The organism is Streptomyces umbrinus (assembly GCF_030817415.1).
Lineage (GTDB): Bacteria > Actinomycetota > Actinomycetes > Streptomycetales > Streptomycetaceae > Streptomyces > Streptomyces umbrinus_A.
The window spans coordinates 680,663-736,737 of sequence record NZ_JAUSZI010000002.1 but is presented as its reverse complement, the minus strand read 5'-3'; the positions used below and the strand labels follow the sequence as shown (position 1 = coordinate 736,737).

Annotated in this window: 52 protein-coding genes and 5 pseudogenes (2 of these 57 running past the window's edge); 21 read left to right on the top strand and 36 right to left on the bottom strand. The window is 68.3% G+C overall.

Translation table 11 applies throughout. The features are described 5' to 3' along the window. A protein-coding gene (locus tag QF035_RS03960; protein ID WP_307518149.1) for a glucoamylase family protein crosses the window boundary here: on the top strand, nt 1-590 show its 3' end. It extends 835 nt beyond the left edge of the window; only the last 590 of its 1,425 coding nucleotides appear in the window; the start codon falls outside the window, past its left edge; its stop codon occupies nt 588-590. A gap of 168 nt (nt 591-758) precedes the next feature. Here the strand turns inward: QF035_RS03960 and QF035_RS03955 are convergent, their stop codons facing one another. After that, nucleotides 759-1,295, bottom strand: coding sequence for a DUF4240 domain-containing protein (locus QF035_RS03955; protein WP_307518148.1), 537 nt, complete (start codon nt 1,293-1,295; stop codon nt 759-761). 200 nt (nt 1,296-1,495) lie between these two features. Further along, nucleotides 1,496-2,698 (bottom strand): erythromycin esterase family protein, encoded by a 1,203-nt coding sequence (locus QF035_RS03950; protein ID WP_307518146.1) that lies wholly within the window; start codon nt 2,696-2,698, stop codon nt 1,496-1,498. Between the two features lie 58 nt (nt 2,699-2,756). Between QF035_RS03950 and QF035_RS03945 the strand changes: the two genes are divergently transcribed. Then, entirely contained in the window at nt 2,757-3,506 is a 750-nt protein-coding gene (locus QF035_RS03945) for a TioE family transcriptional regulator (RefSeq protein WP_307518145.1), read from the top strand. A gap of 107 nt (nt 3,507-3,613) precedes the next feature. Here QF035_RS03945 and QF035_RS03940 read toward each other — a convergent pair whose 3' ends face one another. After that, on the bottom strand, nt 3,614-4,633 hold the full coding sequence (locus tag QF035_RS03940) for an aldo/keto reductase (RefSeq protein WP_307518144.1): 1,020 nt from the start codon (nt 4,631-4,633) through the stop codon (nt 3,614-3,616). 152 nt (nt 4,634-4,785) lie between these two features. Between QF035_RS03940 and QF035_RS03935 the strand changes: the two genes are divergently transcribed. Both QF035_RS03935 and QF035_RS03930 read left to right on the top strand, forming a co-directional pair. Beyond that, entirely contained in the window at nt 4,786-5,367 is a 582-nt protein-coding gene (locus QF035_RS03935) for a TetR/AcrR family transcriptional regulator (RefSeq protein WP_307530881.1), read from the top strand. A 167-nt stretch (nt 5,368-5,534) separates the two neighbouring features. Then, a complete protein-coding gene (locus QF035_RS03930; protein WP_307518143.1) occupies nt 5,535-6,350 on the top strand; it encodes a DUF899 domain-containing protein in 816 nt (271 codons plus the stop codon). Nucleotides 6,351-6,429: 79 nt separating this feature from the next. Here QF035_RS03930 and QF035_RS03925 read toward each other — a convergent pair whose 3' ends face one another. Continuing rightward, nucleotides 6,430-6,717 (bottom strand): hypothetical protein, encoded by a 288-nt coding sequence (locus tag QF035_RS03925; protein ID WP_307518142.1) that lies wholly within the window; start codon nt 6,715-6,717, stop codon nt 6,430-6,432. A gap of 236 nt (nt 6,718-6,953) precedes the next feature. Between QF035_RS03925 and QF035_RS03920 the strand changes: the two genes are divergently transcribed. After that, a complete protein-coding gene (locus QF035_RS03920) occupies nt 6,954-7,406 on the top strand; it encodes a DoxX family protein (protein WP_307518141.1) in 453 nt (150 codons plus the stop codon). A 5-nt stretch (nt 7,407-7,411) separates the two neighbouring features. Here QF035_RS03920 and QF035_RS03915 read toward each other — a convergent pair whose 3' ends face one another. The 3 genes and pseudogenes from QF035_RS03915 to QF035_RS03905 form a co-directional block, all read right to left on the bottom strand. After that, on the bottom strand, nt 7,412-8,071 hold the full coding sequence (locus QF035_RS03915) for a response regulator (RefSeq protein ID WP_307518139.1): 660 nt from the start codon (nt 8,069-8,071) through the stop codon (nt 7,412-7,414). Further along, nucleotides 8,068-9,218, bottom strand: a pseudogene (locus QF035_RS03910) (sensor histidine kinase). The gene QF035_RS03915 and the pseudogene QF035_RS03910 overlap by 4 nt, the downstream one beginning before the upstream one ends. Beyond that, on the bottom strand, nt 9,215-10,051 hold the full coding sequence (locus QF035_RS03905) for a CPBP family intramembrane glutamic endopeptidase (RefSeq protein WP_307518138.1): 837 nt from the start codon (nt 10,049-10,051) through the stop codon (nt 9,215-9,217). The pseudogene QF035_RS03910 and the gene QF035_RS03905 overlap by 4 nt, the downstream one beginning before the upstream one ends. Nucleotides 10,052-10,256: 205 nt before the next feature. Between QF035_RS03905 and QF035_RS03900 the strand changes: the two genes are divergently transcribed. Beyond that, entirely contained in the window at nt 10,257-11,123 is an 867-nt protein-coding gene (locus QF035_RS03900; protein WP_307518137.1) for an LLM class flavin-dependent oxidoreductase, read from the top strand. A 12-nt stretch (nt 11,124-11,135) separates the two neighbouring features. Here QF035_RS03900 and QF035_RS03895 read toward each other — a convergent pair whose 3' ends face one another. Both QF035_RS03895 and QF035_RS03890 read right to left on the bottom strand, forming a co-directional pair. Further along, nucleotides 11,136-11,960 carry an SDR family oxidoreductase gene (locus tag QF035_RS03895; RefSeq protein WP_307518136.1) on the bottom strand — a complete coding sequence of 275 codons (825 nt, stop codon included), beginning with the start codon at nt 11,958-11,960 and terminating at the stop codon, nt 11,136-11,138. Nucleotides 11,961-12,162: 202 nt separating this feature from the next. Further along, nucleotides 12,163-12,303, bottom strand: a complete 141-nt coding sequence (locus QF035_RS03890; protein ID WP_307518134.1) for a hypothetical protein — start codon at nt 12,301-12,303, stop codon at nt 12,163-12,165. Nucleotides 12,304-12,382: 79 nt separating this feature from the next. On the opposite strand from QF035_RS03890, the gene QF035_RS03885 reads away from it, so the two are divergent. After that, nucleotides 12,383-13,015, top strand: a complete 633-nt coding sequence (locus QF035_RS03885) for a DUF1707 SHOCT-like domain-containing protein (RefSeq protein WP_307518133.1) — start codon at nt 12,383-12,385, stop codon at nt 13,013-13,015. A 45-nt stretch (nt 13,016-13,060) separates the two neighbouring features. Here the strand turns inward: QF035_RS03885 and QF035_RS03880 are convergent, their stop codons facing one another. Then, nucleotides 13,061-14,029: a LysR family transcriptional regulator gene (locus QF035_RS03880; RefSeq protein ID WP_307518132.1), complete on the bottom strand. Its 969-nt coding sequence runs from the start codon at nt 14,027-14,029 to the stop codon at nt 13,061-13,063. 123 nt (nt 14,030-14,152) lie between these two features. Between QF035_RS03880 and QF035_RS03875 the strand changes: the two genes are divergently transcribed. The 3 genes from QF035_RS03875 (at nt 14,153) to QF035_RS03865 (ending at nt 17,062) form a co-directional block, all read left to right on the top strand. Then, complete coding sequence (locus tag QF035_RS03875) at nt 14,153-15,400, top strand: MFS transporter (RefSeq protein WP_307518131.1); 1,248 nt, start codon at nt 14,153-14,155, stop codon at nt 15,398-15,400. Between the two features lie 205 nt (nt 15,401-15,605). Then, nucleotides 15,606-16,343: a hypothetical protein gene (locus tag QF035_RS03870; protein WP_307518130.1), complete on the top strand. Its 738-nt coding sequence runs from the start codon at nt 15,606-15,608 to the stop codon at nt 16,341-16,343. A 236-nt stretch (nt 16,344-16,579) separates the two neighbouring features. After that, on the top strand, nt 16,580-17,062 hold the full coding sequence (locus QF035_RS03865; RefSeq protein WP_307518129.1) for a hypothetical protein: 483 nt from the start codon (nt 16,580-16,582) through the stop codon (nt 17,060-17,062). A gap of 134 nt (nt 17,063-17,196) precedes the next feature. On the opposite strand, the gene QF035_RS03860 is transcribed toward QF035_RS03865, so the two are convergent. The 10 genes from QF035_RS03860 to QF035_RS03815 form a co-directional block, all read right to left on the bottom strand. Further along, the gene (locus QF035_RS03860; protein ID WP_307518128.1) at nt 17,197-17,730 is read right to left on the bottom strand and encodes a CbrC family protein; all 534 of its coding nucleotides are present in this window, start codon (nt 17,728-17,730) and stop codon (nt 17,197-17,199) included. A gap of 103 nt (nt 17,731-17,833) precedes the next feature. Further along, entirely contained in the window at nt 17,834-18,154 is a 321-nt protein-coding gene (locus QF035_RS03855) for a hypothetical protein (protein ID WP_307530879.1), read from the bottom strand. Between the two features lie 140 nt (nt 18,155-18,294). Next, on the bottom strand, nt 18,295-19,296 hold the full coding sequence (locus tag QF035_RS03850; protein ID WP_307518127.1) for a hypothetical protein: 1,002 nt from the start codon (nt 19,294-19,296) through the stop codon (nt 18,295-18,297). A gap of 55 nt (nt 19,297-19,351) precedes the next feature. Continuing rightward, a complete protein-coding gene (locus tag QF035_RS03845; protein WP_307518126.1) occupies nt 19,352-20,641 on the bottom strand; it encodes a TRAP transporter large permease subunit in 1,290 nt (429 codons plus the stop codon). A gap of 3 nt (nt 20,642-20,644) precedes the next feature. After that, nucleotides 20,645-21,244 carry a hypothetical protein gene (locus tag QF035_RS03840; RefSeq protein ID WP_307518125.1) on the bottom strand — a complete coding sequence of 200 codons (600 nt, stop codon included), beginning with the start codon at nt 21,242-21,244 and terminating at the stop codon, nt 20,645-20,647. Continuing rightward, the gene (locus QF035_RS03835; RefSeq protein ID WP_307518124.1) at nt 21,241-23,370 is read right to left on the bottom strand and encodes a hydantoinase/oxoprolinase family protein; all 2,130 of its coding nucleotides are present in this window, start codon (nt 23,368-23,370) and stop codon (nt 21,241-21,243) included. The genes QF035_RS03840 and QF035_RS03835 overlap by 4 nt, the downstream gene beginning before the upstream one ends. 99 nt (nt 23,371-23,469) lie before the next feature. Next, entirely contained in the window at nt 23,470-25,068 is a 1,599-nt protein-coding gene (locus tag QF035_RS03830) for an FAD-dependent oxidoreductase (RefSeq protein ID WP_307518122.1), read from the bottom strand. A 59-nt stretch (nt 25,069-25,127) separates the two neighbouring features. After that, on the bottom strand, nt 25,128-26,225 hold the full coding sequence (locus QF035_RS03825) for a LacI family DNA-binding transcriptional regulator (protein ID WP_307518121.1): 1,098 nt from the start codon (nt 26,223-26,225) through the stop codon (nt 25,128-25,130). A gap of 202 nt (nt 26,226-26,427) precedes the next feature. Further along, complete coding sequence (locus QF035_RS03820; RefSeq protein ID WP_307518119.1) at nt 26,428-26,670, bottom strand: hypothetical protein; 243 nt, start codon at nt 26,668-26,670, stop codon at nt 26,428-26,430. Nucleotides 26,671-26,879: 209 nt separating this feature from the next. Next, nucleotides 26,880-27,833, bottom strand: coding sequence for a hypothetical protein (locus QF035_RS03815; protein ID WP_373466602.1), 954 nt, complete (start codon nt 27,831-27,833; stop codon nt 26,880-26,882). Between the two features lie 713 nt (nt 27,834-28,546). Between QF035_RS03815 and QF035_RS03810 the strand changes: the two genes are divergently transcribed. The 3 genes from QF035_RS03810 (at nt 28,547) to QF035_RS03800 (ending at nt 31,952) form a co-directional block, all read left to right on the top strand. Next, nucleotides 28,547-29,227 (top strand): response regulator transcription factor, encoded by a 681-nt coding sequence (locus tag QF035_RS03810; protein ID WP_307518117.1) that lies wholly within the window; start codon nt 28,547-28,549, stop codon nt 29,225-29,227. Next, nucleotides 29,214-30,689, top strand: a complete 1,476-nt coding sequence (locus QF035_RS03805; RefSeq protein WP_307518115.1) for a sensor histidine kinase — start codon at nt 29,214-29,216, stop codon at nt 30,687-30,689. The genes QF035_RS03810 and QF035_RS03805 overlap by 14 nt, the downstream gene beginning before the upstream one ends. 129 nt (nt 30,690-30,818) lie before the next feature. Beyond that, on the top strand, nt 30,819-31,952 hold the full coding sequence (locus tag QF035_RS03800; RefSeq protein WP_307530875.1) for a serine hydrolase domain-containing protein: 1,134 nt from the start codon (nt 30,819-30,821) through the stop codon (nt 31,950-31,952). A 60-nt stretch (nt 31,953-32,012) separates the two neighbouring features. Here QF035_RS03800 and QF035_RS03795 read toward each other — a convergent pair whose 3' ends face one another. From QF035_RS03795 to QF035_RS03770, 6 genes are all read right to left on the bottom strand, one after another. Then, nucleotides 32,013-33,107 (bottom strand): IS630 family transposase, encoded by a 1,095-nt coding sequence (locus QF035_RS03795; RefSeq protein ID WP_307518114.1) that lies wholly within the window; start codon nt 33,105-33,107, stop codon nt 32,013-32,015. Nucleotides 33,108-33,161: 54 nt separating this feature from the next. Continuing rightward, complete coding sequence (locus QF035_RS03790) at nt 33,162-33,650, bottom strand: polyketide cyclase (protein WP_307518113.1); 489 nt, start codon at nt 33,648-33,650, stop codon at nt 33,162-33,164. A 146-nt stretch (nt 33,651-33,796) separates the two neighbouring features. Then, nucleotides 33,797-34,525 (bottom strand): spermidine synthase, encoded by a 729-nt coding sequence (locus QF035_RS03785; protein WP_307518111.1) that lies wholly within the window; start codon nt 34,523-34,525, stop codon nt 33,797-33,799. Between the two features lie 144 nt (nt 34,526-34,669). Further along, the gene (locus QF035_RS03780; RefSeq protein WP_143642650.1) at nt 34,670-36,355 is read right to left on the bottom strand and encodes a ribonuclease J; all 1,686 of its coding nucleotides are present in this window, start codon (nt 36,353-36,355) and stop codon (nt 34,670-34,672) included. 379 nt (nt 36,356-36,734) lie between these two features. Further along, entirely contained in the window at nt 36,735-37,253 is a 519-nt protein-coding gene (locus QF035_RS03775) for a hypothetical protein (RefSeq protein ID WP_307518110.1), read from the bottom strand. Nucleotides 37,254-37,824: 571 nt separating this feature from the next. After that, nucleotides 37,825-38,976 (bottom strand): IS4 family transposase, encoded by a 1,152-nt coding sequence (locus tag QF035_RS03770; protein WP_307518108.1) that lies wholly within the window; start codon nt 38,974-38,976, stop codon nt 37,825-37,827. 289 nt (nt 38,977-39,265) lie between these two features. Between QF035_RS03770 and QF035_RS03765 the strand changes: the two are divergent. Together QF035_RS03765 and QF035_RS03760 are read left to right on the top strand one after the other, a co-directional pair. Continuing rightward, nucleotides 39,266-39,746, top strand: a pseudogene (locus tag QF035_RS03765) (NF041680 family putative transposase); the annotation flags it as partial. A 37-nt stretch (nt 39,747-39,783) separates the two neighbouring features. Beyond that, the gene (locus QF035_RS03760) at nt 39,784-40,260 is read left to right on the top strand and encodes a hypothetical protein (RefSeq protein WP_307518106.1); all 477 of its coding nucleotides are present in this window, start codon (nt 39,784-39,786) and stop codon (nt 40,258-40,260) included. Between the two features lie 117 nt (nt 40,261-40,377). On the opposite strand, the gene QF035_RS03755 is transcribed toward QF035_RS03760, so the two are convergent. The 3 genes and pseudogenes from QF035_RS03755 to ssuE all read right to left on the bottom strand — a co-directional run bounded on the left by QF035_RS03755 (nt 40,378) and on the right by ssuE (nt 42,325). Further along, nucleotides 40,378-40,734 carry a hypothetical protein gene (locus QF035_RS03755; protein WP_307518105.1) on the bottom strand — a complete coding sequence of 119 codons (357 nt, stop codon included), beginning with the start codon at nt 40,732-40,734 and terminating at the stop codon, nt 40,378-40,380. 351 nt (nt 40,735-41,085) lie between these two features. Beyond that, nucleotides 41,086-41,606 (bottom strand): annotated as a pseudogene (locus QF035_RS03750) (AAA family ATPase). Between the two features lie 161 nt (nt 41,607-41,767). Next, nucleotides 41,768-42,325, bottom strand: coding sequence for an NADPH-dependent FMN reductase (ssuE, locus tag QF035_RS03745; protein ID WP_307518104.1), 558 nt, complete (start codon nt 42,323-42,325; stop codon nt 41,768-41,770). Between ssuE and QF035_RS03740 the strand changes: the two genes are divergently transcribed. Continuing rightward, nucleotides 42,324-43,001 (top strand): TetR/AcrR family transcriptional regulator, encoded by a 678-nt coding sequence (locus QF035_RS03740; RefSeq protein WP_307518103.1) that lies wholly within the window; start codon nt 42,324-42,326, stop codon nt 42,999-43,001. The two genes, ssuE and QF035_RS03740, sit on opposite strands and share 2 nt — an antisense overlap. Before the next feature lie 143 nt (nt 43,002-43,144). On the opposite strand, the gene QF035_RS03735 is transcribed toward QF035_RS03740, so the two are convergent. Together QF035_RS03735 and QF035_RS03730 are read right to left on the bottom strand one after the other, a co-directional pair. Continuing rightward, nucleotides 43,145-43,780, bottom strand: a complete 636-nt coding sequence (locus QF035_RS03735) for a response regulator (RefSeq protein WP_307518102.1) — start codon at nt 43,778-43,780, stop codon at nt 43,145-43,147. Beyond that, entirely contained in the window at nt 43,777-45,027 is a 1,251-nt protein-coding gene (locus QF035_RS03730; RefSeq protein WP_307518101.1) for a sensor histidine kinase, read from the bottom strand. The genes QF035_RS03735 and QF035_RS03730 overlap by 4 nt, the downstream gene beginning before the upstream one ends. Before the next feature lie 170 nt (nt 45,028-45,197). Here QF035_RS03730 and QF035_RS03725 point away from each other — a divergent pair, with 170 nt between their 5' ends. Further along, a complete protein-coding gene (locus tag QF035_RS03725; RefSeq protein ID WP_307518100.1) occupies nt 45,198-45,986 on the top strand; it encodes a class I SAM-dependent methyltransferase in 789 nt (262 codons plus the stop codon). Nucleotides 45,987-46,864: 878 nt separating this feature from the next. On the opposite strand, the gene QF035_RS03720 is transcribed toward QF035_RS03725, so the two are convergent. After that, nucleotides 46,865-47,692 (bottom strand): hypothetical protein, encoded by an 828-nt coding sequence (locus QF035_RS03720; protein ID WP_307518099.1) that lies wholly within the window; start codon nt 47,690-47,692, stop codon nt 46,865-46,867. A 352-nt stretch (nt 47,693-48,044) separates the two neighbouring features. On the opposite strand from QF035_RS03720, the gene QF035_RS03715 reads away from it, so the two are divergent. Beyond that, nucleotides 48,045-48,242 (top strand): hypothetical protein, encoded by a 198-nt coding sequence (locus QF035_RS03715; RefSeq protein ID WP_307518098.1) that lies wholly within the window; start codon nt 48,045-48,047, stop codon nt 48,240-48,242. A 262-nt stretch (nt 48,243-48,504) separates the two neighbouring features. Here the strand turns inward: QF035_RS03715 and QF035_RS03710 are convergent, their stop codons facing one another. Both QF035_RS03710 and QF035_RS56220 read right to left on the bottom strand, forming a co-directional pair. Continuing rightward, a complete protein-coding gene (locus QF035_RS03710) occupies nt 48,505-48,915 on the bottom strand; it encodes a hypothetical protein (RefSeq protein WP_307518096.1) in 411 nt (136 codons plus the stop codon). A gap of 636 nt (nt 48,916-49,551) precedes the next feature. Continuing rightward, nucleotides 49,552-49,894 (bottom strand): annotated as a pseudogene (locus QF035_RS56220) (transposase); the annotation flags it as partial. 797 nt (nt 49,895-50,691) lie between these two features. On the opposite strand from QF035_RS56220, the gene ltrA reads away from it, so the two are divergent. Next, the gene (ltrA, locus tag QF035_RS03700) at nt 50,692-51,747 is read left to right on the top strand and encodes a group II intron reverse transcriptase/maturase (protein WP_307518095.1); all 1,056 of its coding nucleotides are present in this window, start codon (nt 50,692-50,694) and stop codon (nt 51,745-51,747) included. A 95-nt stretch (nt 51,748-51,842) separates the two neighbouring features. Here the strand turns inward: ltrA and QF035_RS03690 are convergent. After that, a pseudogene (locus QF035_RS03690) lies at nt 51,843-52,618 on the bottom strand (IS630 family transposase); the annotation flags it as partial. Nucleotides 52,619-52,835: 217 nt separating this feature from the next. Next, a complete protein-coding gene (locus QF035_RS03685; RefSeq protein ID WP_307518092.1) occupies nt 52,836-53,846 on the bottom strand; it encodes a DUF6215 domain-containing protein in 1,011 nt (336 codons plus the stop codon). Between the two features lie 778 nt (nt 53,847-54,624). Here QF035_RS03685 and QF035_RS03680 point away from each other — a divergent pair. Both QF035_RS03680 and QF035_RS03675 read left to right on the top strand, forming a co-directional pair. Beyond that, a complete protein-coding gene (locus QF035_RS03680; RefSeq protein WP_307518090.1) occupies nt 54,625-55,503 on the top strand; it encodes a DUF4132 domain-containing protein in 879 nt (292 codons plus the stop codon). A gap of 161 nt (nt 55,504-55,664) precedes the next feature. Continuing rightward, nucleotides 55,665-56,075: the 5' end (the start) of a DNA-binding protein gene (locus QF035_RS03675; protein WP_307518088.1), read on the top strand. The gene runs 4,689 nt beyond the window's last position; the window shows 411 of its 5,100 coding nt (coding positions 1-411); the start codon lies at nt 55,665-55,667; its stop codon lies off the right edge, out of view.

Sequence of the window (56,075 nt, the reverse complement as noted above, 5' to 3'; positions counted from 1 at the left end):
TACGCGTCTGGGAGGGCCACTACACCTACCGCGGCCGGAAACTCGTCCCCACCTGGGGCGGCTCCATGTTCGAGGCCTTGATGGTCCCGCTGTTCGTGCCCGAATCGGAGTGGTCCCCACGCTCCTGGGGCACCACCCACCGACGTTACGTCCGCAGCCAGATCGAACACGGCCTGATCGAGGAGGACTACGGCTACTGGGGCTTCTCCCCGGCCTCCATCCCCGCCGGCGGCTACCGCGAATACGGCGTCGACGCGATAGGCATGCAGGAGGACGGCTACAACTCCCTGGGTGTCGTCACCCCGCACGCCTCCTTCCTGGCTCTGCCCCAGGCCCCGGCCGAGGCCCTCTCCAACCTCCGCGCCCTCGACCGAGCCTTCGGCGCCTACGACGACCGCTACGGCTTCCGCGACTCAGTCGACGTCACCACCGGCCGCGTAAGCGACTTCGTCCTCGCCCTCGACCAGGGCATGATCACCGCGGCCATCGCCCAGCACCTGCACCCGGGCCTGCTCCAAACACCATTCCGCACGTCAGGCTTCCACACCCGGGTACGCCCGCTGCTCGGCAAGGAGCGGTTCTCCCTCTAGACGGGAGAGGCATCGCGACCAGGCCATGGGCGGAAACGGCTTGCGCCAAGGGTCGACTTGGCCCCGAGGAGCCCGCCGAACGCCGCGAGTCCTGCGTTCAGTACGGCACTCGGGCGGCAGCCGCAGCCGGTGAGACAGCCGCGCTCCGGTTGCGGCTCCCTGGGCTGCCTACTCAAGGTACAGAGCTGCCAAGCGCGGCAGTCGGCGAGACATTTCGCCTTGGTCATCGAAGTTGAAGTCCCAAGCCGGGTCCAGATTCGGGTATCGGATGGTGAACGCGTCGTCAGGGAGTTGCTTGCCGGTCGCTGTCATGTGTGCGTTCCAGACGATGGTCAGCATCTCCTCACCACTGAGATCGATTCCGTCGGCCGCTGAAGCTCGCACGACGGGCATTTCTGCGAGGGCATCGGGGTCAGCCACTATGCGCTCGAAGACCTCGCGCCCCTGCGCGATCAACCAGCCGCGGAAGTAGTCGAAGCCGTCGTCGGAGCACCCGCCGTTGACCACGCAGGCAGCGGCCCACAAAGGATTCGTGTAGGAGTCGGCCATCAGGTTCCACAACACCTGTTGAGCGGCAACGATCTCCTCGGCCGGGTGTGTGGCGAGCATCGAGGTTGCGTGGTGGGCAACCTCTTCTCCGTCGTTCGAGTTGGGTGCCTGGTCGCGGGCTGCCTCGATGAGCTGCCAGAACTGCTGTGTGTTCATGGCGGCAGAGCATGCCAGGAGGCACTGACACCGCACCGGAGTCGGGACGTTGGCCCGCCGGCACACCCACGTCACCTGTTCGGCGTGTGTCGTCGCCGGGGGACATTGGACAGGGGAGGCCCACCTGCTTCAGGTCGTCCTGAAGTTCTTCCACGGATAACGCGCTATCCGTCCGCGGCGTCGCCGACCATGTGGTGGCACTAGCTCCGCAGGACATCCTTCACGAACACGATCCCGTCACTGTCCGCCAGGTGGGCCGGGTCGAACGTGGCGTAGCCGAACCAGGGGGAGACGCGGGGTGTGGGGGGCGTGTCGCCGAGGGCGGTGGTCAGTTGTGGGGCGTTGATGACGTAGCGGTCGTCCGGGAGTTCGTAGAGGAGGCCTTCGAGGGTGTCCGGTGGCGGGGTGTCCACTCCCTGGTGGCGGATCGTGCCGAGGGCCGTGGCCACGAAGGCGTATTCCTTGCCGAGTTGGGCGCTCACCAGCGCACCGGCGCTCCACCACTCCACCCGCCCCTGCCACATCTGCATGGAGCTCTTCTCCCGCTGGAGATGGGAGTTCTGGGCATGGACGAGTGCTGGTCCCCGGGCGGCGACGGCCAGGAGGTTGTGGGACATCATCAGGTCCCGCAGCGCGCACAACCGTGTCATGCGGGCGGGTGAGGTGTCGGCCATCCAGTGGTGGTAGCGCAGGAGGCCGGTCGCGGTGCGGCCGTACAGGCGCGCCCGGTCCAAGTCCTCCCGTGAGGTCGTCGTGATCAGGTGTGGTGTCTGCGCGTCCAGCAGCGCCACCAGGTCGTCGGCGAGCAGCCGGAGCCGACCGGCATCGGCCGACTGCCCAACGGACTGGGACGGGTCCATCATCGCGGCGGGATCGGTCCACCGGTCGTCGGCGCCGAGCAGGCGGTCGAGTGTTTCCGCGGTGCAGGGGAGCAGGTCCGCGTCCACCTGGGCCGTGAGGTAGCCGTGGAGTGCGGTGAGGGTCTGCCGGGGGCTCGCGGCGGCGGCGATCTCCAGCGGGCCGTCGAAACCGGCGAAGCGGACCTGCTCGGATTCGGGTCGGCCCTCGTTGTGGGCGCGCATCCAGCGCACGAGCTCGCGGTTGGCCGCGGACGCGCCCCTGCCGTGGCTGAATCCGTGCTCCATTACGTCGTCGAGAGTGCCCTTGCCCGAGGTGATGAAGTCGTCCACGACCAGGCTCATCATGCAGTCGCTCTCGATCGCGATCGTCCTGTAGCCCTCCTGCTCGACAAGCTGCCGGAAGAGTTCGTTGCGCAGGTCGAGCAGAGTGTCCTCGCCGTGGGTTGGCTCGCCCAGCGCGAGCAGGCGAGGGCGGGTCGGAAGCAGCCTCATGACTGCGGCAGCGTCGAAGGCGTGGGCGGCGTCCTTGATGTCAGTAGCCATGCCTTCAACGGTATCGTTGAACCTCCCTTTGAAACTTTCGCGCGATATCGGCAGGGCCATGGGAAGAAACCTTCAAAACGGTGGGCGGCTCAGGCCGGTCGATCTCGCGCGCGGGCACGGTCTGTCCACGCAGGCGGTCAGGAACTACGAGGAGGCCGGCATCCTTCCGGCCGCTGACCGCACACCCACCGGCTACCGCACCTATACCTCGCTGCACGCGGAGGCCCTGCGCGCGTTTCTTGCCCTGGTGCCCGGCCACGGCCACCGGACGGCGACGTCGATCATGCGTGCCGTGAACCAGGGCGCGGTCGATGAGGCGTTCCGCCTGATCGACGAGAGCCACGCCCAGCTTCTCGACGACCGGCGCACTCTCCAGGCCGTGGAGAGTGCCCTCCGCGACCTGGAGCCCACCACCGCGTACGGGAGCGATTCGGCTGCTGGACCCGACGCGGGCTCCGGGCCCGTCGACAGGTTCATCGGGCCGCTGGCGGGAGAGCTCGGGATCCGGCCCGCGACGCTGCGCAAATGGGAGCGTGCCGGGCTGGTGCGCCCGCGCCGCGACGCGCTGACCGGATACCGCGTCTACGACGAGTCCGACGTGCGGGATGCCCGGCTGGCCCACCAACTCAGGCGGGGCGGCTACCTGTTGGAGCAGATCGCCCCGCTGATCGCCCAGGTGCGGTCGGCCGGCGGGCTGGAGCCGCTGGAGGCCGCACTGACCGACTGGCGAGGTCGGGTATCGGCCCGCGGACGGGCGATGCTGACCGGGGCCGCCGAGCTGGAGGCGTACCTCCGCGAGCGCGGATGAGACTCCGGACCCGGCCGACGAGAACTAGGGCCACCGGGCGGATCGGGGAGCCGGAACGAGTACCGGCTGTCTGATGTGGACGTGGGCGCGCTGTGGCGGGCTGGCCGTCAGCGGCGTCGCAGTGCCGGGTCGAGCAGGGCCGGCGGAGTGTCGTTCTTCTCGTGTGCGGCCAGGTCGGTGCCGGGGGCGACGATGGTGTCGATGGCGTCCAGCACGTCGGCGGAGAGCACGGTGTCGGCGGCGGCGAGCTGCGAGTGCAGGTGGTCCAGCGTGCGGGGACCGATCAGCGCGCTGGTCACGGCCGGGTGCGCGGTCACGAATCCGAGCGCGAGCTGGATCATGGTGAGGCCGGCCTCGTCGGCGACTCCGGCCAGCTTCTCGACGGCGTCGAGCCTGGCCCGGTTGGAGGGAATGGCGGTGTCGAAGCGCTGCGGCATGAACGCCGAGCGGCTGGTGGTGATGTCCCGGCCCTCGCGGATCGCCCCCGACAGCCAGCCCGAGGCCAGCGGGCTCCACGCCAGCACTCCGAGCCCGTACTCCTCGGCCACGGGCAGGACATGGGTCTCGATCCCGCGCTGCAGGATCGAGTAGCTGGGCTGTTCGGTGACGTAGCGGCTCAGGTGGTGCTCGCGGGCGGCCCACTGTGCCTGCACGATGCGGTACGCCGGGAAGGTCGAGGAGCCGAAGTAGCGGATCTTTCCCGCGCGTTGCAGGTCGGTGAGGGCCGACAGCGTCTCCTCGTCGCTGGTGGTCGGGTCCCACCGGTGGATCTGGTAGAGATCGACATGGTCGACACGGAGACGGCGCAGGCTGTTGTCCAGCTCGGTGACCAGCCAGCGGCGCGAGCTGCCCTGATGGTTGCGCTCGTCGCCCATCGGCAGGGTCGCCTTCGTGGCCAGCATGATGTCGTCGCGGCGGCCGGCGACGGCCTTGCCGACCATCTCCTCGGACTCGCCGCCGCTGTACGCGTCGGCCGTGTCGATGACATTGATCCCGCCCTCGATGGCGGCGTCGACGACAGCGGTGACCTCGTCCTGCGTGGTGCGCCCGATCCTGCCGAAGTTCATCGCGCCGAGCGCGAGGGAGCTGACCTGCACACCGGTGCGGCCCAAGGTGCGGTACTGCATGACCGTGATCCTCCATTGCGGGTGAAGCGTGGTGTCACTGCATGGCTTGGTTGCCGGGCCCCTGCTCTGGCATCATGAGCAAACGGAACCTCGTTCCGGAACGATACGGAACGCTGTTCCGGTTTGCAAGCTCGACGGCGGAGGGTGGCGCGGTGAACGACAGCGACGAGGGCGCGGGCCAGTCCAAACGGAAGGACGCCCGGCGCAACAAGGAGACCTTGCTCGACGCGGCCGCCGCGGTCTTCGTCACGTCGGGCGTGGAAGCGCCGGTACGTGACATCGCGACCAAGGCCGGCGTCGGACTGGGCACGATCTACCGTCACTTCCCGACCCGGGCGGATCTTGTCATCGCCGTCTACCGCCACCAGGTCGACGCCTGTGCCGAGGCCGGCCCGGCCCTGCTGGGGACCAGCGCGACACCTCACGCCGCCCTCGGACAGTGGGTCGACCTCTTCGTCGACTTCCTGGTCACCAAGCACGGACTCGCGGCCGCTCTGCAGACCGACAACGCCGGCTTCGAAACGCTGCACTCCTACTTCCTCGACCGCCTCCTGCCGGTGTGCACCCAGCTCCTCGACGCTGCCGCCGCCTCCGGCGAGATCCGCTCCGACCTGACCGCCTACCAGCTCATGCGCGGCGTCGGAAACCTCTGCATCGGCGCCGACAGCGATTCCCGCTACGACGCACGCCGACTGGTCGAACTCCTCGTCGCGGGCCTACGCCAACCGCACTGATCGTGGCAGCCGTGGATGCCGGGGCCTCGGACGGCCGAGGGCGCTCCCTGCCGCGATGAGTTTCGGCGGGGCCGTGAGTCTGTTCCGGTGAGCGTCGTAGACATCGTAGGGACGTCGCACAGACGCCGTACGGCGCTGCCCCGGCACGAGACACCACGGAGGACACCATGACGACCACGCCCGGCAACGCGAGCAGCGACCTCCCCGGCAAGCCGCCGGTCGTCGACCTCGCCATCTGGCAGGCCGCCCGTGACGAACTGCTGGTCCGCGAGAAGGCGCACACCCGTGAGGGCGACGCGATCGCCGCTGCCCGGCGTCGCCTGCCGATGGTCGAGCTCGACGGGACGGTCGAGGTCGTCGGAGCCGACGGCCCGGTCCCGTTCCTGGACCTGTTCCAGGGGCGCGACGAGCTCGTGGTCTACCAGCACATGTGGTACGACGGCGCGCCGCACCAGGGACAGTGCGAGGGCTGCACCACCACGGCCTGGCACGTGAAGGACGCCGTCTACCTCAACGCCCGGGGCGTCTCGTACGCCGTGCTGACCACGGGAGCGTGGGACGAGGTGGCTCCGTATGTCGAGTTCATGGGGTACACCCAGCCCTGGTATTCGGTACGGGGAGTGGAGGCGCCGGTCGGCGGAGGAATGGGGCACATCGCCTGCTTCCTGCGTGAAGGTGACCGCGTGTTCCTCACCTACTCCACGACGGGCCGTGGCAACGAGCCGGTCAACGGCTCACTCAGCCTGCTCGACATGACGCCCTACGGCCGCGGCGAGGCGTGGGAGGACAATCCCGAGGGCCGGTCCGTGATCGGCGATGTCCGCGAGGGACACCCGTCCGTGGGTCAACAGGCCTGCTGGTACTGGCGCTCGGACGCCGACGGCATCGCCACCTGGGGCCCGACCAGCCGACCCGTACCGCAGTGGACCCGCCCCGGCGCGAGCCCGGAGGAGACCCTCGGCCGCCAGGGCCACCACCACTGACAGGTGCGATGTGGCGGGCGCCCCGGCCACTCTCGCGTGGTCGGGGCGCGGCAGCAGGTGCGTCAACTGGCGGGCTGTGTCACTGGAGCGAGTCGCTGCGAGCCGGCTCCTGCCGCTGCTCGTGCTGCTCGTTCCAGAGTTCGGCGAGTTCGCCGAGTGCGCTGTTGGAGCGGCCCAGCTCCCAGAGCAGGTAGACGCTGGCTCCGGCGAACGGGATCCACTCACCCCATTTGAAGATGAGAACCGGCATGTACAGGAGGCCGGCCAGGACAAAGAACTTGATGAAGATCTCGGCTGTGTACGTCTGCTTGCGGCCGACTATGACATGCTCCCCGCGGTCGTGGGTCCACTGCAGGCGCGATCTCATGACTACTCCCTATGGGCTCCGGGTGGACATCATGCCGTCTGCCACTTGGTGAGTGCCAGTGCGGGATCGGGGCGGTTCAGACCCGACGCAGGCGACGACGATCACGGTGCACAGAGACATCAGAACCCGTTTGAACCCGGAGCGCTCCGGACACGTACGGTCAACTAGGGGGTTCTACCTGCATCCTGTGGTTCATCGCCCCCTGAATTCCGTTGTGACACTTTCGAGGAGTACCGATGACCACCACTCCGCGCCTCGGAGACTGGCTGACGACGCGCCAGCCGTTCGTGCTGGGCTTGTTCCGTATGGTCCTTGGCCTGTTGTTCGCCAGCGAGGGCGCTGCCACGGTTTTCGGGGTGCTGGACCGGAAGGCCAGCCCGACGGGCGACTGGCCTTTCTGGTACGCCGGGGTGATCGAGCTGGTGTGCGGCGTTCTCGTTCTCCTCGGGGTCGCCACCCGCAGCGCGGCGTTCCTCAGCTCGGGCATCATGGCGTTCGCGTACTTCACGGAGCACCAGCAGGACGGCCTCTTCCCCTTGCAGAACGGGGGACTCTCACCGGTCCTCTTCTGCTGGGGATTCCTGCTCATCGTTTTCTCCGGCCCCGGTGCCTTCGCCCTCGCGGGCCTGGTCGGCCGCGGGAGCGGCGCACGCCCCGTCGCGAGCCCGATGACCGAACGGGCCCGGTAGCGATGTCAGGTCACTAGTCCCTGGCGGTAGGCGTACACGACCGCTTGGACGCGGTCGCGGAGGTTGAGTTTCGCGAGGATGCGGGAGACGAATGTCTTGACGGTCTCCGGGCTGATCACGAGGGTCGCGGCGATCTCGCTGTTGGAGAGGCCGTTGGCGATGAGCCGAAGGACCTCCAGTTCGCGAGGCGTCAGCGGGATGTCGTGGGGGCCGCCCTCGGCGGGCCGGATGCGGGCGGCGTACCTGCCCACGAGCCGACGCGTCACCTCGGGGTCCAGCAGTGCCGCGCCCGTGCCCACGGTCCGGATCCCGTGGAGCAGTTGGGCCGGCGGTGCGTCCTTGAGCAGGAACCCGCTGGCCCCCGCGCGCAGCGCCTCGTAGACGTACTCGTCAAGGTTGAACGTGGTCACCACGAGCACCTTGACAGGATGTGGCACCCCGGCACCGGCCAGCAGGCGGGTGGCTTCGATGCCGTCCAGCACCGGCATGCGTACATCCATCACCACGACGTCCGGGTGCACTTGGCCGGCGAGGTCGACCGCGGCCCGCCCGTCCCCGCACTCGCCGGCCACCTCCATGTCGGGCTGGGCGCCGATGATCGTCACCAGTCCGGTGCGGATCAGCACCTGGTCGTCGCAGACCAGGACCCGGATCGGTGCGGTCACGACGGGCTCCCCGCGGGTATCCGCGCCCGTACGACGAAGCCACCGGCCGTCTGCGTGCCCGCGCTGAAGTCGCCGCCCAGGACGTCCACCCGTTCGCGGAGACCGGCCAGGCCCCGCCCGCTCCCGCCGGGGGACCCGGCCCGCGAGCCGGAACCGTCCGTACTGACCTCCACGGTGATCTCCTTTTCGGCATGGCGCACCTGGACCGAAGTGCGGCTGCCGTGAGCGTATTTGAGGGCGTTGGTCAGGGCCTCCTGCACGACCCGGTAGGCCACGAGGTCGGCGCTGCCGGTCGACTCCGCCGGTGTGCCCTCCTCGGTGAACTCCACCGGCTGACCGGCCCGGCGCGTCTGCTCCACGAGTGTGAGCAGTCTGCCGACGGACGGCGTTCTGGCCTCGGTGCCGTGGTCGGGGTTGAGCAGGTCGAGCAGGTGCCGAAGGTCGGTGATGGCCCGCCGGCCGGTGTCGGAGACGGCGGTCAGGGTCTGGTCGAGGCGATCGGGTGAGGCGGTCAGATAGCGCGCCGCCTCGGCCTGCACGACCATCGCCGTCACGTGATGGGTCACGACATCGTGCAACTCGCTGGCGATGCGCGTGCGTTCGGCGGTACGGGTGTCCTCGGCGATACGGGTGCGGCGTTCGGCATCCGCGACCCGGGTGTGGAGCGCAGCCACGCCCCGAAACCCCACGCGAGGACCATCGCCAGATAGAACGTCACGAACCCGCTCGGCGGCTCGCCCGAGTCGAGCAGGATGAGCGCGACCGCCAGCGGCACGTACGCCACGGAGAAGGCAATCGCGGCGGTACGCCGGTGCCGTTCCAGATGGGCCCCCACGCTCAGCAGCGCGATCGGCAGCGCGGTGCCCGCGAACGAGTGGTAGCCGCGGATCTGGTCGATGGCGAAGCCGGCCGACACCAGGGCGAGGCAGACGGCCGGCCACCGTCGGCGCACGGCGAGCGGGAAGCATTCGAGGGCGATCGCCACGAAGGCCAGTGCGTCGAAGGGGCGGTGCGGCAGGTTGCCGATCTGCGTGCCGTAGAACCCCGGCAGGAACGACGCGGCGAGGCACAGCAATCCGATCGGGAGATCCCGGATCGTGACGTCGGCGCGGTGCCACCACTCGGGGGGCCGCCGAAGACTGATCATCGGGGGAGTGTAGCGGTGGTGTCGGTCCGCTCGGCTCGCCGACGGCGGGGCAACACATGGCCGCGCCGGTGGGCCAGCCACATGAACGCGATCGTCGCCAGTACGCAGAACAGCACCGAGTACACGCTTCCCTCCGGGCCGAAGTCGCCGCCGGTGAGCAGCTTCGGGCCCGACATCGCGGAGTCCAGCAGTCCCTGAGGCGTGTCGTTGCCCGAGACCTCGGTGCTGAAGATGCCGGACGCCGCGAAGTTCCAGCCGAAGTGCAGACCGATCGGCACCCACAGCTTGCGGGTGGCGACGTACGCGGCGGTGAGCATGCCGCCGGCCTCGATGGCGATGGCGGTGGCACCCCACAGGCCGGCGTTCGGGTTGAGCAGATGCGACAGGCCGAACAGGGCGCCGGTCAGCACCAGCGCGATCCACGTGCCGATGCGTTCCTCGGTGATGCGGAACAGGACACCGCGGAACAGCAGTTCCTCCGTCACCGCGGCGGCGGCCATGAAGCCGAACAGCCCCGCCGCGCCCGACACCGAGCCCACGCCGTCGACCTCGTAGTGCCCGGAGGTGAAGAGGTTCACCATGACGGCCCCGAACAGCGCGGCGCCGATCAGTGTTCCGCGGCCTATCGCGGCCGGGGAGCCTTCCGGGGCCACTTCCGTGGACGTGCGGTGCTCGGTCCGCCGTACCACCCACCCGTAGACAAGCACCGCGAGCACGGCTGTCGGGACGCCGACGGCCAGTTGCAGCCACGGGTGGTCCTCCAGCGCGGCAAGCGCCTGGCCGCCGATGAACGCGACCGCCGCGACGGCCAGGAATTGCCAGACCAGTCTCATGAGAACTCCTACTCCAGAGCCGCGACCTGAGTGCTGCGGGCTGTGTAGAAAGCTATGGATCCGGCGACCCGGAATCGTCACCGCTCGGTGGACACCTGTGCGTAGCTCTCTCGGGGGACAGGGCATACCGGCCCGCCGGTACAGGGCGCAGAGCCCGGCAGGAATTTCGGTTGCCGGTCCAGGTGCCGTGCAGCACGATGCGGGGATGCGATTCTCGGTGAACATTCCGAACTTCGGTGACTTCGCCGATCCCAGAACCGTGGCGAAGGTGGCCGCGGCGGCCGAACAGGCAGGGTGGGACGGGCTGTTCGTCTGGGATCACGTGCTGCACCGCAAGCACGGGGGCAGACCGTTCGGGGACCCCTGGATGCTGCTGACCGCCGCCGCACTGGCGACGTCCCGGATCAGGCTGGGCACGCTGGTCACCCCCGTCGCCCGGCGGCGCCCGCAGCAACTCGCCCGCCAGGTGGCCACCTTGGACGCCGTGAGCGGCGGCCGGGTCACCTTCGCCACGGGGCTGGGCGGGCCCGTGGAGGACGAGTACGCGAGCTTCGGCGACACCACCGACCCGAAGGTACTGGCCGAGCGGCTGGACGAGGGCCTGGACCTGCTCCAGCGCTACTGGTCGGGCAAGCCGGTCAACCACGAAGGACGGCACTACGAGGTACGGGACGTGACCTTGCTGCCCGCCACGGTGCAGCGCCCTCGGCCGCCGGTCTGGGTCGCCGGCTTCTGGCCCAACCGCCCGCCCATGCGCCGGGCCGCCCGCTGGGACGGCGTGGTCCCACTGTTCGCCGATGCCAGGCACGGCCACGTACCGCCTGTCGATCAGGTCCATGACCTGGTCGCATACGTTCGCAAGCAGCGCGAGGACCGGTCCGGCACCCCGTTCGAGATCGTCCTCGGCGGTGCCACACCGGGCGACGACGTGGCCAGGACCCGCGATCTCATCGGCCCGTTGGCCGAGGCGGGCGCCACCTGGTGGGACGAACGGCAGATCCAGACCAGCGAAACACTGGACCGGCTCGCCCCGGTGCTGCGCCGCATCGAACAGGGCCCGCCGGTCCTGTAGCGCGTCGGGCGTCTACCGGACCTGGAGGAACTGGCCGGCTCCCCGCAGCCGTGTGCGTACGCGTTCCTGGGTGGCGCCGCTGTCGAGGCGGACGTCGAGGGGGCCGGGCATGAGGCTGTCGGCCCGGCGCCCGGCAGGTAGCCGGGCCGCGTCGAGTCCGTCGCGTCGGGCGATGAGTACGCCGAGTTCGTGGCGACTGAGCGCGTCCGCTCCGGCAAGGTGGAACATGCCGTCATGATCCGACACCGCGAGCTCCAGCAGCGCGGAAGCCAGATCTTCTACGTGGACCGGGCAGCGGACGTCGTCGGTGAACAGGACGCCGTCGTGTGTGCCGGCGGCCAGGGCGTGCACCAGGCGCTCGTGCACGGATCCGCCGCGTCCGATGATCAACGACGTACGGGCGACCGCGGCGCTCGGCGCCAGGAGCCGCACCGCGGTCTCGGCGGCGGCCTTGGCCGCGCCGTACGGGGTGACCGGGTCGGGCAGGCAGGTCTCGTCGTAGCGAATCCGGGAACCGGAGAACACCGCGTCGCTGGAGACGTGGACCAGGCGGCAACCGCGTCGCATCGCGGCCATCGCCACGCGGATCGAGCCGTCGGCGGTGACCGCCCAGTCGCTCCCTCCGCTCGTTGCGTCGATGACGGCACTGGGGGCCACCGCGGCCAGTACCTCGTCGATGTGCCCGGCGGCGCGAAGATCGAGCCGGTGCCACGAGGCCCCGGCAGTGCCGCCGGGACGGGAACAGTACGTCGCGGCTGTCTCCCAGCCCGCGGCTGTCGCCTGGCGCACCAGTTCCGTACCGAGGAAACCGCTGCCGCCGATGATCAGGACCTTCATGGCGCCCTACGGTAACCGGGCTCGGACCGGCCCGACCCCAAAGAATCAGGCCGCGGAGCAGGGACGACTCCCTTGATCCTGGGCGACTTCCCCCGGAGACCGCGCGCGCCGGGGACGAGTGTGGCACCGTGGACACCAGGCCCGGCCCGTCACTTCCCCCCGTAGTGGCGGGTCGGGTCTGTGTGTGCTTCCCCGGCCGTTCTCAGGATTTCTGGGTGAGTGCCCTGAACACCGGTGAGCCGGAGTCGCCGGGCTTGGGGCCGGACGAGACCGGCTTGGTGGCCTCGGCGAGGCCGATGGTGCAGTTGTTGGCGTGTCCCGGCTCCCTGGGTCTGGGGGCCATGTCGCGATATGGCGTTAGTCTTCTATTCGCGCCGCTGCCCGCGTCGCGCGCAGACGTTCGACAGGACCAGGACGGAAGCATGCCGGGAGAGATTTCGCCCACCGGGAAGCACTCCGGCTCGTCGCCCGAGCTGCGAGCCTCCCATGCGGACCGGGACCGGGTGGTGGATGTGCTGCGGATCGCGGCGGGGGACGGCCTCCTGACCGCGGACGAGTTGGACGAGCGCCTGGAAGCCGCCCTGTCGGCGCGGACTCTGAGTGAACTGGCCACGCTCACCGCCGACTTGCCGCCCGTCTCGGCCACGACCGGCACGACCGTGGCAGATGTCAAGGACGTGGTCCGGATCGAACAGGTCCACAGCGGCGCGATCGAGCGCCTGGGACGCTGGGTGGTGCCGCGGAGGATGGAACTCGCGGTGACGTTCTGCGAGGTGACACTCGACTTCACTGACGCAGTGATTACGCACGACACCTTGCGGATCGACGTGGGCATGACGGGCAAGACCCTGACCCTGGTTACGAGGCCGGGCGTCGTGGTCGATACCGACGGTCTGCAGCTGGTGCACAGCAAGGTCAAGTACCGTCAGACTCCGACGAATCCTGACGCGCCGGTCACTCTGCGAGTGGAGCTGGTCGGTATGAAGGCCTTCGGCCGCGTTGTGGTGCGGTCCAGGCGTCGGACGTTCGGGCAGTGGCTGCTGCGCAGGCCCTGATTCCTTTCTGCAGGCGCTTGCAGCTGTCCTTGCGGCCCTCGACCGTTAGCGTGAGGTGTGTTCGACGGCTCCGTCGCCGCGGCGTGGTGTTGTTGCCCAGGAGGGGCGCCAGGCCGTCTCAGGGAGCGGGGTCAGGCTGCCGAGGTGGCTGATGATTGCCCGGAGTCCGGGGTGTGGATTCTCTCGGGGGAGGATGAGCGAGAGCGGGTACGCGAGCGTCGGATTCTCGATCGGGATACGGCGCAGGTCGTGGTTCGTCGGCCAGATGTACCGGTCGCGCGAGCCCACGAGGGTTGCCACGTCCGCGGAGTCCGCGAGGATGTCGAGGAGTACCTCGTTGCCGAAGTTCGGGCCCGCGGCGTCGATGCGGAGGTCGAAGTCGGTGGCGAGCTGATCGTAGAACTCCGCCCATTCGCTTCGCGGCGCGATACCCGGCACCCAGATCCGGTGTCGGCGCAGCTGGGCCGGTGTCAGTGTCCGTGCGGAGGCGAGCGGGTGCCTCGGGCCGACGAGGAGTTCCAGCGGGGAGTCGAAGGCGTGGATCATCTGCACGTCGCGCGGCAGTGTGGCAGGGTCGGTGACCGAGCGGAACGACGCGTCGATATCGCCTGCTTGGACGGCGGCGACCGCCAGGCGCGGATCGTTGACCCTGAGGGTCACCACGTCGAGGTCGGTCTCGGGATGCGACCGCCAGTAGTCGTGCAGGACGACGGCCTGCGCGGATCGCAGGCCGAGAACGTCGATCCGAAGGGCCCGCGAGCCCGGTCTGATCGCGGTGATGGCGCGATCGACACCCGTGACGATGCTCCGGGCGTGTGGGAGGAAGGCCTGGCCGTCGAGTGTCAGCTCGACCCCTCGGGCGGTGCGGGTGAACAACCGGACGTTGAGTTCGCGCTCAAGCGTTGCGATCCGCTTCGACACGGCCTGTTGCGTTACGCCGAGCTCGTCGGCCGCGTGTTGCAGCTGCCCGAGCTCGGCAGCGCGGACGAACGATCGCACCGCCTCGGTATCCATTGATCGAGCATAGACGTGCCCAACGGATGGTTGTGGCTCGCCCGGGATCCGGTTGTTTGATCCCGCAGGGGTGGGTCCGGTGTGATTCAGCGACCCGAACATCGGTTGTCGCGAGGGAGACGCATGCGCGTGCGGTTGGGGCGCAGTTTCGGTTGGCTGTGGTCGGCCTACGCCGTCAGTACATACGGTACGTGGCTTGCCTTTGGCGCGTTCCCGCTGATCGCAGTCCAAGTGCTGCACGCGTCGGCATTCGCCGTGTCGGTGCTGGAGGCGGCCGGGCTCGCCGTCGCGGCGGTCGTCGCGTTCTCGCTCGGGCCGTGGGTCGAGCACCGGGCCAAGCGTCCGGTGATGATCGCGATGGACCTGATCCGGTTCGTCGCGGTGGCAAGCATCCCGATCGCGTACGTCCTCGGCCTGCTTTCGTACGGCCAACTGTTGGTTGTCTCGGTCATCTCCGGGACCGCGAGCATCGCCTTCTCCGCCGCATCCGGCGCGTATCTGAAGCATCTCGTCCGTGGCGATCAACTCCTCGTGGCGAACGGGAGATTCGAGGGCACGAGCTGGGTGGCGACCGCGGCGGGCCCGCCCCTCGGCGGCGCACTCATCGGGTTGCTCGGCCCGGTCGTCACGGTCATGGCCGACGCCCTCAGCTACCTGCTGTCCGCACTCGGGGTCCTCCGCATCCGCGGAGGCGACATCGCGGCACCCCGCGACCGGGCCACCAGGTTGCGCGGAGCCGACCTTCTCTGCGGGTGGCGGTTCATCCTCCGCGACCGCGCACTGAGGCGCCTGTTCCTCAACTCGATCCTGGTCGGCGGCCTCATCATGGCCACCGCCCCGCTCCTGTCCGTCCTCCTGCTGGGCCAGTACCACTTCCCGGCCTGGCAATACGGTCTCGCCTTCGGTATCCCGGCACTCGGCGGCTTCGTGGGCGCCCGCCTCTCCGCGCGCCTAGTGACCCGCTACGGCCGGTACCGGATCATGACCGTGTTCGGCTGGCTGCGATCGCTCTTCCCGCTCGGTCTCGCGTTCGTCCGACCCGGCATCCCCGGACTGCTCACCGTGATCATCGTCGAGGGCCTGCTGATCACCTGTATGGGCATCTTCAACCCGATCTACGCGACAGAACGCCTGCAGCGGACCCCAGTGGACCGCACCGCCCAAGTCCTCAGTACCTGGAGCGCCATCAGCAAACTCCTCCAAGCTGCCCTGATGGTGATCTGGGGCATCCTCGCCACCCTCACAAGCCCGCTCGCCGCGATCACCTTGTCCGGAGTTCTCCTGCTCGCCACTCCGCTCTTGCTGCCCAAACGAATACATCTGTCGGCCCCTGAGCCCGCTGTGTCGGCCGAAGGAGCCCGGGCCGTATGACCCACCTCAGCACCCTGCGTACGTGCCGTGCCTGAGACGGCCGTATGCGAGACCCCTGGGCCGACCGGCGGAGGGCGGTAGGGTCGGCAGGTGCGTTGATCTTCCAGGTGGCGGCCAAGCGCCGCCGCAGACGGTGTCGGTGACCCCGATGAGTTTCGGGTCGCCCGGCCGGCATGTCCGTCATCACACCACCGGAGACCGCGCAATGACTGCTCAACAGCCCATCACATACGACGCGTTTGTCGAACGTGCCGCCACTGATCCAGCTGTCGTCGGCCTCGTCCTCAAGGGTTCCCGCGCCCACGAGGGCATGACCACCGAGTACTCCGACCACGACCTGTACGTCGTCCTCGCCGATGGAGCGACGACGGCCCTCACCCGGTTCACGGGGCACCGCACCCCAGACCTCGACCTCGTCATCCTCTCCCTCGACGAGTTCCACGCCGCCGGCATGCCCGGCTTCGAGCGGTACGCCCTCGCCCGCGCGCGGATCGTGCTCGACCGGCTCGACGGAGGCCTCGCCCAGATCCTGGCCGGCAAGGCACGGCTCGACGCCGATGATGCCTTCCGGGAGGCGGGCGAGTGGCTCGATGCCTACGCCAACTCCCTCTACCGCTCGGTCAAGAACGCCCGCGACGGACATGCGCTCGCGGCACGGCTCGACGCCGCCGACAGCATCCGGTTTCTGCTGGAGTTGCTCTTCGCCCTCGACCGTCGCCCCCGCCCCTACAACAAGTACCTGGAATGGGAGCTTGCCCGATTCCCGCTGCCAGGCTGGGACACCGGCATGCTGCTCGACGCTGTGGACCGCATCTCAGGAAGGGGCGACGTGCCCACACAGCGTCGTCTCTTCGCCCAGGTCGAGGCGGTGGCCCGCCGGGCCGGGCACAGCGCGGTGCTGGATGCATGGGGTGAGGACTTGGCGCTGATGCGACCACAGTAGGAGTGCGCTGCGGGAAGGTCCCACACCGCCACTTTGGCCGTCTGCGGTATTCGCAGCAGGCTCGAGCGGCATCGCTGGGGGAGGGGCCCATCCACCCGCCGACTGCCGAGCGTTGGCCGCTATGGTCTTCACCTCGTCGAGTGCGCCGAGCAGAGCCGGCGAGAGATCTCGAGGCCGAGCCGATACCGGAGTGCGAACCGGCCCGGGAGCATGTCACAGTCACTGCCGTCACCTTGATGGACGTCCTCGTCGCCTTTGCCCGCACCGGCCGGATCGGCCCTCTCCACTGCGGAATGCCCCTGACCGACGCTGAGGACCTCCTCGGTCGGGGGCGTCCACACCCTGCCATCCTCATGAAGGGGCCCGACGTCGACGGCTACCCGTACTCCTGGGACGGGCTGCAGCTTGTTGTCACCCGGCGGGCGGTCAGCGGCATCTGGATTAGCCTCTGGCCCGGCTCGACCGCCAAGCTTCCCGATCTCGTCCTGCCCGACTCGGAGTCGTTCGAGGCCACGGTACTCAGCGAGGAACTGGTCGCAGCATTGGACACCGCAGGCTGTGAGCATCACGTCAACGGCGCCCTGACATTCGGCGGGCAGTCCAGCATCCTCACCCGGCCCGCTGACGTCTGCGCGGTCTTCAGCCTCCCAGGCAGGGTCAACCACGTGCCTCACCCGGACCGTCACTACCTCGACGTGATGCACAAGCACACGGCCTGACATCGCTGACTCCACAGAATGATGTCGGGCTCGGGCCCGGGTGTGAACGCGCTGTGCGTTGGTCCGGCTCGCTCAGCTCATCACTGTGCGGTGCGTTGAGGTGGCCGTCGGGCTGAGCTGTGCCCGGTGCCGAGCTAAGAGGCGTCGACGTAAGCGAGATGAGTGCCGCAGACAGTGCAGCGGAAGAGCATGGCGGAAGCCCCTTCGCCCAGGTGCGTCAGGAAGTGCTCGACCTGGGCTGTGTCGTGCCGGCCGCTCATGCGCAGGTCGAGTCGGAGGTGGTCGAGAGCATCGGGGTGTGCTGCCAGCTCGGTACAGCCGACCTCGCCGAGGAAGGCGGCCGCGTCGTGGCAGTGGACGAGCCAGTGCGGATCCTGCCAGGCGTGGAAGCCGGGGGTGCGGTGGGCGACCTCCTCCAGGGTCTCGTCACTGATGCCCTCGAGCCCGTAGGCGTCGATGAAGTCACCTTCGAACCGTTCGGCGGCGCTGCCGTCGGCGATGCACCAGGGGCAGAAGCTCCCGTCGACCTCTTGGGCGGTGTAGAAGGTCGCGGTGTAGATCCATCCCGTGCTGCGGTGGCAGCAGGCGCACTTCTCGGTGCTCGCGCGGATGGATCCGCTGGCGAGCGGGTCCGGGTGGTAACGGAAGACGGGCAGGCGGGCGCTCACCGCTGCTGCCCGATCCGTGAGTCGGCGCCCATGCCTGTCAGTGCCATGGGCTGCCGTCTGTCCTCAAGGAGATCTGTGATCAAGTGCGATGCCTCGCCGTGCCCTACGCGGTGTCAGGACCGTCGAGGAACCCCAGCAGCAGGGCGGCCTCCGCGCGGAGCCGTGCGGCTCGGTCGGCGTGCGCGGGAGCGGTCAACTGCTCCGCGGCCTCCAGTCGCTCGGCGGCCTCGGCGCGCACGACATCCACCACACCGCGCTCGCTCAGCTCACACCGCACCACTTCGGTGGCACCGGCACCGACCGGCGACTGCTCGAGGGCCACGCCGCGCAGGTCGGCTTCGTCCACGGGCGCCGCCTCGGCGTTGTCCAGCGCAGCGAGTGTTGACCGCAGGGCGCTCACTGCGGCCTTGTCGCGGGCGCGCATCGCTTCCGGCAGTGCTTGACGCATTCGAAGACGGACAGACATGCCGGTGACCTTATGGCGGGCGCCCCTGGAACCACAACGCGATATACGACGTGCAGCACCGGATGTGCCGCCAACTGGGCGCCCTGGCTTGCCGGTTGTCAGCCCCGGGCCACCGCGATGGCCCCCGAGAGCCTCTCTCCCGCCTCGTAGATCATGTACGGGACGCCGCCGTCGGTGCCGAACGAGGGGGCCGCGGCGCGCCCGTTCTCCGGAGCGGTGCCGCGCGAGTTGTAGAAGACGCCGAGGTGGGTGCGTTTGCTGAAGTCGTTGCCGACCTCGGTGATCATGATGTCGCCGCCGCTCTCCTTGTCCTTGTTGTAGACGACGTAGGTGCTGTTGTTGCGGTAGAGAAGGTGCGGGCCGCCGACATTGACGGCGCCGACGTCTCCGTGCCGGATCAGCGGCTGCTGGTCGTAGCTCCAGGTGCGGCCGTCGGCGGACCAACCCCAGTGGATGTCACGGTGGTTGGTGGTGTTGTTGAGCATGAAGACCATCACGTAGCGGGCGCCGCGTGAGGGCAGGTCGTGGCGGAAGACCCGGGCGTACGACGTCTCGTTGGTGCCTGCCGGGAGCATGGACGTCGACAGTACGACCTTGTCGTACGTGAAGTGGATCCCGTCGGCCGAGCGGGCGAGGCGGGTCGTGGTGTTCTCTCCGTGGAAGTACAGCCAGAACTCCTTGGCGTCCGCGTTCCACAGCACGTGGGGGGAGGAGACATGGCTGACGGAGTAGTGCGGGGACCACTTGTTGGAGACGATCGGGTTCGACGGGTACTCCGTGAACGGCCCTTCCAGCGAGTTGCCGTAAGCCAGGCAGATGCCACCGGGCGCGTCGTGCGGCGCGTAGTACAGGTAGTAGCGGCCGAGTGGGGAGCTCAGCTTGTCGTAGACGCCTCTGATGCAGGGGAAGATGATCTCGCCGGTGGGGTTGTACTTCAGCTGAGACGGCGTCAGAAGCGTACGGGTGTATGTGTAGTTCGGGAATCCGCCGGGTGCTGCGGCAGCCGACTGGACGCCCAGCGACGTTCCGACGGCGAAGGCGGCTCCGGTGGCTGCGGTGGCGCGCAGGAAGAGGCGTCGGTCGAGGTGTTGCTCCTGCATGGTGGCTCCAATGACAGAAGGTGTGTGGCTCGGCGGGCCCGGACCGGGCCCGGGCTCAGAGGTAGGTGGCTGCGGTCACGCACAGGCCGCCGAGGGCGACCGCCCAGACGTACGGCAGGGTGCGCACCATGACCTGCTGGGGAGAGACGCCCGCGTACTGGGCGCTCCACACGGTCTGTGTGCTGGTGGGGTCGGCGACGCCGAAGACCTGGTTGTACGAGGTGGCCATGCCGAGGACGGCGGCCGCGGGGTAGATGCCGGTGGCGATGAGGACGCCGGCGATGCCCGCGCCGAGCCCGAACACGTTGAGGGGGCCGCGGTAGAGGCACAGCGGGACGAGGAGCGTGAAGACGAGGACGAACACCACGGGGTTGTGCGGACTGACGGCCTTGACGAGCGGTTCGAGTGCGTCCACGGCACCGGGCAGTTTCACGGCCGCGAGCAGGATGCCGATGGCGATGAACAGGACGAGCGGCGGGGCGGCCACCTCGAAGCCGCCGTACAGGGTGCGCAGCAGCCGTTTGTTCATGCCGCCGGGCCGCGTCGTGGTGACGAGCGCGTACAGGACGCCTGCCAACAGCGAGGGGATGATGGCGAGTTCGAAGCCCAGCGCGAGAACGAGCGGGACGGCGGGGGCGAGCAGCGCGTACCAGGGTGCGTCGCCCAGCTCCGCGCGTCGTGAACGAGGCTTCGCGCCGGGGGAGTCGACGGACTTGAGAGACCAGGCGTGCTCGGTACCACGCCGTCGTGTCTCGACGAGGACGAACGCGAGAGCGGCGGCCAGCGCGAAGGGGAAGAGCTTCACCATGAAGCCGCGCACGGTCGGGATGGGCAGCTCCAGTGCGGTGGAGAAGAACTGCCACAGTGGCAGCTCGAAGGGGATGCCCACGGCGATGCCCATCAGCACCGTGCCCGCGGCGGTCACCTTGGGCACGCCGACGGCGATCATGGCGGGGATGCCGATGATGCCGGCGAGCATGGCGGCGGGCGCCGAGCCGGTCACCGTACCGACGAGTGCGGACACGGCGAGGACGCCCAGGGCCACCACGGTCGGGCGGTCACCGCCGAACTCGACGATCTTGCGGACGAGTGTGCCCGCGATGCCCGTCTCGTCGAGGAGCTTGCCCAGCCAGGACCCCAGAATGATCGCGATCATGGTGGCGGCCAGGGCAGGCGCGCCTTCCTGGAGGACGGTGTCCAGCACGCTGTTCTTGCCGGTGAACGGCGCCCCGGCGAGAAAGGCGATGGCGATGGCGAGCAGGGTCAGCGCGAAGGCGGTCGGTAGTTTGCGGGTGAGCATCAGGGCGACGCCGGCCGCCATGACGAGAAGGATGACGACACCCATGGGTCACTTCTCTCTTCCGGGCCGGGTGAGTTCCGCGCGCAGCGCGGCGGTGAGGAGCAGGGGGCTGCGACCGAGTCGGCAGACGGTTCGGGCGTAGGCGTGCGCGGCGACCTCCTCCGCACCGGCGACATGACCGGCCACGCGGTGGCGTCCGAGGCGCAGCACGGTGTGGTCGAGCGCCTGCTTGAGTGCGGCCTTCGCGGGGCCGTGGTGGAGGTGGGCGTGCACCGCCTCGTGGGCCAGCGCGGCGGCGCGCGCCGAGCCCGGCGGGTACCAGGCCCGCCAGCCACGGGCGTCGACCAACTCCTCGGCGAGGGCAAGTGTGTCGGTGTACAGCTCGACGGTCGGGGGCCGTGACGTGTAGCGGGCGAGCAGCATCCGGTCCACCCCGTCGGACCGTTCGACCACACGCGCGGTGGACGGGACGGGGGCGAGCCGGGACCCGAACTCATCGGCCCTACCGGCCCATTGGCGCAGCAGCTTGCGGTCCCGGCCCTCGTGGGTCGGCGTGGCGGCCAGCAGCCGTACGCCCCATTCGACATCGTCGACGGACGCGGGATCCATCAACGCCTGGTCGCCAGAGGTGAGTTCGATGGCGGTCATGACCGAACCTCCAGCACTGCGACCACCGGCTCGTCGGCCGCTCGGGCCCGCAACTCGCTGCGGGCCAGCGCGAGTAGAGGCTGGGGATCGAGGACGCCGGACAGGTCGGCGATGCGGGCGCCGAGCAGCAGCCGCAGGGCGGGAGCGCGTACCCCGCCGTCGCCGTACGAGGTGGACTCGCCCACCAGCCGGGCGAGCACCTCCGGGGCGCCGGCCACGGTGGTGGTCTCCACGCGGGCGTCGGCGGCGTGGTGGCGTACGACGCCGTCCACGTCGACGATCCGTATGGGCCGGCGGGTCGGCCGCAGGCGCCGGTGCGTCTCGGTGCCGTAGACGGTGTGGGCGGCGGTGCCCGCCAGGACGTGGACCGCCGCGGGGTCGGTCTTGAGACTGGCCGCCGCGGCACGGAGCCGCTCCGTGTCGTCGGCGCGGTGGGACCGGTCCTGGGTGCGCAGTTCGGTGGCGCCGGTCGCGACCGCGCGCACGGTGTTGGTCTGCGGGTCGACGGTGACCTCGACCTCGACGCCTTCGGCGGGGGCGCCCTGGGCGACGACCGCCCGCTCCGCCTCGGCACGGACGGCGAGGATCTGTTCCTGCGTGGCACCGGGCACGATCCGCTCGACCTGTTCCCGTACGAGCGCGAGGGCGACGCCGATGGGGCTGATGACCTCGTTGTGGCGGGCGATCCGGCCCTCCATGCCGCTGGTGTCGGCGAGGTGCGGCGTGACGGACGCGGCACCGCCGCCTCCACCGACGAGGATCGCCGTGTCCTTGTCGAGGCGGTAGTCGCGGATCATGGCGTCCACCACCGTCTTCACCTGGGCGATGCCCGCGTCGAGGATCCGCGTGGCCGCCGTCGCGACGTCCGTGCCGAGATGGGCGGCCAGCGGCACGATCGCGGCACGCGCGCTCTCGGGGTCGCAGCGGGCGAAGTCGCCCTCGGGGACGCGGCCGAGGGCATTGGCGGCACAGGTCATCGTCACGGCGAACCGCCCGCCCGCCGCGTCGATCACCGCGTAGTCGGCGGGGTCGCCTTCCATGGGCCGGACGGTGTTCACCTTGGCGTCGCGCAGCTGGTCGGGAGAGGCGAAGCAGGCGTACGGCAGCCCCGCGATGTGGGCGCTGCGCGGTCCCACGCCCGTCACCCGGCCGCCGCCGATCCGCACCATGGACCCGCCGCCGACGCCGACCGTGCGCACGTCGAGGGCGCTCAGATACGAGGTCTTGCCGAGGATGGTGGCGTGCCGGACGGCGACCTTGCCGCGGCGTACGACGCTGATGTCGGTCGACGTGCCCCCGGTCTCCAGGAACACGCCCTCGCTGACCCGTTCCTGCATCAGAGCGCCCGCCACTCCGGCAGCCGGTCCCGACAGGACCGTCAGGAGCGGTCGGCGGCGCATCTCGTCGAGCGCCATCACACCGCCGTCGCAGCGCATCACCATCAGCGGCGCGGTCACGCCCGCCTTGGTGATGGAGGCGTCGACGAGGTCGGCGGTGGCCAGCATGCGGGGCAGGATCGCCGCGTTGACCACGGCGGTACGGGTGCGCTTGTGCAGCCCGTACAGCGAGGTGATCTCGTGCGCGGCGGTCATCGGCAGCCCGTACGGCCGTGCCGCGTCCAGGACGGCCTGCTCGCCCTCGGGACGGTCGACGCTGAACGGCTGGCTGGCGACGAGGACTTGAGAGCCTGCGTCCTGCAGCTCTTCGACCGCGCGGCGGACGTCTGCCGTGTCCTGAGGGTCGGCGACATGCGCGTAGGCCAGCGGAAGCCTTTTGCCGGGGGTGAGTTCGAGCTTTCCGAACGACGCGAGGCGGCGGGTTAGCACCGCTGCGGTGCCGGTACCGATGCCGATCAGTCCGACGGTCGCCACGTCGCCCTCCAGGAGGGCGTTGGTGGCCTGGGTCGTGCCGTGCGCCAGGAAGGCGACGTCGGCGGGGGCGGAGCCGGTCTGCTCCAGGAGCCGGTCGAGCGCCTCGACGATGCCGTGCGCGACGCCGTCCTCGTGATGGTGGCTGGTGGGGACCTTGATCTGCCCCAGGAGTTCGAGGGTCGTGGCGTCCACGGCTACGGCGTCGGTGAAGGTTCCGCCCACGTCGATGCCGACGCGGATGCGGGGTGTGTTCATATCCGTGCACCTCCTTGTGCTGGATCGGTTCGCGCGGGCGGTCGCCGGGCGGGGCGGGTGGAGCCGCCACGCCTGAACTCCCGTCCACACGGGGGTTGTTCAGTAGCCGCGTACGTCCGGCCAGTGGCGTTGCACTCCGTCGCGGTCGAGCAGCCGCGCGAACTCCTCGAACCGCTTGTCCTCGGCCTGCACCTGGTGCGGCTCGACGTCCTCGGCCACGCAGTGCGCGGCCAGGGCTCCGGCGACCTCGCCGACGTTCCACTCGACCGGATGGAGCCGGTAGCAGCCGTTGGTGATGTGCGTGGTGCCGATGTTCTTGCCGGCGGGCAGCAGATTGCGCACCCGGCGCGGCACGAGCGAGCCGAGCGGAATCTCGAACGGCACGGACCCGATGTCGATGTAGTCGTCGCCGCCGGTCGAGGGATGCAGGTCGATGCGGTAGCTGCCGACGCCCACCGAGTCGCGGTGGCGCGTTCCGCCGCGTGGGCCGACAAGCTCGATCGCCACATCGTGCTCGGTGACCGTGGTGACGGCCTTGATACGGCGGGACTCACGAACGTACGCTGCCTTGGCCAGGCCGTCCGCCGTGCCGGTCACGTCCGGGCGGATCCGCAGGCCCGGGAAGCCGGTCCCGCCGTCCGCGCGCGGCGCCTCGGTCTGCAGCCAGTACAGCAGTGACAGCGACAACTGCCGTGCCTCGCACAGCGCTTCGGCCTCCTGACCGATGTACGGCTTGAGCCAGTAGTCGTTGAGCGGCCAGTTGACGAGCGTGATGTCGGAGTCGAAGGCGCCCGGCGTGTGCAGCTTGCGGGCGAGGATGCGGCGGAAGCCCCACAGTTCCTTGTCGCCGGCATCGGCGCTCTGATCGGCCGAGACGCCGAGCGGATCGAGATCCGGATTCGGTACGAAGGTCCGCGGCACCGGCTCCAGCGTGCGCGGGTCGGGCGCCTGGAAGCCGAGCAACGGGCCTGGCCAGAACGAGGGTTGGTAGGTGCGCCAGAAGCCGTAGTCCTGCGGCCGGTCGATCGTGTGGTCCTCGCCCTCGTGGTGGGAGAGCGCGAAACAGACCGTGATGCCCTGCTGGTTGAGAGGCTGGGCCTCGTCCGGGGCGTGCGGCTCGTCGAACTCGGCCCGTGCCTCGGCCCCGTTCGCGTGCTCGACGCCCGCGAGGTGGAGGAGTTCGCCCCTCTCGGTGGCGTCCAGGACGTACCGCGCGGTGAGGGTTCGATGCGTCCCGTCGCGCAGGTCCTCCAACGTCACCGACCGTACGACATCGTTGTCGGACTCGGCGGAGATCGGCCGGTGCTCGGTGAGTACGGTCAGCCGTCCCGCCGCCCGGTGGGGCGCGAGCATGCCCTCCAGGACGGCGAGGGCGACCCTGGGCTCGTGGCAGAGCTTGCTGACGCGGCCGGCCCCCGGGTTGAGGTCGGTGAGTGCCAAGGCCTCGGCCCGCAGCGGGTACCAGTGGCGGTAGTACCGCCGGATCTCCTCGCGCAGCCGCCGGTAGGAGGCGGTCGTACCGAACTGCTCGACCCACGGGTGCTCGTCGGGCGGTACGGCCTGGCTGGTGAGCTGGCCGCCGATCCAGTCCGTCTCCTCGGTGAGCACGACGCTGCGTCCTGCCCGGCAGGCGGCGAGTGCGGCGGCCACGCCGCCGAGGCCGCCGCCCACGACGAGAATGTCTGCTTCGGGTATCACGCTTCTCCTTGCTGCTGTTCGTGTTCGGTGGGGGAGAGGGGTCTGCGGGGACCGTGTTTTCAGGAACGGGCACGCGGCGGTCCGGCCGTCAGACCCGGGCGGAAGACGCAGCTGACGAGCGGTTCCCGCGCCTCCTCGCCCGCGACGAGTGCGGCCAGCAGACGTACGGCCGCGGCGCCCAACTGCGGCCGGGGGATGTCGAATCCGGTCGGTTCGGGTTCACCCGCCAGGTCGGCGGGCGGGCTGCCGAGCAGAGCGAGAGACACCTCTCCGGGACAGTCGAGGCCCGCCTCGCGCACGGCGGAGAGCAAGCTTCGCCAGGCCGCCCCGGTGTCGGTCTCCTCCGCGACGAAGGCAGTCACCCCTTCGCCGGCCCAGGCGCGCAGCCGTTCGGGCGTGAGGTCCCGCTGCGGATCCGCGGACCGGAAGACGGTCGTGGGCCCGGAGGGCAGACCTGCGGCTTCCAGCCCTTCCAGGAAGCCCCGCTGACGGTCCGAAGAGGCGGGCGCGTCGTCGTCCTCGCGGACGAGGACGATCCGCCGATGCCCCAACTCGGCGAGATGGCCCACGACTTCACGTGTGGCTTCGACATAGTCAGCCCCCACCCATGCCACGCCCTCCAGCTCCTCGCGGCGGCCCAGGTGCACGACCGGGAAGCCGTCCTCGACCAGCCGCTTGAGCTCCGCCCGGGGTGTGTGCCGACCGATGAAGAGACAGCCGTCGGCGAGCCGGACCCGGCTCAGGGCGTCGGGACCCGCGGCCCCCGCGCCGCCGGTGCTCGACCCGGTGAACAGCACCAGGTCGTAGCCGAGCGCCGCCGCTTCGCGCTCCACGCCGACCAGGAAGGGGTAGTACGAGTGCTGCACGTCGGTCGGGAACGTGGCGGTGAAGCTGAAGACGCCGAGGAGGTTGTTGCGGGCGGCGGCCAGGCGCCGGGCGGCCGGGTCGGGTACGTAGCCGAGGCTGCGGGCCGCCTCCAGGACCCGTTGCCGGGTCTCCTCGGAGATGATGCGCCCCTTGCCGTCGGGCTTCGGGGAGAGCACCAGGGACACGGTCGCCTGCGACACCCCCGCGAGCCGAGCCACCTCGGCCTGCCGGGGCCGCGACGTACGACCGGCCGGAGCGGGCGTACGTCCGGGCCGCTTCCTGGGTTCCACAGTGCTTCTCTCCTCCGGGGCAGGGCCTGGCGCTGTCGGCGACGGCAGCGTTAATGCGTATTACCTAATGCGCATTAACGAGAGGTTGCACCTCCCGGCCCAGCGGGTCAAGAGGTGGGACAGAAGTGCCGTGGAAGAGAGTGGCGACGGTCAGGTGGACGCTGTAGTCGTACGGACCGTCGCTGGAGGAGCCGCCGATCGGTCAGCCCGCCTTCGCGACCTCGATGTTGACCTGGCGGTCGCCTGGAGCGCGGCCGCCGCCCTCAACGGGGACGGCATCCTGGGCAGTTGAGCCGTCCTCGGGCAATCCTCCTGTCTCGTGGCCGGGCTCGCTACGGCGTGCCGGTGCTGATCGCGGGTCGGTGGCCTGGAGTTCGCAGAGAGTCTCGATGTAGTACGCGAAGCCCCAGTGCCACATCGGCGCACGCCTCTCCGTACCGGGCACCACCCGTCCACGTCGCCCGCCTCGCGGCAGTACCGGAACAGGCCAGGTCGTCGAGGGTGCGGCTGTGGTCGACGTCGAACGAGTCGACGATCTCCAGGAGCCGGGCTTCAGCTTCGGCCGCCTCGTCGCAACGAGGCGGCCCCCCGGCTGTCTGGCCGGCCGTTTCGCCGCGCTCCGGGCGCGCCTGAGGGGCGACGAACCGTCAGCTCCTACGACACCGCGAGTTCAGCCTCAGTAGCCGTTGTGCGGCGCTCGTAAATAATTACCTGCGCCCCGTTAATTCGTATGGTGCGGTCCTTGGTGAAATATTCCGCCAGAACCCTTTCCTTCATTGCCTCTGTCCCGTTGCTTTCGGCATGAATGCCTTTGGGTTCCGTTACGACGATAATTCGTGAGCTGCTGCGCATGCGCGCGGGAATCTGAGAGGAAGGCAATTCGGTGCCGTAAAGGTCGTGCGAGGCCGCCGGAGTGAGTTCCTGGGCAAGGTCGAACATCCCTCTGCTTACCGAAGGGTAGGCCAGTGACCATGCGCGTCTCTTCACGGACAGGTAGAGAATTCCGTCGCCAGGAGCGTATTCCCCGGACAGGATTTTTGCCAGGTCGGTGACATTGTCCGATCGACTTTCCGGTGTCCGCACCTTAAGGGACTCGGGTATGAGCAGTGCGATTGTCAAGGCGACAACAATCACTGCAGTTGCTCGTAGGTTGCGCCCTAGTTCAGACATGCGGTCCAGTGCGGCCCCCAAGAGGAGCGCCAGGCCTACGAGGCTGTAGAACACGTACCTCTCTACGTAGAAAGGCTTGTAAAGAGAAATCAGCACAAGAAGTACAGTGGGCAGCACGAACAGAGGAAGGGCGATCGCCCGTAGACTGAAAGGCGCTTCAGGAGAAACTTTTCCAGCGTTCCCTGATGAGGCGAAATAAGACAGTACTATCGCGAAGGAAAATTGTATCGCGAAGCGCTGGTATTGACTACCGGTGACACCGTTGATCCATGCGACCTGCTCGGACTGCGCTATTCCCAGAGCCGCAATGGGGGCGAATCCCACCACAACCAAAAGTGCGGTGCATGCCCACGGGCGCCGCGCCTGATCTGGCAGGACGAAGGCATGCGCAACCAGGGCGAGGGCGGCGAACTGATGCAGTATGCACGCCGCCAGCATGAGAGCACCATATGCGATCCACGGCACCATCGAACTTCTACGCCCGGTAATTACCGGGGCTCGGCAGTCAAGGACCGCACTCACAAGAAAATATGTGGCCCAGACCACAAGTGCGCAGACGAGCGAGTACGAGCGCCCCTCCTGTGAATATCTTTGAACAGCTGGGAGTAGGGCGAAGGAAAGGCCTGCCAGTATGCCGGCTCGTGTCCCTGACAATCGGACCCCGAGCGCTGTGACTCCTGCCGCTGCCAGCGCACAGGCGAGAACAGAGGGAAGACGCAGCACCAGAAGGTCGGTCCCGAACAGGCCAAACAGCCCATGCATGAGAAGGTAATACGCTCCATGTACGGCGTCTATGTTGCCCAACGTCTGCCACAGGTCCGGCAGACTACGGGAAGCCAATCCGAGAGTCGCAGCCTCGTCGTGCCACACGGTTTCATCTCTGCGAATTCCCCATAGACCGAGAAGGGTGGACAGCAGAACGGGGAAGAGTAGTGGGGCGAGGAAATTTCGGCGTGAGAGCGCGGAAACTCCCTGAGGGGCGTTTTTCGTATCGTTGATAATTTCGAGCTGAGCAAGGGGCATCGGTGGCAGGGCCTTTCCATAGTGGCGAAGAGACTCGGCCAGCATGCCGGGACCTCGTTGACCGGTTGCTGATCCAACCTGACCGGTCGATCAGGAAGGCGGGCCGGCGCTGTGCGAGGCTGCACCGCATGCGCATCCTGGTGGTCGAAGACGAGGTGGACCTTGCCCACACCCTGCACACCGGTCTGACCGCCGAGGGCTACAGCGTCGACCTCGCCCATGACGGCCGGCAGGGACTGTGGATGGCCCGGACCGGCGAATACGCCCTGGTCGTACTGGACTTGATGCTGCCCGGACTCAACGGCTACAAGGTCTGCGCCCAGTTGCGCCGCGAGGGCAACGCGACCCCCATCCTGGTACTCACCGCCAAGGACGGGGACTGGGACCAGGCAGAGGCCCTGGACACGGGGGCCGATGACTACCTGGCCAAACCCTTCTCCTATGTGGTGCTCGTCGCACGGCTGCGGGCCCTGGTCAGACGAGCCGCCGCGGTCGCCCCGCCCGTCCTTGCCGTGGGCGACCTCTCGCTGGATGTCGCAGGCCGGGTCTGCCGCCGGGCCGGGGCCCGGGTGGAACTCACGCCCCGGGAGTTCGCCGTGCTGGAGCTGCTGGCCCGGCGGGCGGGTCAGGCGGTCTCCAAATCGGATCTGCTCTATCACGCGTGGCCCGACGAAGCCCTGGATCCCAACCTGGTGGAGGCGCGCGTCAGCGCACTGCGCAAGAAGGTGGACGCCGCGTTCCACCGGCAGTCCCTGCAGACCGTGCGGGGTACCGGCTACCGACTGGTGGACGACCGTGAACGCGCCTGAGCCGCGACGCCGCTGGTGGCCGCGTTCGGTACGAGCCCGCACGGCCCTGGCCGCCGCCTCGGCCGCCGCCGTCATCCTGGCCGGCATCGGCTGGTGGCTGCACAACGACGTCTACCGCCAGGGCACGCGGATCGCCGAAGGACAAGCCGAGCAACAGGTCTGGGCTCTCGTCGATCAGCTGAACGGGGGTGTGGTTCCCGCTCGCCGAAGCACCGCGCTGCCGTACGAGGTCGTCGCGACCGGCCGACGCACCGCTGTCGCCTACGGCGGAGGCATGGAAGCGTTCGATCCCGGCGCCCGCCATGCGCTGCCCGCCCCATCGGAGGCCAGAGAGCCCGGAAGCTTGACGATCCTTCCCCTCCGCATACCGGTGCGCGACTCCACCATCAGGGACAGATTCGACATGGCCGGCAAGACCTACACGGTCATGTTCGCCGATGTCAGCGCCGATGAACTCAGCAGTGACAAAGTCGCCGCTCTGGGCGTCGCCGCAGGCGCCCACCTGCGGGTCTATGTGGTGGTGCTCCCGAAAACGGCCGAGGAGATCGCCAAGACCACCGACCGCCTGCTGCTGCGGGCCGGGCTCGTCGGCCTCGTACTGATCGCCGCCGTCGCCTACTTCGCCGTCCGCATCGCGCTGCGGCCGGTCGAAGCCATCCGCGTCCTCACCGCCTCGGTCACCGCGAGCGACCCCCGCGAACGCGTCACCGTCCCCGCCGCGGGACACGAGATCACCGCCCTGGCCACCACCATCAACACCACCCTCCAGCGCCTCGACAACGCCGCCGCCCAGCAACGCCGCTTCGTCGCGGACGCCGCCCACGAACTACGCAGCCCCCTCACCACACTGCTGGCCAGCCTGGAAGTCGCGCTCGCCTACCCGGAACGCACCGACTGGCCCGCCGCGGCCACCACCGCCGCACGACAGACCCGCCGCCTCCAGGCCCTCGCCGAAGACCTGCTGCTCCTCGCCCGCCTCGACACCCGCACCGCCACAGCCGGCCCCGACACCGTCGACCTGACAGCCCTCGCCTCCCGGCTGACCGAGCAATACCCCCTCACCGAACGGCCGTTGACCCTCACCTGCGACAGCACCACCCCCGCACACGCACACGGAAACCCCGACGAATACGAACGACTGCTGCGCAACCTCATCGACAACGCCGCCCGCCACGCCGCACACCGCATCCAGATCACCGTCCGGAACCAGGACGCCTGGGTCGTCCTCACCGTGCACGACGACGGACCGGGCGTGCCCACCGAGGACGCCGAGCGCATCTTCGAACGCTTCGTCCGGCTCGACGACGCCCGCTCCCGCGACCACGGCGGCACCGGCCTGGGCCTGGCCATCGCCCGCGACCTGGCCCACCGCCACCAAGGCACCCTCACCCTCACCCCCCGGACCCTCGGCGCATGCTTCCAGCTACGCCTCCCCCAAGCCCCAACCCCAGCCGCGAAATGACGCATCTCTCCACGCGCGGACCCCACGAAAGACCGAGGCCGGCATCGTCGTCTTCTCGCATCAAGGACAATGAAGTCAGTCATGAGATTACGAAACCAAGGACTGCGCCGGATCATTTGGATCGTGCCGATGTTGTCGCTCCTGACGTTGGCCGGGTGTACCGACGTGCCATCGTCGAAGTCGACAGCAACTGCGCCGGCTACGGCAGCGAGCGTCGATTGCGACCGGATCGCAGGTAGCGGCCGGACGTTCTATGAGAGCAATCCGACGTACACGGATCCCCGGGACGACGGTGAGGACTGGTCGTCGACCCCGCCGGAGGCGCAGGGGTTGGATTCCGCAATGTTGCGCAGGGGGCTGGCCAAGCTCGGGAACAACGCGTCGTTGCTGAGCGTGCTGGTCGTCCGACACGACCGTCTCGTGGCCGAGCGGTATTACGACGGTAGTGGCGCACAGCGGAGCAATAACGTCCACTCGGTGTCGAAGAGTGTCCTGCAGGCGCTGGTCCACATCGCCGTCGCGAAGGGTGACATCGGAAGCCTGGATGACCCGGTGGCCGACTACCTGCCGGAGTACTTCGCCAATGCGTCGCCGGTCAAGAAGAAGATCACCATCCGGCACATGTTGACCATGAGGTCAGGTCTCGACTGGACAGAGGATTCGACCGAAGGAAAGGTCGAGAAGACGTCGAACTGGGTTCGGGTGATTCTCGGCCGTGAGCTCGTGTCCGCCCCTGGCACGACGTACAACTACAGCAGCGGCAATACGCACGTCGTCTCGGCCGTGCTGCAGAAGGCCACCCGTATGAGCACCTGTCAGTTCGCCCACCAGTATCTCTTCGGCCCGATGGGCATCACGGCCGAGCATTGGGGCCGTGACCCGCAAGGCGTCTTCTCCGGCGGGTACAACGTCTACCTGACGCCACGGGAGATGGCCAAGTTCGGTCTGCTCTATCTGCACGACGGCAAGTGGGGAGGCCGGCAGCTGGTGCCACGCGGTGCGGTTCGGGCGGCGCAAGCCCGGATCACCCAGGTCGACGACGTATTCGCCTATTCCGAGGGTTGGTGGATGCAGACCATTTCCGAACGCTCTACATACTTTGCCTGGGGATACGGCGGGCAGTTCGTCTTCGTCATTCCCAGCGCGGACATCGTGCTCGTGACCAGCGAAAACACCAGCAACGACAGCGTCAACAAGGAGATCGACCCAAGGGAGTTCATTCGCGACTACCTGCTGCCCGCCATAACCGGACCCGGCCCCTGATCTCGGTGCCCCCGTTCCTAGAAGACGCCGGAGACCTAGTGTCTCGTGATCCTGTTTGCATCACTTTGAGTTGTTTGCGACGAGCTTCTTGATGTTGGTCTGGACGAGGCGGACCTTCGCCAGGATCTCGTCGGCGGTTGCAGTCCAAGTGAAGGGCCTGGCCTCGGCGTTCCAGGAGTCGATGTAGTTGCGGATCTGCGAGATCAGGACGTTGACGCTGGCGAAGGTGCCGCGGCGGATCGACTGCCGGGTCAGGATTCCGAACCAGGTCTCGATCTGATTGATCCAGGAAGACCCGACGGGGGTGAAGTGAAAGTGGACGTGGGAGTTCTTGGCCAGCCATTCCTTCACGTCCGGTGTGGTGTGGGTGGAGAGGTTGTCCAGGACGACGTGGATCTCCTTCCCCGCATGTGGCTTTACCGCCTTCTTCAGAAAGGCCAGGAAGTTCTTTCCGTTCCGGCTCGGCTTGCACTCGCCGATGACTTCACCGGTGCCGACGTTGAGGGCGGCGAACAGGTTCGTGGTGCCGTGCCGGACGTAGTCGTGGGTGCGCTTCTCGGTGGCCGCGAAGGTGACCGGCAGCACCGGCTGGGTTCGGTCCAGCGCCTGGATCTGCGTCTTCTCGTCGATCGAGAGCACGACTGCGCCACCGGGCGGGGCGAGGTAGAGGCCGACCACGTCCGCGACTTTCTCCGCGAACGCGGGGTCCTTGGAAATCTTGAAGGTTCCGTTACGGTGCGGCTTGAGTTGCTCCTCACGCCAGATCCGCGCGATGTAGTGCCAGGACACGCTGACGTTCTCGGTCCGCTTCAGGTACTTCGCCAACTCGCGCGTCGACCAGTGCGACAGTCCGGTGCAGGCCGGCGGCGTCATACGCGTCAGAGCAATCACCCGTGCCCGTACCCGTGCCGGTACCTGGTCCCGGGCCCCACCGGGGCGATCACCTTCCAGCCCGGCCAGCCCGCGCTGGGAATATCGGGTCTTCCAGCGGTCCACGGTCGGCAGCGACACCCCGAGCAACTCGGCAATGTCCTTGCGTCGCCGCCCCTCGCCCGACCACAGCACGATCCGGGCTCGCGTGGCCAAATCCGCAGGAACATCCCGGCTGTTCGCCAACTCCCGCAACTCGGCGGCCTGTTCCACGGAAAGCTCCATGCCAGCACCAACGAGACACGCAAGATCACGTAACGCCGACGGAATCACGAGACACTAGGCCCGGGACGTCGGTGCGGCAAGCTCGGCCAGGTGGTGCAGCGAGTTGGTGAGATGGTCAGGGCCGAACGGCGGGAACTGGATGCCGCGGTCCCGGATGTACTGCGGCACCGCCGACCAGTCGTACGTGAGCGTCACCTCGGTCTCGGACGGACCGAGCGGCGCAAGGTCGTATCGCCAGATCCAGCCGCCGAACTCCAGGTCGCCGTCGCCCTTCTGCTGCCCCGTCAGCCAGCCGATGGTGCGCGGCGGGTCGAGGACCTGAACCTTGTTGACCACCTGGTAGTCACCGTTCGGATGGTTGGCGTGATACATGTCCATCCGGAAAATCTGCCCAACCTCGGTCAGCGGCGCCCGGTCGGCAGGCTCCTGAACCCATCCGGTGCCATCGATCGCAGAATGGGTCGTCGGGTCCGCCAACACCGCGAACACCCTCGTGGCGGGCACGGCGACAGTCAGAGTGGCGCTCACGTACTCGGCGGCCATGGTGTGCACGCTCCTTGTCATCTCGGCTGAACCTCCCGCAGGCGCGGAGGGGGACGCTCCCCGAGATGCAGACGACGGGGCGAGGCGGAACTCATCGGTCGTGTGGGCGGGAACCGTATCCGTGCCCTATACGCCGAAGTGTTTGCCTACGGCCGGCCGGGTTCTGTCCTGGCCACGTAGACGGTGTTGGTCGAGGTGCCGCCTTGCAGGGGATTGTCGAAGTCGACGACATGGGCTGCTGATTGCGGGAAGACCTCTGTGAGTACGGAGCTGAACTGCTTGTCCGGCGGGTCGTTCGACCACAGGGCGAAGACCCCGTCGGGATGGAGGTGTTCGGCGAGAGCGCGGAGACCGGCAGGCTGGTAGAGCGCCGCGTGGCGCGGGTGGAGCACATGGCGCGGCGAGTGGTCGACATCCAGCAGGATGGCGTGGAAGCGGCGGCCCGGCTCCTTCGGGTCCAGACCGCGTGAATCGGCCGCCATCGCGAAGAAGTCGCCTTGAACCAGGCGGCAGCGGGGGTCCGAAGCCAGTCGGGCACCGAGTGGGACCAGGCCCCGCTGATGCCAGTCGATGACTTCGGCGAGTGTTTCGACCACGGTCAGCGAGCGCACCCGGGGGTCGTTCAGCGCAGCCTCGGCGGTGTACCCGAGCCCGAGTCCGCCGACGACGACGTCCAGTTCGGTGTCCGGCAGTTCCGCAAGTCCGAGTTCCGTGAGCGCGATCTCACCGGCTGTGAAGAGGCTGGACATCAAGAACTCGTCGCCGAGCTTCACCTCGTACACATCGTTGCCCGATGCCGGGTCGCGTCGGCGCCGCAGGCTGATGTCGCCCATCGCTGTCGGGCGCCAGTCGATCTCCTCGAAGCGTGCGCTCATCCATTTGCCTTTCTGACGCACCGTCGGTGCTGGAAGTCCGTGCCGGGAACGCCGCTCTGCGCAATGCGGACGCAGGTGTGAAACCGTCCCTGCCCTGCCGGCAGGCAGGGCAGGAGACAGGAGAGGGGAAGGGAACGGAGCCGGTCAGGCGTCGATGATGACGGGGATGATGAGAGGCCTGCGGCGGTGGGTACGGAAGGCCCAGTTCGCCACGGCGCGGGCGATGAGCTGTTCCAGCTGGTGTGCGTCGCCGACGCCTTCCTGGGCTGCCGTCGCCAGAGTCTTCTCGATGACAGGGATGACCGGTTCGAAGGTGGTGTCGTCGTGGACGAACCCGCGGGCCAGGAAGTCGGGGGTCTCGGCGAGGGCGCCCGTGTCGGCGTCGACGATCGCCACCACGGTGACGACACCTTCCTCAGCGAGGGTGAGGCGGTCCTTCAGGGAGGCCTCGGTGGCGCCGCCGACCTCCATGCCGTCGACGTAGACGTTGCCCGCGGGCACCTTGCCGGTGATCGACGCACGCCCGTCCACGAGGTCGACGACGACGCCGTCCTCGGCGATGACCACCCGCTCGGGATCGACGCCCGTACGGATGGCCAGGTCGGCGTTGGCGCGCAGATGGCGCCACTCGCCGTGCACGGGCATGACATTGCGGGGCTTGACGATGTTGTAGCAGTAGACGAGCTCACCGGCGCTGGCGTGCCCGGAGACGTGCACCTTGGCGTTGCCCTTGTGGACGACATGGGCGCCCCACCGGGTCAGCCCGTTGATCACTCGGTAGATGGCGTTCTCGTTGCCGGGGATCAGGGAACTGGCGAGCAGGACGGTGTCGCCCTTGCCGATGCGGATCACGTGGTCGCGGTTGGCCATACGGGACAGCGCGGCCATCGGCTCGCCCTGGGATCCGGTGCACACCAGGGTGATCTTGTGGTCGGCCAGCTTCTCCATTTCCTTGGTGCTCACGACCAGGCCGCTGGGAACCTTCAGGTACCCGAGGTCGCGGGCGATGCCCATGTTGCGGACCATGGAGCGGCCCACGAAGGCGACTTTGCGGCCGTGCTGGTGCGCGGCGTCCAGGACCTGCTGGATACGGTGCACATGGCTGGCGAAGCTGGAGACGATAACCCGGCGCGGGGCCGTACGCATCACCTGTTCGATCGCCGGGTTCAGCTCGCGCTCGGAGGTGGTGAAGCCGGGTACCTCGGCGTTGGTGGAGTCGGTGAGGAAGAGATCGACGCCTTCTTCGCCGAGGCGGGCGAAGGCGCGCAGGTCGGTGATGCGGTCGTCCAGCGGGAACTGGTCCATCTTGAAGTCACCCGTGTGGAGCACCATCCCGGCCCCGGTGCGGATCGCGACCGCGAGGCTGTCCGGGATGGAGTGGTTGACCGCCACGAACTCGCAGTCGAAGGGGCCGAAGCTGCGCCGGTCGCTCTCACGTACGCGCACCGTGCGCGGCCGGATTCCGTGTTCCTTGAGCTTGGCCTCCAGGAACGCCAGTGTCAGCTTCGAGCCCACGACAGGGATGTCGGAGCGCTCGCGCAGCAGATACGGCACGGCGCCGATGTGGTCCTCGTGGCCGTGGGTGAGGACGACGGCCACGATGTCGTCCAGGCGGTCACGGATCGAGGTGAAGTCCGGCAGGATCACGTCCACGCCGGGCTGGGTCTCTTCGGGGAACAGCACGCCGCAGTCGACGATGAGCAGCTTGCCGGCATGCTCGAAGACGGTCATGTTGCGGCCGATCTCACCCAGACCGCCCAGGGCGACGACCCTCAGCCCTCCTTCAGGCAGGGGAGGGGCGGCTTTGAGTTCAGGATGTGGATGGCTCATATTCTGACGGTACCGGAGAGTCTGCCGAGGAGATCCACTGGCTGCCCCGACCAGCCGGGTCTACGTGGCGTGGCTGAGGCGGTCGGCGGGGGAGCGGGGCCGCTACGGCAGCTGACGGGACAGCGCGCGGTGGAGGTGGTAGAGGGTGCCGCGGCTGAGCCGTACGCCGGGTGCGCTGGAGAGGATCTCGTGTCCCTTGCCGTGATCGTCAGGCAGCGGATCGCCCGCACCTCCTCCTGCTGTTCCTGCCGTTCCCGCATGTCCGGGGTTGCCTGAGTATCCGGCAGGCCAGCAGGCGCGCACCATGTCGGGAAGCCCGTTCGGCAAGAGGCGCTCGTCTGCACGCGGTTGTGGACGCGCCGGTACCTATGGCTGTTGCCTATGTCCAGGGAACGGGGGCGGGGTTTATGGTCAGCGCTGTTTGAATTGCTGCTGGGTCGAAGTGGTACTTGTTCGTGAAGGTGTTCCAGTCCCAGATCCGGCGGTGACCGCCGTTGGAATTGTCGTAGATGTAGACGGCTGGGCTGTCGCTCTCCTTGGACAGACGGCCGGCTTGCAGAGGTGTGGAGGGTGTGCGGTAGCACTCGTCGAAGGCCCTGTCCGGCACAGTGAGGATGCCGTCCCACGTGGCCCACAGGTTGAAGTAGACCCTGGAGTCGGGGATCCAGTAGAGCGTGTTGCCCGGACCGATCAGATAGACCCTGCCCTCGGTGGTCTTCTTGAGTCGTGTTCCCTCTGGCCAGCAGGCTGCTACGGCCGTCGGGGACAGGGAGGTGTCCTGTACCGAAACGGCGTCGGGGGAGGTGTTGGTCGGCGCAGCGCTGGCGGGAATGCCCAGCGACATCGTGGCGATTGCTGACGACGCCAGTACCGCCAGCATGCTCCTGAGGTGCTTCATGGGTTCCTTCCGGTTTGACGCTGTGTCCGGAGCGCGGCTCGTTTCGTCTGCGCGCCCTGTCATGCACTGCGGTGGAACTGCTGGGGCGAAATGGTCGTGAGCGCCGCGGCCCCCAGCAGAAGTGCCACGCCGACGTTGGCAGAGGAATTCGGTCTCCGGCTATGAGCCCATGCACCGTGGGATGCTGGGGAATTGAGACGCAAGTTACCGACGGCCCGGTCGCCGCCGTTGTTGCAGCTCCGCCAGAGAGCGCGGCTGTTGATGTTGTCGTTGTTCCACACACTGCCGCTGCGCTTGCCGGACGTACCGGCAGGACGGCAGCGTCGGCTCCAGGTGTAGTGGCCTAGGCGCAATGCCGTTGCGTTATGGGTCTGTGGGTTGGGGTCGTTTGATGAGGATGGCTTGGGTGCCGGTGCGGGTGGGCTGGGGCCAGTGGCGGTGTTCAGCCCGTTTGAGCCAGTAGTTGGACATCTTTCGTTTGACGACGCGGGGCTGGCTGCGCAGGCGTCTGGCGGGGAGGAGTCTTTCCAGCAGGTCTTCCTGGAGTAATCGCAAGGCCTGGACCAGGAGGTCAGGGGGAAAAGCTGCCGGGCGTGACGGTCACACTGCGGCGGGCGGAGCGCAGGGTCTCGGTGAAGGAGATGCGGTCGGGGTCGAGTTGGCGGGTAGCCGCGGTTCTGAGCATCAGTTCCCGCAGTGCATGGTGGACCAGGAGATGGGCCCAGATCTGTTGCAGGACACCGTCGGGTGTCTTGCTGCTGAGGACCACCTTCGCGCCGCGCTGGTGGGTTTTGATCTCGGCGAAGACGGATTCGATCTCCCAGCGTTCGCGGTAGAGGGCGGCCAGTTGCCGGGCCGGATAGCGGCGGGCGTCCAGGAGAGTGGTGATCAGGCGGTAGTCCTGGGCCGTGTCTTTGAGCTGGTAGGCCAGGACACGCACGGTGACCGGGTTGCGGTGGGAGGCGTCGGTGCCGGCATGGATGCGTGAGATCCAGGACCCGTCGCGCAGTGGCCTGTCGATGGGCAGGACACGGTTGGCGGGCACCCGCCACAGCAGGTCGGCGCCGGTGGCGGTGAAGGCCTGCCACAGCGGGACGCCGAGGAACTCGCGGTCGGCCAGCACGAGTTGGCCTGGCCCGCAGGAGCGGGGCAGGCGGCCCACCAGGGTCACTTCCCCGGTGCGGCAGCCGGCGAGTTCGGCGTCCAGCACTGCATGGCTGCCCACCTCCACCAAGGCGGCCATCCGCACCTGCACAAAGGCGCTCCGGCCGGTCCCACGACCGTTGCCGGGACGGCCGAAGGCCGCTTGATTGGCCTCACTGTCGGCGACATCCCAGCAGGTCCCGTCCACCGCCAGAACCCGCAGGCCCCGCCAGAACGCCCCCGGAGTCGCCTCGGTGGCCATCGGCTTCGCGGTCGTGGCGAACAGCACCCGCAGCGGCTCGGATCCCAGCCGCTGCCGGGCCCGAAACAGTGACGACTTCGCCGGAACATGCCAGTCACCCAGCAGTCCCAGACCGCGAAGCCCCGCGACCAGGTGCCGCATCACTTCTAGATACGGGGCGGGAGAGAACAGCGCCAGCCCCAGCACGAAGTACACCACCAGCCGGGCGGGCAGCAGCCGCTTACGCCGCTCGGACCGGCCACACGCTGCCACCACCCGATCCACCAACCCCGGCGGATACACCCAGGTCAACAGCCCCAGACCCGATAAGTCAGACACACTCGCGGCCACCCGCACCACCCCCGGGACCCACTCCCAACCAGCCTACGCCCAAGGCAAAAGCAACGGCATTGGGCCTAGGCGTTGTTCGCGTTCGGGGCATCGGTGCCGAACAAACAACCCTTGAAAAATGCGGCGATCCGTACCGGTGGTGACAGACAGCCCGCGGCCGGATCGAAATGACTCCTCGTTCGGGGAACGCGCCTTACATCTGTCTCATCTCAGGATGTCCGCCGCATGGTCCGGTTCGGTGACGAGGGGTCACTACCGCCACCAGCACCGGCGCCACCCCGGCGATGTGGACCGCTGCTGGCAGGCGTGCCTCCGACGCTTCGACCTCGAGCACACATTCCGTATGCCCAAACAGACACTCGGGTGGACGAAACCTCAGCCTCGCGGTCCCGAGGTCGCCGACCGGTGGACTTGGCTGGTGACCGCCGCCCATGCCCAGCTCCTGCTCGCCCGTCCGCTCGCCGCAGACCTGCGGAGGCCCTGGGCACAGCCGGCTGAACCGAACAGACTCACATCAGCCCGCGTGCGGCGGGAGTTCAGGCACATCCGTACGAAGACCGACTCCCCAGCCGGTGCACCCAAACCGACGCGGCCCGGGCCCGGGCGGCCGCCTGGCTCGAAGAACCGCCACCCGGCCATCCGTCCCAAATGTAGGCCGGCTCCTCGCCACGGGCGAGCCCTGTACTCGCCCGTCCCACCACAAGAGAGGGACGAAGCCTCGGCGAACTACGGAAAGCAGCAGCTCAGAGCGCAGGTGAGAGATCGGCAGGACTTCTCCTCGGCAGAATGAGCCGCATGGGCATAGACGAGGACGCAGCGTTCACGCTGCCGCGAGGCGCCACAGGCTTCTTCCAGCCGAGGGACGGGCCGCCACCGGAAACCGACCAGCGGACGTTCCGGGCAGCAGTGTATGCAGCTGCCCGGGCGGCCAAAGGCCATGTGGGCGAGATAGAGGAACAGACGTACCCCCGTACGTTTCACACCGCGACAGTCATTGAGGGCACAGCCGAGTGCGTCATCCTGTGTCACGCGTACCACCCCTGGATCGCCTTCGCTCAGGAACGCCGGGACTGGTACACCGAGGAGTTCCTCGTCCCGCCACCGTGGGCCCATGCCTTTGCCGACCTGGGGTTTGCAGTGCTTGATCGCGCGCAGCTCACTCTGCCGCTCTCGGACATCGACACCTCGGTCCTCATGCAGAGCGAGTGGCGCGAAGTTCGCTTCCACGGCATCACCACATTGGGCGGAGTGCTCTTCAACGCATGGGACTGACGTCCAAGCAGCACCTCGACACTGCACGATAAATGTCAAGCTCAAGCCTTTTCAGCGTGGCACGACTCAGGTGACGGCTTCGGTGCCCCGGGCATTGAGCATTCGTCGAGGAGACCGTCAGTTGAAAGCGTCGGTCATACAGTCCATCCGGCAGTCGGCTGCCTCGTAGCGTTGGCGGAGGGCGGCTGCTGCCTCTTCGCGTTCCACGACGAGGTGCCCGTAGTGCTGGCGCGCCACCTTGGTCACGTCTCCGACCGTGACGATGGCCGGCTCGCCGCGTGCGGCCCGGCGGCGCGCCTCCGCGATCGCCATGTCCGCAGAACGGAGCAGGTTTCTGGAACGGTCCCGGATCACGGCCGCCTGGGCCCGTTTCACCGAGAGGGGGCGCAGCGCACCTCCCCGCCAGACGAAGCCGGCGGCGACAAGGACGAGACCGAGCGCTACGAACAGGAGTCCGCCGAGGTCGTGGGACATCTTTCCAGTCTTCACCATTCGGGTGCTGATCGTCATGCCCGCGTCGGCGTGACGCTGCCGATTTTCGGAGCGACTTGGTATCAGTGGGCCTTTCAGCAGGGCCACCGATCGGGAGGCGCCGTGGGCATCCGCAACGGACGAGGCTCTTGTGTCGTCGGGGGAGGTGCGCGAAGTCTCAACCCGCAGGCACAGGAGCCCCGTTGGTTCCGTACTCTGCCGCCGACCTCCCGCGACCGCTACCGATGGGGGAGTTCAGGGCAGTCGTCCGACGTGAGCAGGGCGGTGTCCGCGTGATTGTGCAACGAAGTGGCCTGTCGTGGTGAACGCACGAGTGGTGGGGGATGGGCGCCGCTACTCGGATCCGGCGGCAGCCGCCGACAGCACAGCCCCCAGCAGCAGGGGAGACGATGCCTTCGGATTCTGTCCCACGGTGTCGACGACGACACGGTCCCGGTCCCGGTGCTCGTACTCCCGGTCGAGGATCTGCTGCCAGTCGGGCAGCGCCAGGTCCGGGATGTCGACCGACCTCGACGTCACGCGCCGCCGGTGCTCGACCGGATCGGAGCAGACGACCACCACTTCGACGGAGGGGACACCCGCCCGTACGGCCGCATCACGCCAGGCGTTCCGCGTCACCGTCAGCGGGTTCACCGACTCCGCGATCACGTCAGGCCCTGCCGCAGATGCTCCTCGGCCAGGGCGTATCCGACGACGTAGCCCGCCGGACCGACCGGATGCCCGGTCAGGCCGGAGCGGACCAGTGCCTGTTCGATGGTGTCCACGCGCAGGTGGACCGCGCCGATATCCGCCGCCAGCAGGCGGGCAAGCGTGGTCTTTCCGGTGGCGGGCAGGCCGCCGATCACGATGAGCACGGGGTCATCCTGCCGCTTGCGACCGGGCGACGGTTCCCTGTTCATACGAGTGCAACGCCAAGAGCCGGCCGATGCCGGACCTGTCTCCCCGGAGAACATCATCGCGGCCGCGATCGAGGCGCTCAGGTCGCCGCTTGGACAAGTGATGGCAATGAAGCGGCTCAGGCTGTGCGGCGGAGTGCACCGGTACGCCCTCCCAGCGCGGCGGAGAAAAGGTCCGTGACCTGCTCCAGCGCCTCGGCGACAGCAGGCGCGACGATATGTGTGGCGTGGTCGTCGGCGGCGACGTCCTTGTCGAGCGTGAACCACCTGGGCACGATGTGGGACGACCCCATGGAACTCAGTACGGGACGCAATGCGTAGTCGATGGCAAGGACATGGGCCGTGCTGCCGCCGGTGGCCAGGGGCAGCACGGCCTTGCCTGACAGTGCGTACTGCGGGAGCAGGTCGAGCAGTGACTTCAGCAGGCCTGAGTAGGCGGCCTTGTAGACCGGTGTGCCGATCACCACCCCGTCCGCCCGCGCGAACAGGTCCGTGGCGGTGACGATCGCCGGGTGCCGGAAGTCCGCGCCGAGCAGCGCCTGCGCGGGCAGGGTGCGTACGTCCAGCGGGGTCACGTCGTGGCCCTGCAGGCGCAGCCGGTCGGCCAGGTGGCGCAGGAGCCAGGAGGTACGGGAGGTGGGGGAGGGGCTTCCGGAAACGGACAGGATGGCAGCCATGGCGAGGCCTTCCGGGATCGAGGTTCAGACGTACCGAGGGGACATGGGGCCGCTGGTGCGAAGGGGGGCACCATGCGCTCGACCGCACCGTGATCAGTGGCTGCAGTTCGCCCGCGAGGCGGGTGTCGGCATCGCCACCATGTTCCGCCGCTTCCTCACCAAGGAGGAGCCGGTCGCCGCCGTCTTCGCCGACCGCATGGACGCATATGCCGACGCGGCCGCCATCGCCCTCGAAGACCCCGACCCCTGGCACGGTTTCGTCGGCTACATCGAGACCGCCTGCGCGATGCAGGCCGCCGACTACGGCTTCGCCGACGTGCTGACCACGTCCGTCCCCACTGCCAAGGCCATGGAGGGGCGCCGCAACGAGGCACTCGAGGGCATGTTGCGGCTCATCGGCCGGGCCAAGGTCGCGGGTCGGCTGCGCGAGGACTTCGACTCCTCGGACATAGTGCTGCTCCGCATGGCCAACGCCGGTGTCGTGAATGCCACCGGCGGCACCGCCGCCGACGCCCGGCGGCGCGTCGTCGCCCTGTTCATCCAGTCCCTGGAGTCCCTGGAGTCCCCGGCCAGAGGCCCCCTGCCCCCCTCGCCCCCCCACGACGACCTGCATAAGGCCGTGCTCCGTGCCAGTCCGGCCGTCCTCACCACGCCGGAACCGGACACGACCAGCTGACGCCCAGGCCGGTCCCTTCGTGCTTGGGTGGGGTGCGGCGGCAGCATGCCCGGAAAGGCGGCCAAGGCGGCACGTCGCCCAGGACGTGGCGCACGCAGATCCGCGGCCCAAACGCTCCCTGACCCGCGCCAAGTTGCGGGAGATCACTCCAGCAGCCGCCGCTCCTTGGCGACCGCCACGGCCCCCGCCCGCGTCTCCACCCCCAACTTGCCATAGATCCGCCCGAGATGGGTCTTGACCGTCGCCTCGCTGATGAACAGGGCTCGGGCGATCTCCCGGTTGCCCAAGCCGCGGGCGAGTTGTCCGAGGATCTCGTGCTCGCGTGGGGACAGGGTGGGACTCGGGCTGCGCAGCCGAGTCATCAACCGGTCGGCCACCGGGGCCGACAGAGTCGTGTGACCGGACGCCGCGTGGCGGATCGCCGTGAAGAGTTCATCAGGGTGTTCGGCCTTGAGCAGATAGCCGGTGGCACCCGCCTCGATGGCACGGGTGATGTCGGCGTCGGTGTCGAACATCGTGAGCACCAGGACCCGGGGGCCCTTCCCACCACCCTCGGAGGTCAGGCGCCGGGTGGCGGTCACGCCGTCCATCCCGCCGTCGAGCTGGAGGTCCATCAGCACAACGTCCGGACTCAGCCGGGCAGCCATCGCGAGTGCCTCCTCGCCGGTGGCCGCCTCGCCGACCACTTCGATGCCATCGGCGCTGGACAGGAGAGCGTGCAGCCCCGCACGTACCACGGCGTGGTCGTCGCACAACAACAGCCGGACGGGTGGTGTCACAGGACGGGCTCCTTGGGGGAGGTCGAGGGGGACAGGGGCACGGAGACCAGGGGTGCCAGGGGGATCGCCGCCGACACGACGGTGCCCTCGCCCGGCGTGGACTCCACGGTGAGTGTGCCGCCCGCCTGTGCGGCCCGGATGCACATCGCGGGCAGCCCGTGCCCGCGCGTGCTGTCCGGGGCCGAGCCGGACAAGGCGCGCGAGTGGTCCGCCTCGAATCCGCGCCCGTTGTCGGCGACATCCAGCGAGATCTGGTCGTCCAGGCAGGTCAGGGTCAGCGCGGCCCGGGTCGCCGCCGCGTGTTCGCGTACGTTGGCCAGCGCCCCCTGGGCGATCCGCAACAGCGCCGCCTCGATCCGTTCCGGCAGCCGGCCAGGTTCTCCGTCGAGCCGGAACTCCACGGTCAGCCCAGGACCGCTCTCCCGGTCGGCGAGTACGGCGAGCGCGCCCGGCAGGGTGTCGTCGGCGAGGTCGGCCGGTGCCAGGTCGTGCACGAACCGACGGGCCTCCGCGAGGCTGCGGGAGGTGATCTCCGCAGCCCTGTGTACGTGCTCGCGGGCCGCGTCCGGGTCGGTCAGCCAGACGCGCCCGGCGGCCTGGAGCAGCATCCGCTGACTCGACAGGCCCTGCGCGACCGTGTCGTGGATCTCCGCGGCCAGCCGCTGGCGCTCCGCCAGGACACCTGCCCGCCGTTCGGTGACAACAAGGTTGTGACGCGTGTGGACCAGGTCCTCGATCAGGAGGCGCTGCCGGGCCCCCTGACGCTGCAGATGCACCATCACGGCGGTGGCGACCGCGGCGACAGCGGGCGGGGCGATCACCATGTTGGGGTTCAATGCGCCCTCGGCAACGCGTACTTGGGAGGCCACGACCAGCGCGGTGAGCACGGCCGCCACCGGCACCGCGATCCGCGGCGGCAGCGCGTGCAGCCCCGCGAACAGCAGCGGCATCGCGCACCACGTGGCGCTCGGCGCGAGGGCCAGGAGCACGACCCAGACCGTGGACACCGAGCCCAGCCAGACCAGATGACGCCTGGTCGGCGGCGAGCCGGAGGGCGACGCTGGAGCCAGGAAGCGACCGAGGACGTACAGCAGACAGAAGACCGCGAACAGCGCCACCACCCACCCGGTGCGCGCCCCGCCGGCGTCGCGGGTCAGGAAGCGGACGAACGAGGAGCCGAGCAGCAGGAAGAACGCGGCGTGCACGACCGCGCCCAGCCAGCGCTCATCCGGATCACTGTGTCTCATCCTCATCCTCCGTGTCTAACGCCTCGGACGCGGCACCGCATCAACCGATCGGCTGACGCGGCCGTCCCCCGAACCTTCGCAGGACCGCAGCCTGTTGACCGAGCCGACCGCGCCGCTCCCGCACCGAGGCTGAAACCACACCCTGTACCCCTCGGAAAGGGAGCGAGCACATGTCCCCGAAGAACCTCACCGCCAACCGCGCCGCCCTCGGCCACCGCATCGGCTACGCCCTGCGCCACCCGGACCGGGTACCCCGCCATCTGACCCGCGCCGCCCGGGACCTGTGGCTGCGCCACCGTCACACCGACCACATCTCCTACTACCGTGCCGTGATGCGCTCCGACACCCGGGCCGACCCGGACGCGGCGGTCGGCAGCCGCAGCCGTGAGCGATGGCTCGCGCTGGGGGCGATGCAGTTCGACTACCTGCTCGGCCACGGCCTGCGCCGAGAACACCACATGCTGGAGATCGGCTGCGGCAACCTGCGGGGCGGCTGGCGGTTCATCCGGCACCTGGAGCCCGGGCACTACCACGGCATCGACATCTCGCCCGACATCCTCGTCGCCGCCCAGGACACCGTCGTGGAGATGGGCCTGCAACAGCAGCTCCCCACGCTGACCCCGGTCCGCGACCTGACGCTGCGGTTCCTGCCCGACGCCCACTTCGACGTGGTGCACGCGCACAGCGTCTTCTCGCACTCGCCGCTCTCCGTCATCGACGAATGCCTGGCCCACATCGGCCGGGTGCTCGCGCCGGGCGGTTGGTTCGACTTCACCTTCGACCGTACCGAGGGGGAGGAACACCACGTCCTGCGGGAGGACTTCTACTACCGCACCGAGACGCTCACGGCCCTGGCCGAACGACACGGACTGCGGGCGCGCTTCATGGACGACTGGGAGGAACTCCCGCACGGCCAGTCCAAGATCCGTGTGACCCATGCGGACCTCGGTCCTCGGTGAGACAGAGGACGTGGAGGGGCCCTTCGCGCTACTCCGCGAGCAGACCCCTCTCGCACGTCGACGTGGCTCAGCTCCAGGAATGCTCCCGCCCCTTGCCCAGCTCGGCAGCTCTGGTGCGGTTGGTGCTCGCGTCCTCGATGCAGCCCCGGCACCCGCATCACGTCGTGCTCGGGCGGAGCCGGCCGGATCACGCCCGTGTAGACCCCGTGCCGCGCGGCGAGTTGTACGACTCTGTGCCCGTCGGCCCTTGGTCTCGACCCGGAAGCCTGTGGTCGTGGTCTCCGCTCCGGCGTCTCCTGGTTCCGATTCTGGGTCGCGTCGGCCGGCGCCGCGCACAGCACGGGCCCAGGATCAGGCCACCGGCGGCTGCCCCCATGCCGAGCAGTTGTGCGCCGGGCCGGGGCCGGTGGCACAGCCGGGCTGCCTTCCAGTGGTGTCCTGCCCGGGTCGTACGGGATCCCGAACCTGCGCTTCTTCGAAAGCCTCGCTCAGAGAACGGAGTTGACCAGCGCGGCGAAGGGCGATCAGCGTCCACAAGTCGTCGCCCACGATCCGCGGCCGAGTACTCACATCATCCCGAACGGACCTGTTCCGCAGTGACCAGTCGCGGCCGCACGGCGATCTGGAGATCCCGGTATCTGCGGCGAGGTTCCCGGAGATTCAGAGGCGTTCTCCCGAGTACGCGTGGGGCGCGGCTGTCAGCGGCACCGGACACGCCCCCACCCACCAGCCGACTGCCGTCGCGGTTGCCACGGCGGTGACCGGCACCCCGGCCGTGGCTCCGACCATGACCTCCCAGCTGACCGGACGACGTCCTCCGCTCCCGCCGGAAGACCCCGGTCAATTGGCCGGGGCCGTAACACTTGTTGAAGAGGGGGTCAGATCTCCACCCGCATCTCCTCACGAAGCTCGGCGGTCATCTCGGCCGCCTTCTCCGGGTCTGTCGACCGGCCGCTCATGATGTCCGCGTACTCCATGGGCGTCACGAGGCCGAGCGTGCTGTGATCGGCCCAGGCGCACCACGTCATGCTTGCCTCGGGCGGCTCCTCCCCGGGGTTCTTGGCCGTGGACTTCTGGCATTTCAGGATGGCACCGTCCAGCGAGCCGGGGTGGTACTCCTTCGGGGTGCCTCCGAAGTCGAAGGTGACCTCGTCGTCCGTCATCTGTTTCTCCATACCGGCGAAGATCGCGTCGACAGCCTTCTCCGGGTCGTCGATCGTGCCGTAGAAGCCGGCGAACGACAGCCACTTGTCGGGCCTCAGGGCGCCAGGCTCCTTCACCTCGTAGCCGGCGACGACGTCCTTCGGGTCCTTCACCCCCCACGACTCGGCGTCCTTCAGCTCGGCGGGCGTCATGAGCCCACTCTCGCTCTCGGTCCTTTGGTACTCGCCGAGCACGGTGTCCGCCGCGACCAGCTTGTGCGGCCCGTCGTCCGTGATGCCGGCGGAACCGCCGCCGCTGCTCCCGCCGATGACGAAGTACCCGCCGACGGCGATCGCCGCCACCAACGCGACTGCGCCCGCGATCAGCCCCGCCTTCCTCGTCCCACCACCCGGCGCCGGTGGTTGGCCGTAATCGGTGATTGGCGGGTTCGGCGGGTTCGGCGGGTTCGGCGGGTTCGGCGGTGGCGGTGGGACCTGCGGCTGCTGCCCGGAAGGATCCGGCTGCCCGTACAGCCCCGGTTGGTTGGATTGGTTCTCGCTCATTCTGGTCCCCCTCCAGATGGCTCACACTCCTCCCAGCGTGACCCGGGACCGGGCGGAGGGGCCGGATCCGGCAGCGCACCGTTACAAATGAAACGCGTTCCGGGACGCTGTGATGACTCAGCCTCCAGCGCCTATCCACCCAGTACAGGTGGTTCGCCAAACCCGGCGGAGTGCGTGTTGAGGGCAGGGCGGTAGAAGGAGTCAACTGACGTCATGGGGACCGGAGATGATCGCCTGCCATCCGTGTTCGCCGGGGACGGGGTCGTTGGAGGATTACGGGGCCCGCTTCGACGATGTCCTTACCAGCCTCGTGCAGCGGCGGCGGGGGAAATCAGGCGTTCCACTGATCTGCATGGCGCTGATCGAGCCGTCGGCGACTACTGAGGTTTTCGGGTTGGTGTCGGGGGGTGATCCCTGCGCTACGCCGGTTGTATGCGATACGCGAGAAGACCTCGGTGATCGCGAAGGATTTGCGGGTGAGCGAGCGGTCGGTGGAACCGTCGGCGAAAGCGACTTCCGACATGAGCGCGGCGGCGATCTGGTGCTGTGAACGCAGCCGCCTGCGCAGCGTGACGGCGGTCTCCAGCTGCGCGCTGCGGACCGCGGCTGGTCCTTGGCAGTGGCGTCTGTGGGGGGCCTCCCGCACCCCTTTCGGCGGCGGTTGAACCGGGCTCAGGCACGTATCTCCTGTGGACGATCAACAGACCTGTCGCTGGATACTGGGAGTGACGCCGCGCGCCAGACCTTCGGTTTACGCCGGGATGCAGTCCATCGCCCGGCTCATTCGATGGCGTAGGTGATGAGGACCGCGCTCAGCGGATGGCCTGGGCCTGGACCGTCCACGTGGTGTGAAACGTCATCCCTTGACAGCGGATGTCGGAGTCTTCCTTCAACTTCACAGCGGCAGCCAGCACGAATGGCAGGTTGGCCTGACTGAGGTCAAGCGTGGGCAGGGGGCCCACGCCGGCTGTGGACAGTTCGATCTGATCGTGGCAGTACGTCATGTCGTCGGCGTTCGCCACGGTGTCGACAACGACTTCGCCGACGGCAATGGAGGTCAGTTGGGCCCTTACATTGCTGTTCGGGTTGGTGAAGGTGAGGGTGACGTCTGCGGTTTCGCCGGGCAGCAGTGTGGCGGTTTGCTCGCCGGTGACCGTGATGGGGAGGAAGTACTCGGCGGAGCCTGCCACTGGGCCCGATGTGCTCTGCTGGATGAAAGGCATGATGTGCCTCCTGCTCGGACGGACTGGATGTGCGTAGGAACGGTCTGTCCTCGGCGGCCCGTGCTCACCGACGCTCGTCAGCGATCAGTGGGCGCTGCCGTGGATTTTCTTGCCGGGACCTGGAGTCGGCGGCTCACAGCCGCCCGGGAGCCCGATCAGCCGATGTGGCCACATCGGCCTATGGGCCTGGGAAGGGGCCAGCGCTCTGTCGTCGAGAACGCGGACGGCCCTCCCGCTCAGGCCGATCGAAACAGTGGTGAGGGAAGAACACGTCGGCCGGAAACCGCTGCCTCTGCGGGCACTCAGGAAAACGGTCAGGACGGCAGCCGAACCCCGGCCTGGAACGCCGTCCCTGGGGCCGACGGTGGGCCAGCTGCCACTCTCCTGTGGAGGGACGGGCGGCCCACCTGTTCGGATACGTAAAGTAACCCATTTGCACCACGTCGTTGACAAGCATGTTGACGTCACGTCACCCGAACAGTGGAGCGCTCGGAGTCGGCAGCGCGCGGGAAGTGCGCCCTTCGGGTCGTCCCGCATGCGATGGCCTGGCCCCGGGGCGCGCCCGCGACATGGGTGCGGCCGGCCGACGGGAGTCGCTCCCTGAGCCAGCCGGCCCCTGTGTCTTGTATGCGGCCGTCATGCCCTCACGGGCAGCCGGTTCACGGGTACTGAAGCTTTTCGTATTAGCGTCAGATTTGGGGTGATGGTCAGTCCGGTTCTCTGTCAGGCAGCCGTCGATGAGGTCGGGGCGGCGCTGGATCTGGCTCAGTGCCCGGCGCAGGGTGCGGGTGAGGTGGTCGGGGTCGGGGTCGGTGAAGGCGACGTTGGCCAGGGCTCCGCGCCGAAGTAACGACCAGATCCCTTCCACCGGGTTGAGATCGGGTGCGTAACTGGGGAGCTGGCAGATGGTGAGCCAGTCGTGGTCAGCGGCGTATTGGCGCATCCCAGCTGCCCGGTGAGTGTTCAGATTGTCCCAGACCTTGTGTCCTGAACATGAAAGGGAGTTGGTTGTAGGAACAGCTTCCGAAAATGGTGCTGTGCGGAAGATGAAGGATTTGTGGCCCTTCGGAGTCGCCCTGCGGGGGGAGACTTCAAACCGCCTCATGCTGCGTTGGGTTGAAGACCGTCGTGGTGAGCGATGAGGAAAAGGCGTTGTAAGAGGCGTCAGGTGGGGACCGGGAAGACGAACGCAAGTGAATCGCTGCTGATGTGTCGAAAGACAAACAGATGACATCGAAACCGGGGCATGATCTGGGCTCCGGGATGAGCCTGGCGGGTGCCCGTTTATTGGCCAGGTGGTGTCCGGCATGTAGGCGACGTGAGCCCGGTCTGCGGCTTCCGCATGGAACAGGAGAAGGCAGGCCCCGACACTGTCCGCCGCGTGGCGGCGGGCGAGAGGGAGTGCCCCAAGCGGCGGACACCGCGAGGGGTCGAGTACCGATGCGGGGCCTGCCGGCGGACCGGCTCGTAGTAGTGATGAAGCCCCTGTAATGGGGGTGGAGCGAAGGGGCCGGGTCGTTCGTGACTGAGTTGATCGCATCAACCGGACGGTGTCCGGGAGGAGTTCGATGGGCCAGTTGAAGTCGCAGGCCAAGCCGTTTGATATTTCGAAGTGGGAAGTCAAGGAGGCGTGGGAGGAAGTCAGGGTGAACAGAGGCGCACCAGGAGTGGATGGGCAGAGTATCGACGACTTCGAGAAGGACCTGAAGAATAATCTGTTCAAGGTCTTGGAACCGGATGTCGTCGGGCTCTTACTTTCCACCGCCGGTGCGTGCGGTGGCCATTCCCAAGCCGCACGGCGGCGGCACGAGAATGCTCGGCATTCCCGCTGTCGCCGACCGAGTGGCGCAGACCGTAGTGGCCCGGCACCTGATGCGAAGGGTGGAGCCCATTTTCCATCCGGACAGCTTCGGATACCGGCCCGGGCGGTCCGCCTTGGACGCGGTGGGGAAATGCCGGGAGCGCTGCTGGAAGCGGGACTGGGTGGTGGAGTTCGACATCGCCAAGTTCTTCGACAGTGTGCCCTGGGACCTGCTGGTCAAGGCGGTGGAGGCGCACACTGACGCCGTTTGGGTGAAGTTGTATGTGCGGCGGTGGCTTGCGGCCCCGCTCGCCATGCCCGACGGCTCCCTGCTGGAGCGGGAGCGAGGGACCCCACAGGGGGCTCCGGTTTCTCCCGTATTGGCGAACCTGTTCCTGCACTACGCGTTCGACATGTGGATGGCCCGGGAGTTCCCGGCCGTCTGGTTCGAGCGCTATGCGGACGATGCGGTGCTGCACTGCGTCTCCGAGCGCGAGGCCCAGCGGGTGCTGGCCGCGCTCACGGGCAGGATGGCCGAGGTCGGGCTGCAACTGCACCCGGCCAAGACCCGGATTGTGTACTGCCAGAACGGCAAACGCCGACGCTCCTACGAGCACACCGCGTTCACCTTCCTCGGATACACCTTCCGCGCCAGGCGAAGCCGGAACCGGCACGGCAGGCAGTTCCTGTCGTTCGACCCGGCGGTCAGCAAGGACGCCCTGACGAGGATGAGCCGGGAGGTGCGCTCCTGGCACCTGCACACCCGCTCGGACCTTTCCTTCAACGAGCTCGCCCGCAGGACCAACCCTGTGGTGGCGGGCTGGCTCAACTACTACAGCCGCTTCCGGCCGTGGGAGTTGCGCACCTTCGCGATGCGCATCAACGCCTACCTGGTGCGTTGGATCCGCCAGAAGTACAAGCGGCTCGCGGGCAGACGGAAGGCCCTTGCGAAACTCGTGGAGATCGCTCAGCGATACCCCCGTATGTTCGCGCACTGGCGCCTGACGACGGATGCCGTACTGGCCTGCTGATCAGAACGGCAAGAGCCGTGTAACGGGCGACTGTTACGCACGGTTCTGTGAGAGCCGAGGGGTGAGATTCCCCTCGGCTACTCGGCAGAACGATGGGGGGCGCCGAGCTGCAGGTGAGCGCGGACGGCGAGGTCGCGGTAGTCGGTCCAGGCGAAGCTCTTGCGGGCGCCCTTCCAGGGCAGGTGGAAGCGCGGACGGTAGATAAGCCGGGGCCTCTCGCCGGGCTTGTAGCAGGCCAGCGCGGCGATCGAGATCCGACGCCGGGACCGGCCACGGACCCGCACCACGGGAGTGCGTCCGCGCCGGCTCCAGGTTCGGGCATGCGGCGGCGTCATCGCGAACCCGGCCTCGTCCTCGAAGACGATGCAGGCCCCGAGCGCCGCCGCGGTGCTTCCACCTGCGGCCACACGTCTTTCTTCCACAACCCCACGGCGAGTTCGTCGCGCTCGAGCGCCCGGCGGGCCGGGCTCTGCCAGGACCAGCCGTGCCGGTGCAGCAGCCGCCACACCCCCGAGATCGAGCAGGTGACATGGAACTTGCGGGCGATCGCCGTCTTGACGCGTTCCAGCGTCCACCGCTGGTCTTCCCAGCCGCGCGCGGCCGGCCCCCTGCCGAGTTCCTCCTCCAGCACGGCGAACTGCGCCTCGGATATTTTGGGCGATTTCGCCGGGCCTGAGGACGCCAGCGCCGTCGCTCCACCCTCGCGCCAGGCACGACGCCACCGCTCCACCGACCGCTCGCTCACCCGCAAATCCTTCGCGATCACCGAGGTCTTCTCACCCCGCACGAACCGCTCGCCGGACACCCGCCGGACACCCTCACGAAAGGCCCGCCACTCAGCAGTCAGGCCCCCTCCCTGCGCGTATCGCATACAACCGGCGTAGCGCAGGGATCACCCGCCGTCACCCCCGACACCAACCCGAAAACCTCAGTAATGTCGGTCCACACTTCCAGCTCGTCTCTGATACGACGCAGCCTGACCTCCGACTGGGTCAAGAAGGTCGCGGCACGCATCCCGTCACAAGGCCGATGCCGTCGCGGGCGGCGCGACTGGACGGAAACTTTTTCGCCGGAGTGTTCTCGGCGTCTCATCGGACAGGCCGTTCGGGCATGCTCGGAAGAACCTTTTCAGCGATGTCGAGGAGAACGCCGTCGTCCGGGAGGGCTCCGGACTTGCTCCACACGGTGATTTCGCAGTAGCCGCCCCGGTCATTGCGGTCCAGGGCCACGGTCAGCGTCCTGGCCAGGGGGCCTTGTTCGACCGGTCCGGCGGATCCGCCACTTCCGAGATTGATCTCGAACTTCATGGTGTGAGCCGAGGAGAGGACCGCGGGCCGGCCGAGAGTCGCAAGCGTCTTGATGTCCTGCTCGTCCCCGAACTTCATCAGCTTCACGTACTGGTCGATCGACAGCTCGTTGTAAGTGGCCGAGACATTCACGCTGTACGTGTCGAACGTGACCTCGGCCTCCGGTTGGGCGACCTTCCCATCGGTCAATGGAGCGGTGTTGTCGGTGGCGGAAGCAGTGGTCGCGGTCTCTCCAGGCGTTCCCAGGAGCGTGGCCAGGTCTGGTTGGTTGAGCGCCTTGCACAGTTCTTCACCGGTCACAGGCTGGGGTGTCTGCTTGTAGGCCTTCGGCAGTTCCTCGTGTGTCCCGCCCGAACACGAGGCGGGCTGCGGGGCGATGGTGTCGGACGGCATCACGTGTGGGGCCACCCACAGCGCGGCCCCGAGTGCCCCGAACACGGCCACGGCCGCAACGGCCTGGCCCCATGCGTTGTGGTCCTTCTCCGGAGTGTTCGGGCGAGGACTCGGCCCGGTTCCGGCCTGGGCCTGTGCCTGCGCCTGGACGGTAGCAGCGATCGCCGCCCCGTCCGCGGAGGCTGCCGGACTCGGGCTCCGGCGTGCGCGCAGGGCGCGGGCCACGGTGTGGATGCGTACTGCGGTGAACACGAGGAACGCCGCGCCGAGACCGGCCGCGACCCGATCGTGATCGCGGACGGCGAGATACATGATGCGTACGCCGAGAACGGAACCGACCGCGATGAGCAGGGGTTCGCGGACCCAGAACGGCGGGAGACGGAGGAGGAAACCGAGCATCCGGCGATCTCACCACGCCAAGATCACATTCGCCGTGGTGGAAGCCACAGTTCCGGGCACGTGCAGGGCCTACCGAAGCAAGAGATGCCAAGCCGACGATCCCGAGAGGCTGGACGGCAGCGGATGCAGGCGCTTGCGGCCAAGTCCTCGCCTTCGGCGTCCTGCCCGTACTGCCCGTACTGATCGTCTTCGCCTTCTTCCGGCGATGGTTCGTTCAGGGCGTATCCAGCTCGCCGTCAAGGGCTGAGCAACAGCTGTCTCAACCCCTCGCGGAGCACTGTTCTCGCCCGCCCTGACCACCGTGCACATCGACGCGGCGGCCATAGCCGCATCGCCGTACGCAGGGCCCTGGATCTGCCGGCTGCCGACGCCACCCCCGAGTTGGCACGGGTGATCGTCCGACAGTCCGGGTGCGGCCCGCGTGCGAACCCTCTCACGTCGACTCGCGGACACCGCCACGGTGAAGCACGACGGCTCATGGCAGCTCAGCGCTGATGCGACCGAACCTGTCGAGCGCAACACCTGCGGCTCCACCGCCGGATCGAGCGAACCACCGCCATCGGGGTACGAATTGGTCAGGAGCTTGGAGAGAACTCCGCAGCAGCAGGTCTGCAGGTCCGCAAGGCAGCGGGCCACCGAGGCCTGGCTTAATGAACGGCACGCCAACTGTCAGTGGGTGCCTCTAATCTTTCGCGGACAGTCACAGTGGGGTGGGTCGATTCGGACCGCCGGCCGCGCTGTGCCGGTTTCCGAACGGCGAAAGAGGCAGAGAAAACCAATGGGCTGGCTGGCAGTGGGCGACACCTATGAGATCGCTCTGGTGGAAGGCCGGGTAGTGGCCCGGTCCGCGTCGGAGACGTCTGGGGAAGGGCAGCTGAGAGCGCTGCCGGGAGAGTTACGGGACCGGCCCGAGGTGATCGAGCTGCAGCGGTTCGCCGAGTGGCTGGACCGGCATGCGGCCCAGTGTGTGGCGCGGGTCGACAGCTGGATGGTGTCCTCGTTGCCGGTGCCGTCCGGTCTGCTGGCCCGGGTGTGGCCCGACGAGGCGTGGCGGTCGGCGCTGCGTGACCTGGTGGTGGTCGGCGAGGGCCCCGGCGAGGTGGGTTTTCTGCGGGACGCCGACGACTCGGGTGGGCTTGGGGTGGTGAACCTGGACGGCGAGACCGTCCGGTTGTCCCCCCGCACGGTGACGATGCCCCATCCGGTGCTGCTTCCGGACCTTGACGAACTTCGCGTGTTTGCGGCCGAGTTGGGGGTGGTGCAGGGTGTCGAGCAGATCCATCGCGCCGTCTGGCGCAGGCCGCGTGACCTCGGCGCCGGAGAACTCGGTGATGCCGAGACGGTCTCCGAGTTCTCCGGCGCCGAGTACAGCTCGTGGTTCCATCTTTCCGCGCGTGCTGCTTCGCTCGGCTACAAGGTGTCCGAGGGCCGCGTCAGTGGCCGGATCCGGGACGCCGGGCGGGTCTTTACCGCGTCGGTCGAGATCGGCAGTCCGTACTACGGGGAAGAGGGCCGGACCGGCGATCTGAGCTGGCGCCATGGACGGGATTCCCGGCTTCGGCTGTCCGAGGTGGGCCCTGTGGCGTGGTCCGAGGGGATGCGGATGGCCGCGGCCCTGCAGGCCGGCCGCACGGTGTCCGCGGACCGCACCGCGTGAGCGGCACGGTGGCACGGACTGTGGCAGGGACGACGGCACGGACGGCGGCACACCTCGGGAGCACGGGCGTGGCCGGGGCATCTCACACGACACAGACCGACGGGCGCACGCGTGAGCAGGGCCCCGGGGACCGGCCGCACGGCCGCGAAAGGCACGGAATCATGAGCGACACGGTGGCCAAGGACGCGGTGGCCCGGGGCGAGGCGACGGCGGTGGCGCAGGCCCGGGCTGAAGCCCGGGCTGAGGCCGAGGAACTGCTGCGTGCCGGTGCGGTACTGCCTCCGGGGACCATCGGGGGCGGTGACCGGGCGGTGGCCATGTTCGCGCAGGCCTACCGGCATCCGGGCCTGGAGGGCCGGATCGTCGTACGGCTGGTCGCCGCGGGACAGGGAGGGGGCTTGGGCGCCGGTTTCCTCGGCCTGGAACCCGAGGGCGGGCCGGTGGAGGTCGGTCTGGGGCAGCCGCGGGCGCTGGGTTTCCCGGAATGGGTGCTGGTTCATCATCCCTCGGACGGTCACCTGGCGATGTCGCTGGTCGAGGAGATGAACACGGTGGCGCGGACGGCGAAGTCC

Coding starts and splice junctions, on each gene's coding strand:
- QF035_RS03840 (WP_307518125.1), bottom strand. CDS start 21,244: ATGACCGCCATCGAACTCACCTCTGGCGACCAGGCGTTGATGGATCCC.
- QF035_RS03865 (WP_307518129.1), top strand. CDS start 16,580: ATGGACGTCCTCGTCGCCTTTGCCCGCACCGGCCGGATCGGCCCTCTC.
- QF035_RS03760 (WP_307518106.1), top strand. CDS start 39,784: ATGGGCATAGACGAGGACGCAGCGTTCACGCTGCCGCGAGGCGCCACA.
- QF035_RS03780 (WP_143642650.1), bottom strand. CDS start 36,355: ATGAGCCATCCACATCCTGAACTCAAAGCCGCCCCTCCCCTGCCTGAA.
- QF035_RS03875 (WP_307518131.1), top strand. CDS start 14,153: ATGCGCGTGCGGTTGGGGCGCAGTTTCGGTTGGCTGTGGTCGGCCTAC.
- QF035_RS03715 (WP_307518098.1), top strand. CDS start 48,045: ATGGCGCTGATCGAGCCGTCGGCGACTACTGAGGTTTTCGGGTTGGTG.
- QF035_RS03800 (WP_307530875.1), top strand. CDS start 30,819: ATGTTGTCGCTCCTGACGTTGGCCGGGTGTACCGACGTGCCATCGTCG.
- QF035_RS03905 (WP_307518138.1), bottom strand. CDS start 10,051: ATGAGACTGGTCTGGCAATTCCTGGCCGTCGCGGCGGTCGCGTTCATC.
- QF035_RS03890 (WP_307518134.1), bottom strand. CDS start 12,303: ATGGCCCCCAGACCCAGGGAGCCGGGACACGCCAACAACTGCACCATC.
- QF035_RS03810 (WP_307518117.1), top strand. CDS start 28,547: ATGCGCATCCTGGTGGTCGAAGACGAGGTGGACCTTGCCCACACCCTG.
- QF035_RS03685 (WP_307518092.1), bottom strand. CDS start 53,846: ATGCTCGGTTTCCTCCTCCGTCTCCCGCCGTTCTGGGTCCGCGAACCC.
- QF035_RS03835 (WP_307518124.1), bottom strand. CDS start 23,370: ATGAACACACCCCGCATCCGCGTCGGCATCGACGTGGGCGGAACCTTC.
- QF035_RS03680 (WP_307518090.1), top strand. CDS start 54,625: ATGGGCTGGCTGGCAGTGGGCGACACCTATGAGATCGCTCTGGTGGAA.
- QF035_RS03850 (WP_307518127.1), bottom strand. CDS start 19,296: ATGCAGGAGCAACACCTCGACCGACGCCTCTTCCTGCGCGCCACCGCA.
- QF035_RS03790 (WP_307518113.1), bottom strand. CDS start 33,650: ATGGCCGCCGAGTACGTGAGCGCCACTCTGACTGTCGCCGTGCCCGCC.
- QF035_RS03775 (WP_307518110.1), bottom strand. CDS start 37,253: ATGAAGCACCTCAGGAGCATGCTGGCGGTACTGGCGTCGTCAGCAATC.
- QF035_RS03720 (WP_307518099.1), bottom strand. CDS start 47,692: ATGAGCGAGAACCAATCCAACCAACCGGGGCTGTACGGGCAGCCGGAT.
- QF035_RS03940 (WP_307518144.1), bottom strand. CDS start 4,633: ATGCAGTACCGCACCTTGGGCCGCACCGGTGTGCAGGTCAGCTCCCTC.
- QF035_RS03880 (WP_307518132.1), bottom strand. CDS start 14,029: ATGGATACCGAGGCGGTGCGATCGTTCGTCCGCGCTGCCGAGCTCGGG.
- QF035_RS03900 (WP_307518137.1), top strand. CDS start 10,257: ATGCGATTCTCGGTGAACATTCCGAACTTCGGTGACTTCGCCGATCCC.
- QF035_RS03755 (WP_307518105.1), bottom strand. CDS start 40,734: ATGTCCCACGACCTCGGCGGACTCCTGTTCGTAGCGCTCGGTCTCGTC.
- QF035_RS03925 (WP_307518142.1), bottom strand. CDS start 6,717: ATGAGATCGCGCCTGCAGTGGACCCACGACCGCGGGGAGCATGTCATA.
- QF035_RS03740 (WP_307518103.1), top strand. CDS start 42,324: ATGGCGAGGCCTTCCGGGATCGAGGTTCAGACGTACCGAGGGGACATG.
- QF035_RS03730 (WP_307518101.1), bottom strand. CDS start 45,027: ATGAGACACAGTGATCCGGATGAGCGCTGGCTGGGCGCGGTCGTGCAC.
- QF035_RS03815 (WP_373466602.1), bottom strand. CDS start 27,833: ATGCTGGCGGCGTGCATACTGCATCAGTTCGCCGCCCTCGCCCTGGTT.
- QF035_RS03885 (WP_307518133.1), top strand. CDS start 12,383: ATGCCGGGAGAGATTTCGCCCACCGGGAAGCACTCCGGCTCGTCGCCC.
- QF035_RS03895 (WP_307518136.1), bottom strand. CDS start 11,960: ATGAAGGTCCTGATCATCGGCGGCAGCGGTTTCCTCGGTACGGAACTG.
- QF035_RS03920 (WP_307518141.1), top strand. CDS start 6,954: ATGACCACCACTCCGCGCCTCGGAGACTGGCTGACGACGCGCCAGCCG.
- QF035_RS03725 (WP_307518100.1), top strand. CDS start 45,198: ATGTCCCCGAAGAACCTCACCGCCAACCGCGCCGCCCTCGGCCACCGC.
- QF035_RS03930 (WP_307518143.1), top strand. CDS start 5,535: ATGACGACCACGCCCGGCAACGCGAGCAGCGACCTCCCCGGCAAGCCG.
- QF035_RS03785 (WP_307518111.1), bottom strand. CDS start 34,525: ATGAGCGCACGCTTCGAGGAGATCGACTGGCGCCCGACAGCGATGGGC.
- QF035_RS03855 (WP_307530879.1), bottom strand. CDS start 18,154: ATGCGCGCCCGCGACAAGGCCGCAGTGAGCGCCCTGCGGTCAACACTC.
- QF035_RS03710 (WP_307518096.1), bottom strand. CDS start 48,915: ATGCCTTTCATCCAGCAGAGCACATCGGGCCCAGTGGCAGGCTCCGCC.
- QF035_RS03950 (WP_307518146.1), bottom strand. CDS start 2,698: ATGGCTACTGACATCAAGGACGCCGCCCACGCCTTCGACGCTGCCGCA.
- QF035_RS03955 (WP_307518148.1), bottom strand. CDS start 1,295: ATGAACACACAGCAGTTCTGGCAGCTCATCGAGGCAGCCCGCGACCAG.
- QF035_RS03945 (WP_307518145.1), top strand. CDS start 2,757: ATGGGAAGAAACCTTCAAAACGGTGGGCGGCTCAGGCCGGTCGATCTC.
- QF035_RS03795 (WP_307518114.1), bottom strand. CDS start 33,107: ATGGAGCTTTCCGTGGAACAGGCCGCCGAGTTGCGGGAGTTGGCGAAC.
- QF035_RS03845 (WP_307518126.1), bottom strand. CDS start 20,641: ATGGGTGTCGTCATCCTTCTCGTCATGGCGGCCGGCGTCGCCCTGATG.
- QF035_RS03870 (WP_307518130.1), top strand. CDS start 15,606: ATGACTGCTCAACAGCCCATCACATACGACGCGTTTGTCGAACGTGCC.
- ssuE (WP_307518104.1), bottom strand. CDS start 42,325: ATGGCTGCCATCCTGTCCGTTTCCGGAAGCCCCTCCCCCACCTCCCGT.